This window comes from Streptomyces hyaluromycini, assembly GCF_002217755.1.
GTDB lineage: Bacteria > Actinomycetota > Actinomycetes > Streptomycetales > Streptomycetaceae > Streptomyces > Streptomyces hyaluromycini.
Genome location: NZ_BCFL01000045.1, coordinates 1 through 50273 on the forward strand (window position 1 = coordinate 1; position 50273 = coordinate 50273).

At 72.6% G+C, this 50273-nt stretch carries 34 protein-coding genes and 3 pseudogenes; 17 read left to right on the plus strand and 20 right to left on the minus strand.

Annotation, left to right across the window (positions count from 1 at the left end; translation table 11 throughout):
- The 10 genes from SSP29_RS50520 to SSP29_RS50565 form a co-directional block, all read left to right on the plus strand.
- A partial coding sequence (locus SSP29_RS50520; RefSeq protein WP_107436475.1) for a nucleoside/nucleotide kinase family protein occupies window positions 1–653 on the plus strand: 653 nt, incomplete at its 5' end.
- A 16-nt stretch (window positions 654–669) separates the two neighbouring features.
- Window positions 670–1140 carry a tyrosine-type recombinase/integrase gene (locus SSP29_RS50525; protein ID WP_089107782.1) on the plus strand — a complete coding sequence of 157 codons (471 nt, stop codon included), beginning with the start codon at window positions 670–672 and terminating at the stop codon, window positions 1138–1140.
- Between the two features lie 194 nt (window positions 1141–1334).
- Window positions 1335–2180, plus strand: a complete 846-nt coding sequence (locus SSP29_RS50530) for a helix-turn-helix domain-containing protein (protein WP_089107783.1) — start codon at window positions 1335–1337, stop codon at window positions 2178–2180.
- Window positions 2181–2361: 181 nt separating this feature from the next.
- Complete coding sequence (locus SSP29_RS50535) at window positions 2362–3015, plus strand: response regulator (RefSeq protein ID WP_089107784.1); 654 nt, start codon at window positions 2362–2364, stop codon at window positions 3013–3015.
- Between the two features lie 377 nt (window positions 3016–3392).
- Window positions 3393–7532 (plus strand): non-ribosomal peptide synthetase, encoded by a 4140-nt coding sequence (locus tag SSP29_RS59045; protein WP_245883605.1) that lies wholly within the window; start codon window positions 3393–3395, stop codon window positions 7530–7532.
- 128 nt (window positions 7533–7660) lie between these two features.
- On the plus strand, window positions 7661–17107 hold the full coding sequence (locus SSP29_RS50545) for a non-ribosomal peptide synthetase (protein ID WP_245883603.1): 9447 nt from the start codon (window positions 7661–7663) through the stop codon (window positions 17105–17107).
- 11 nt (window positions 17108–17118) lie between these two features.
- Window positions 17119–18201 carry a GSCFA domain-containing protein gene (locus tag SSP29_RS50550; protein WP_089107785.1) on the plus strand — a complete coding sequence of 361 codons (1083 nt, stop codon included), beginning with the start codon at window positions 17119–17121 and terminating at the stop codon, window positions 18199–18201.
- Window positions 18140–18865: a hypothetical protein gene (locus SSP29_RS50555; RefSeq protein ID WP_150136534.1), complete on the plus strand. Its 726-nt coding sequence runs from the start codon at window positions 18140–18142 to the stop codon at window positions 18863–18865. The genes SSP29_RS50550 and SSP29_RS50555 overlap by 62 nt, the downstream gene beginning before the upstream one ends.
- A 51-nt stretch (window positions 18866–18916) precedes the next feature.
- Window positions 18917–19795, plus strand: coding sequence for a TauD/TfdA dioxygenase family protein (locus SSP29_RS50560; protein WP_089107786.1), 879 nt, complete (start codon window positions 18917–18919; stop codon window positions 19793–19795).
- Between the two features lie 22 nt (window positions 19796–19817).
- Window positions 19818–20528, plus strand: a complete 711-nt coding sequence (locus SSP29_RS50565; RefSeq protein ID WP_150136535.1) for a hypothetical protein — start codon at window positions 19818–19820, stop codon at window positions 20526–20528.
- Between the two features lie 9 nt (window positions 20529–20537).
- Here SSP29_RS50565 and SSP29_RS50570 read toward each other — a convergent pair whose 3' ends face one another.
- The 10 genes from SSP29_RS50570 to SSP29_RS50615 form a co-directional block, all read right to left on the minus strand.
- Window positions 20538–22661: a golvesin C-terminal-like domain-containing protein gene (locus SSP29_RS50570; RefSeq protein ID WP_089107787.1), complete on the minus strand. Its 2124-nt coding sequence runs from the start codon at window positions 22659–22661 to the stop codon at window positions 20538–20540.
- 120 nt (window positions 22662–22781) lie between these two features.
- Window positions 22782–23846: a dihydrodipicolinate synthase family protein gene (locus SSP29_RS50575; RefSeq protein ID WP_089107788.1), complete on the minus strand. Its 1065-nt coding sequence runs from the start codon at window positions 23844–23846 to the stop codon at window positions 22782–22784.
- The gene (locus SSP29_RS50580) at window positions 23846–25459 is read right to left on the minus strand and encodes an FAD-dependent oxidoreductase (RefSeq protein ID WP_089107789.1); all 1614 of its coding nucleotides are present in this window, start codon (window positions 25457–25459) and stop codon (window positions 23846–23848) included. The genes SSP29_RS50575 and SSP29_RS50580 overlap by 1 nt, the downstream gene beginning before the upstream one ends.
- Entirely contained in the window at window positions 25456–27651 is a 2196-nt protein-coding gene (locus SSP29_RS50585) for an MGH1-like glycoside hydrolase domain-containing protein (RefSeq protein ID WP_089107790.1), read from the minus strand. The genes SSP29_RS50580 and SSP29_RS50585 overlap by 4 nt, the downstream gene beginning before the upstream one ends.
- Window positions 27648–28472: an ATP-binding cassette domain-containing protein gene (locus SSP29_RS50590; protein ID WP_245883604.1), complete on the minus strand. Its 825-nt coding sequence runs from the start codon at window positions 28470–28472 to the stop codon at window positions 27648–27650. Before SSP29_RS50590 ends, SSP29_RS50585 begins: the two co-directional genes overlap by 4 nt.
- Window positions 28469–29506 carry an ABC transporter ATP-binding protein gene (locus tag SSP29_RS50595; RefSeq protein ID WP_089107791.1) on the minus strand — a complete coding sequence of 346 codons (1038 nt, stop codon included), beginning with the start codon at window positions 29504–29506 and terminating at the stop codon, window positions 28469–28471. Before SSP29_RS50595 ends, SSP29_RS50590 begins: the two co-directional genes overlap by 4 nt.
- Window positions 29503–31041 (minus strand): ABC transporter substrate-binding protein, encoded by a 1539-nt coding sequence (locus tag SSP29_RS50600; protein WP_107436471.1) that lies wholly within the window; start codon window positions 31039–31041, stop codon window positions 29503–29505. Before SSP29_RS50600 ends, SSP29_RS50595 begins: the two co-directional genes overlap by 4 nt.
- A 68-nt stretch (window positions 31042–31109) precedes the next feature.
- On the minus strand, window positions 31110–31988 hold the full coding sequence (locus SSP29_RS50605) for an ABC transporter permease (RefSeq protein WP_089107793.1): 879 nt from the start codon (window positions 31986–31988) through the stop codon (window positions 31110–31112).
- Window positions 31988–32914: an ABC transporter permease gene (locus SSP29_RS50610; protein ID WP_089107794.1), complete on the minus strand. Its 927-nt coding sequence runs from the start codon at window positions 32912–32914 to the stop codon at window positions 31988–31990. Before SSP29_RS50610 ends, SSP29_RS50605 begins: the two co-directional genes overlap by 1 nt.
- Window positions 32911–34011, minus strand: coding sequence for a LacI family DNA-binding transcriptional regulator (locus tag SSP29_RS50615; RefSeq protein ID WP_089107795.1), 1101 nt, complete (start codon window positions 34009–34011; stop codon window positions 32911–32913). Before SSP29_RS50615 ends, SSP29_RS50610 begins: the two co-directional genes overlap by 4 nt.
- A gap of 265 nt (window positions 34012–34276) precedes the next feature.
- Between SSP29_RS50615 and SSP29_RS50620 the strand changes: the two genes are divergently transcribed.
- Together SSP29_RS50620 and SSP29_RS50625 are read left to right on the plus strand one after the other, a co-directional pair.
- Window positions 34277–35134 carry a phytanoyl-CoA dioxygenase family protein gene (locus SSP29_RS50620; protein ID WP_089107796.1) on the plus strand — a complete coding sequence of 286 codons (858 nt, stop codon included), beginning with the start codon at window positions 34277–34279 and terminating at the stop codon, window positions 35132–35134.
- A 4-nt stretch (window positions 35135–35138) separates the two neighbouring features.
- Window positions 35139–36062 (plus strand): helix-turn-helix transcriptional regulator, encoded by a 924-nt coding sequence (locus SSP29_RS50625; RefSeq protein ID WP_089107797.1) that lies wholly within the window; start codon window positions 35139–35141, stop codon window positions 36060–36062.
- Window positions 36063–36221: 159 nt separating this feature from the next.
- On the opposite strand, the gene SSP29_RS50630 is transcribed toward SSP29_RS50625, so the two are convergent.
- Both SSP29_RS50630 and SSP29_RS50635 read right to left on the minus strand, forming a co-directional pair.
- Window positions 36222–37184 carry a phosphotransferase family protein gene (locus SSP29_RS50630; protein WP_089107798.1) on the minus strand — a complete coding sequence of 321 codons (963 nt, stop codon included), beginning with the start codon at window positions 37182–37184 and terminating at the stop codon, window positions 36222–36224.
- Between the two features lie 175 nt (window positions 37185–37359).
- Window positions 37360–38301, minus strand: coding sequence for an alpha/beta fold hydrolase (locus tag SSP29_RS50635; RefSeq protein WP_089107799.1), 942 nt, complete (start codon window positions 38299–38301; stop codon window positions 37360–37362).
- Between the two features lie 126 nt (window positions 38302–38427).
- Here SSP29_RS50635 and SSP29_RS50640 point away from each other — a divergent pair, with 126 nt between their 5' ends.
- The gene (locus tag SSP29_RS50640; protein WP_089107800.1) at window positions 38428–39075 is read left to right on the plus strand and encodes a TetR/AcrR family transcriptional regulator; all 648 of its coding nucleotides are present in this window, start codon (window positions 38428–38430) and stop codon (window positions 39073–39075) included.
- Between the two features lie 212 nt (window positions 39076–39287).
- Window positions 39288–39851, plus strand: a complete 564-nt coding sequence (locus SSP29_RS50645) for a CGNR zinc finger domain-containing protein (RefSeq protein WP_089107801.1) — start codon at window positions 39288–39290, stop codon at window positions 39849–39851.
- A 99-nt stretch (window positions 39852–39950) separates the two neighbouring features.
- Here SSP29_RS50645 and SSP29_RS50650 read toward each other — a convergent pair whose 3' ends face one another.
- From SSP29_RS50650 to SSP29_RS50660, 3 genes and pseudogenes are all read right to left on the minus strand, one after another.
- Window positions 39951–41159, minus strand: coding sequence for a MalY/PatB family protein (locus SSP29_RS50650; protein WP_150136540.1), 1209 nt, complete (start codon window positions 41157–41159; stop codon window positions 39951–39953).
- Window positions 41156–41623 (minus strand): DinB family protein, encoded by a 468-nt coding sequence (locus SSP29_RS50655; RefSeq protein WP_089107802.1) that lies wholly within the window; start codon window positions 41621–41623, stop codon window positions 41156–41158. The genes SSP29_RS50650 and SSP29_RS50655 overlap by 4 nt, the downstream gene beginning before the upstream one ends.
- Window positions 41624–42025: 402 nt before the next feature.
- A pseudogene (locus SSP29_RS50660) lies at window positions 42026–42947 on the minus strand (LysR family transcriptional regulator).
- 126 nt (window positions 42948–43073) lie between these two features.
- Between SSP29_RS50660 and SSP29_RS50665 the strand changes: the two are divergent.
- A complete protein-coding gene (locus tag SSP29_RS50665) occupies window positions 43074–44195 on the plus strand; it encodes a diaminopropionate ammonia-lyase (RefSeq protein WP_089107803.1) in 1122 nt (373 codons plus the stop codon).
- A gap of 24 nt (window positions 44196–44219) precedes the next feature.
- Here SSP29_RS50665 and SSP29_RS61665 read toward each other — a convergent pair.
- Together SSP29_RS61665 and SSP29_RS50675 are read right to left on the minus strand one after the other, a co-directional pair.
- Window positions 44220–44782 (minus strand): annotated as a pseudogene (locus SSP29_RS61665) (glycosyl hydrolase family 65 protein); the annotation flags it as partial.
- Window positions 44783–44976: 194 nt separating this feature from the next.
- Window positions 44977–45849 (minus strand): universal stress protein, encoded by an 873-nt coding sequence (locus SSP29_RS50675; protein ID WP_089107804.1) that lies wholly within the window; start codon window positions 45847–45849, stop codon window positions 44977–44979.
- A 230-nt stretch (window positions 45850–46079) separates the two neighbouring features.
- Here SSP29_RS50675 and SSP29_RS50680 point away from each other — a divergent pair, with 230 nt between their 5' ends.
- Entirely contained in the window at window positions 46080–46793 is a 714-nt protein-coding gene (locus SSP29_RS50680; protein ID WP_089107805.1) for a CBS domain-containing protein, read from the plus strand.
- Window positions 46794–47005: 212 nt separating this feature from the next.
- Here the strand turns inward: SSP29_RS50680 and SSP29_RS50685 are convergent, their stop codons facing one another.
- Window positions 47006–47290, minus strand: a complete 285-nt coding sequence (locus SSP29_RS50685; protein ID WP_150136544.1) for an MBL fold metallo-hydrolase RNA specificity domain-containing protein — start codon at window positions 47288–47290, stop codon at window positions 47006–47008.
- A gap of 172 nt (window positions 47291–47462) precedes the next feature.
- Between SSP29_RS50685 and SSP29_RS50690 the strand changes: the two genes are divergently transcribed.
- Entirely contained in the window at window positions 47463–48125 is a 663-nt protein-coding gene (locus SSP29_RS50690) for a CBS domain-containing protein (protein WP_089107807.1), read from the plus strand.
- Window positions 48126–48253: 128 nt separating this feature from the next.
- Here the strand turns inward: SSP29_RS50690 and SSP29_RS50695 are convergent, their stop codons facing one another.
- A complete protein-coding gene (locus tag SSP29_RS50695) occupies window positions 48254–48679 on the minus strand; it encodes an Hsp20/alpha crystallin family protein (RefSeq protein WP_089107808.1) in 426 nt (141 codons plus the stop codon).
- A 293-nt stretch (window positions 48680–48972) separates the two neighbouring features.
- A pseudogene (locus SSP29_RS58200) lies at window positions 48973–50273 on the minus strand (GAF domain-containing sensor histidine kinase); the annotation flags it as partial.

The window sequence follows — 50273 nt, forward strand, 5'->3', positions numbered from 1 at the left end:
GAGCATCTCCCGGAGTGGGCAAGTCGACGCTGTGCGCCGGGCTGTCTCAATGGCTGGCTGATATGGGACTGCGGGTGGACCACTTCCGCGAGGAGGAGATCTTGACCCGACCGCAGTTCGCTGCGGTGGCCGCGGAGTTCAAGGCGACAGGCACGGTCGAGCCGGGGACACTGATCGCGGCGGCGGCGAGGTTCGTCGATGCGGTTGTGGCGAGCGGCGATGACGTGGTGATCGCGGACGCGCTGATGCCGTTCGTGCCGACGCTGCTGGCCATGGGGCACGGCGAAGAGACGATCGACGCCTTCATGACCGACCTCACCGAGGTTCTCGCAAGGGTTCGGCCGGTCATGGTCTTTCTCGATGGGAATACCGAGTCCGCATTGTCACGAGCTGCGACGCGGGAAGGCGAGCAGTGGCTGGACTGGTACGTCGGGAAACTCGCCAGCTACGAGGTAAGTCCTCCAGTGGCCGACGTCGCTTCGGCGGTGACGTACCTGCGGCATGAGCGTGCAGTGACACTTGGCGCAGTCCGTCGGAAGGACTGGGGTCTCGTTGTGATCGAACGAGCTGACGAGCGGCCCCCGGATGAGGTACTGCGAGTCGCGCAACGGGGCCTGAGGCCATGGCTCGGAAGGACCGCCACAGACGGATAGGACGGGGCTCGACAATGTGACTCGGCCGACCGACGCCACGACCGTAACGATCTACGGCTGGAGTATTAAGCGCCGAGCACGAGGCTACGTTCCGCCGCCGGACGAGGGTCTCATCGTGACCAACCGGTACGGCCGGCCGCTGCAGCAGCGGACCTTCAACGAGCAGTGGCGCACAGCAGTGGAGTTGGCGGGACTACCTGAGGGTACGAGGTTCCACGCACTCAAGCACTTCTACACGTCTCGGCTGGGGGCGTCTGGAGAGTTCGACCCGAAGACTGTCCAGGCCCTGTGCCGGCATGCCAAGTTCACCGAGACGTGGGACACATACGCGCACCCGCCGGTCGCCGTGCATGGTCTCACGGTGACCACCTTCGGGGGACTCTTCGCCTCGGCAAAAGCCGTGCATCCCGGCAACACCCGGTTCAGCAGTACCGATCCGGACTTGACCCCAACGACCCCTCCTGTGCAAGACTCAGAAACAGCTTGAGGCTAACCACCGCGGCGTGAGGGTGAGAAGGTCCGTGGAACGACCTGCCCACCCCAATTCGACCCCGATTCGACCCAGTGGGTGCGCATAGAGCAGTTCAACGCGCTGACCAGGGTAAAGGTGGTGTGGCGGACCCGACAGCCTATGACTGCGGGTACCAGGCACCTCCGCGGCCGGCCGTGTTGACTGGGGGTATGACGGCGACGGAACTCGGACAGGCACTGCGGCGCTGGCGCGACCGGGTCGCCCCGGACGCGGCCGGGCTGCCGGCCGGCGGCCAGCGGCGCGCGGCGGGGCTACGGCGCGAGGAACTGGCGCTGCTGGCCGGGATCTCGGTCGACTACGTCACCCGCCTCGAACAGGGCCGGGCGACCAACCCGTCCGTGCAGGTCGTGGAGGCGCTGGCACGGGCGCTGCGGCTGTCCGCGGACGAGCGGACGTATCTGTTCGGGCTGGCGGGGCTGGTGCCGCCCGGTCCCGACATGGTGCCCGCCTACATCACGCCCAGTGTCCAGCGGCTCCTCGACCGGCTGGCCGGCACCCCCGTCGCGGTGTCCGACGCGGCCATGACCCTCCTGGTGACCAACCCGATGTACGCGGCGCTGATGGGCGACCCGTCCGGGCTGCGCGGCTTCGAACGCAACGGCGTGTGGCGCAACTTCCTCGCCCGGCCGACCCGGGTGCGGCACACCCCCGAGGAGCGGCGTGCCTTCGAGGCCGGCATGGTCGCCGAGCTGCGCTCGACGGCCGCACGCTATCCGGCCGATCGCCAACTGCGGCGGATGATCGCCGAGTTGCGTGCGCAGAGCAGGCGGTTCGCCGAGCTGTGGGACGCGGGGGTCGTCGGCCGGCTGGAGGCGTCGCGCAAGACGGTCGAGCATCCGCAGGCGGGCTCCCTCACGCTGGACTGCGACCACCTCCGGGTCGAGGAGTACGACCTGCGCATCCTCGTGTACTCGGCCGAACCCGGTACCGAGGCCGCCGAGAAGCTGGAACTGATCTCGGTGCTCGGCACCCAGAGTCTCGCCGGGAAGCACTGACCCGGCCGGCGCGGCCTCGTCTGCACGGCCCCGTCACCAGATAAAACTTGCGTGACTCAAGCAAAACATCTAGCTTCCTTTCATCTGGAAAGGCATGCGGCGGCGGGTCGCCGCGCTCGACGGAACCGTGGAAGTGTCCGGCCCGGTCGGGGGGGCAGGCCGTGATCGAGGTGGAGTTGCCGTGCGTGTGGTGATCGCCGAGGACAACGCTCTCCTGCGGGAGGGGCTGGTCCTGTTGCTGACCTCGGCCGGGCACGACGTCGTGGCCGTCGCCGGGAGCGGGCCGGAGGTCGTGCCCGCGCTTCTGCAGCACCGGCCGGACGTGGCCGTGCTCGACGTGCGGATGCCCCCGGGCTTCCGCGACGAGGGGCTGCGGGCGGCGCTGGAGGCCCGCGAGCGGCTGCCCGGGCTGCCGGTGCTGGTGCTCTCGCAGTACGTCGAGGAGACGTACGCCGGTGAGTTGCTGGGCGACGGGACCAGCGGCATCGGGTATCTGCTCAAGGACCGGGTGGGCCGGATCGACGAGTTCCTGGACGCGCTGGAGCGGGTGGCCGCCGGCGGCACCGCGCTGGACCCCGAGGTGGTCGCCGAACTCCTCACCCGGCGCAAGGACTCGCCGCTGGACTCGCTCACGCCCCGGGAGCGCGAGGTGCTGTCGCTGATGGCCGAGGGCCACGACAACGCGACCATCGCCAGGACCCTCGTGGTCACCGAGCGCGCGGTGCACAAGCACATCGGCAACGTCTTCCTCAAGCTCGGTCTGCCGCCGAGCGACAGCGGCCACCGCCGGGTACTGGCGGTCCTCGCCTACCTGGCCCACGCACCACAGGCATGAGCCCCGCTCCTGGACGCGGCCGCCGCCCGACCTCCGGAACAGCCCGCTCAAATAGGTCAACTCCCGCAGCAAAGTCAAGTGTTGACATGTCCTGCGCGCGTGACTGATGATCACAACTACATCACGGAGCCCCCTGAGGAACTCTGCACAACTGACGCCTCAGAGTGCGCATCCGCACCACGCGTATCCCCCGTCGGTCCTCCCCCACTCGCCGATATCTACGCCCCCCACCTCGCGTCCCCCCACCTCGCGTCCCCCCACCTCGCATCCCCTCACTTCGCGTCCCCCACTTCCGGCACTTCGCGCGATGCCGTCGTTCGCCGCGCCTCCGTTCCGTCCCCGGTCCCGTCCCCCGACAGGAAGGCCAGGCCTTGCCGGTGCTGAACACTCCCCGTCTCGCCCCCGCGGACCCGGCCCCCCGTGTCCGGCCCGCGTCCTTCGCCCAGCAGCGGCTGTGGTTCCTGGCCCAGCTTCCGGGCGGGAACACCGCCTACAACGAGACCCTCGCCTTCCTCCTCACCGGCCCGCTCGACCCCGGCGTCCTGGCCGCCGCCTTCGACGCCCTGACCGACCGGCACGAGACCCTGCGGACCCGGCTGGTGGCCGAGGCGGGCGGAGTGAGTCAGCACATCGACCCGGCGGGCTCGGGTCCCGCCCTGGAATTCGAGGACCTCAGCACCTCGGCCGACCCCGACGGGCGTGTGACCGCATGTCAGCAGGAGGAGGCGGAGCGGGAGTTCGACCTGGCGGCCGGTCCGCTCTGGCACGGCCGGCTGCTCGCCCTCGACACCGCGCGTCACGTGCTGCTGCTGACGTTCCATCACAGTATCTACGACGGTGCGTCGATGAACGTGATGATGAGGGAAGCCGGGATTCTCTACGAGGCGTTGGCGGCCGGGGTGCCCGACGGGCTGCCCGAGTTGCGGCTCCAGTACGCGGACCACGCCGATGCACAGCGGGACTCCGTGCTCGGTGGTGCCCTCGCCGCTCAAGAGGCCTACTGGAAAGACGTGTTGGCCGACGCCCCGCCCCTGCTCGAACTGCCGCTGCCGGGGCCGCGGCCGGCGGAACAGGGCTACGAAGGCGGTCGCGTCGGGTTCGAGCTGGACGCGGACGTCACGGCCGCGCTGCGCGGGCTGGCCCGGGAACACGGGGCCACCTTGTTCGTCGCGGTGCTGACAGGCTGGGCCGTGCTGCTGTCGCGGCTCTCCGGGCAGCAGGACATCGTTGTCGGAAGCCCGGTCGCGGGCCGCCGTGGCCCAGGGGCCGCCGGGCTCATCGGTTTCCTCGTCAACTCGCTCCCGCTGCGCGTCGACCTGTCCGGTTCGCCGACCGCGGCGGAGGCCCTGGCCCGCACCCGGGCGGTGGTCCGCGGCGCCCTGGCCCACCAGGACCTGCCGTTCGAGCGGATCGTCGAGGTGGTGAACCCGCCCCGCAGCGCGGCCCACACCCCGTTGTTCCAGACGATGCTGGCCTGGGTCCCGGACCGGCACGACCTGCTGAAGCTGCCCGGCGTCGAGACCGCGCCGCTGCCGATCGCCCACGCCCCGGCCAAGTTCGACCTCGCCCTGTCGGCGACCGAGTCGGAGGGCCGGGTCACCGGCCACCTCGACCACGCGACGGCGCTGCTGGACACCGCCACCGCCGAACGCTGGGCCGGACACCTCCGGCATGTGCTCACCGACATGGCCCGGCACCCGCACCGCACCGTCGACACCCTGGAGTTGATGGACCCGCGCGAGCGCCTGGAGCTGATCGGCGCCGGCGACGCCACGCGGCAGCGGGACGAGGGCGGCAACTCCTCCGGCGTCAGCGGTTCCTTCGAAGCCGGCGGCTCCTCCGACGGCAACGGCTTCCCTCACCCCAGCGGCTCCTACGACGCCAGTGGCTCGCCCGACGGCAGCGGCTCGCCCGGCGGCAGCGGTTGGCCCGACGGCAGCGGCTCCGCCGACGCCATGGCGAACGCGCTGCGCACGGCGTCCGGCGTCGCGGAGCTCTTCGAAGCCCGGGCCCGCGCCCACCCCGCCGCCACCGCCGTCATCGACCGCGACCACACGCTGGACTACGCGACGCTCGACCGGCGTGCCAACCGGCTCGCCCACGCCCTCGTCACCCGTGCCGTCCGCCCGGGTGACGTCGTCGGACTGCACACACGCCGCACCGGTGACCTGGCCGTCGGTATCCTCGGCATCCTCAAGGCGGGTGCCGCTTATCTCCCGCTCGACCCCGGGCAGCCCTGGGAACGCCTCGCCGCCATGGTCGAGGACGCCGTGTGCCCCGTGGTCCTCAGCGACCACCGCGGTGCGGACCGGCCAGGGGACTGGCTCGACATCGGCACGGTCGAAGCCGAGGCCGAGGGCACGGCCGGGGACCGGCCGCCGGCCGGGATCGTCCGGACCCCGGACCAACTGGCCTACGTGATCTTCACCTCCGGGTCCACGGGCCGGCCCAAGGGCGTCGCCGTCGAGCACCGCAGCGTCCTCAACCTCTTCTCGGCCTGGCACGACCGGATGGGCACCGCCCCCGGTGAGGCGGGCTCGGCCTGGTCCAGCATCGGCTTCGACGCCTCCGTCCACGAACTCCTGCTGCCCCTCACCACCGGCGGTGTGCTGCACATCGTCCCCGAGGAGGTCCGCGGCGACCCGGAGGCGCTGTTCGCCTGGCTGCGCGAGCACGAGATCGTGCAGGCGTTCCTGCCGCCCGCCTACGTCAAGTGGGTCGACGAGGACCCGGACGGACGGTTGCGCGGCCTGCATCTGCGCAAGCTGCTGACCGGGGTCGAGTCGCTCACCGAGGCGGCGCTGCACCGCATGACCGAGCTGCTGCCCGGCCTGCGGGTCTGCTTCGGCTACGGCCCCACCGAGGCGACCCTGTACAGCACCGCCCACTACGACCCCCGCCCGCTGGACCGCCCCTGCCCCATCGGCCGCCCGCTCCCGGGCACCCGCTGCTACGTCCTGGACGCCCGGATGCAGCCGGTCCCGCCCGGCGTAGTCGGGGAGATCCACCTCGGCGGGGCGGCCCTCGCCCGCGGTTATCTCAACCGCCCCGACCTCACCGAGGAACGCTTCCTGCCGGACCCGTTCGTGCCGGGCGCCCGCGTCTACCGCACCGGCGACCTCGCCCGCTGGGGCGACGACGGCCTGCTCCACTACGCGGGGCGCGCCGACGACCAGGTGAAGCTGCGCGGTTTCCGTATCGAACCCGGGGAGATAGCGGCGGCGTTGACGCGGCTGCCCGGTGTCCGCGAGGCCGTCGTCCTCGCCGACCAGGACCCGGCGGGCCGCCCCCGGCTGGTGGCCGCCGTCGGCCGGGGCGCCGCCGCGGCGCGGTCCAGCGCCGACTGGCGCACGGCACTCACCCGCAGCCTGCCGGACTACATGGTCCCCGCCGTCGTCCTCGACCTGGAGACCCTGCCGCTGGGCCGCAGCGGCAAACTCGACCGCACGGCCCTGCTGGGCCTGGTCCACGAGCAGACGTCGGACCAGGTCAACACCGCCAGCCCACGTGACCACGTCGAGCACGCCCTGTACCGCATCTGGCAGCGCATCCTGCTCCACCCCGCGATAGGCGTCGGCGACAACTTCTTCGACCTCGGGGGCACGTCCCTGTCGGCCATCAAGATGGCCCACGAGGTCACCGTGGCCTTCGGCCGCCGGCTACCGGTCGCCGAGGTCATGGTGCGGCCGACGATCGAGGCCCTGGGCGCGCTGCTGCGCGAGGACGGGACGCACCGCGCCCCGGGCAGCCTGATCGAGTTCCGCCGGGGCACCGGCCCCCGGGTGGTCTGCGTCCACCCGGCCGGCGGCACCGCCTTCTGCTACCTGCCCCTCGCCGCCCACCTGCCCGGACACACCGGCCTCTACGGCATCCAGTCCCCCGGCGTGAACCCGGGAGAGGACGTGCTGCCCAGCGTGGAGACCATGGCGGAGGCGTATCTGCGCCTCCTCGAACCCCTCGGCCGAGGTCCGCTCGTCCTGACCGGGCTCTCCTACGGCGGACTCGTCGCCCACGAGATGGGACGCCTGCTCGGCGCCGCCGGACGCACCGACGTGAGCGTGGTCCTCCTCGACACGCAGGCGACCGACGACGCCGAGGCGCGTGCGGGGATCACCGCCGTCGACGCGGCCGAGTTCCGCGACAAACTCGTCCGGTTCAACGGGATGTACCCCGGCATCGACGACGCCCAGGTGGACCGCTACTTCCGGATCTACAACCACAACCGGCTCACCGCCCGCGCGCACGTCCCGGCCGCCTCCCCGGCCCGGCTGGTCCTCGCCGAGGCCGTGCCGGACGGCACCGACACCCCGTTCCACGCCGAGGTCCGCGCCTTCTGGCGGCGGCGCGCGCAGGGCGAGTTCCGCGTCGAGACGATGGCATGCGACCACTGGGAGATCCTGGAGGGCGCCGAGACCGCCCGGGTCGCCGCGCTGCTCGCCGCCGAACTCGCCCATCACGAAGGGCAGTCGACGCACGCGACGCACTCCGTCGCCGTACCGGCGGGAGAAGTCCGATGACCGACCGCACCGCACCCTCCGGACCGACCGAACCAGGACCGGCCGAGGCCGGATCGACCGAACCAGGACCGACCGCAACAAGACCTGCCGAAGCTGCCGTGGCTGACGGCGTCGTGGTTGACAGCGGCGTGGCTGACAGCGGCGTGGCTTACGGCGTCCCGGCCGACGGTGCCCCGGCCGGTGCCGGACTCGTCGAGGCCGTACTCGCCCAGGCTCGCCGCGTGTCCTCCGCCGTCGCCGTCGAGGACGGTGGCCGCGTGCTCGACTACGCGGAACTCGACCTGCTCAGCGGCCGGGTCGCCGCGAGGCTGCGTGAACGGGGCGTGGGCGCCGGGCAGTCCGTCGCGGTCTGCCTGCCCCGCTCCTGGCAACTGGTGTGCGTCATGCTCGGCATCCGCCGTGCGGGGGCCGCCGTCGTCCCCCTCGACCGGCTCAGCCCGCCCGACCGGCAGCGCCACATCCTCGACGACTCCGGCGCCGTCGCGGTCGTCCACGACGGTACGACCGAGCACGTACACGGGATCGACGCCGACCTGCTCCTCGGTCTCCTCGGGCTCCCCGAACCGACCGCACTCCCCGCCACCACCGCGCCGCCGGCACCCGCCGGGGACGACACCACGGCCTTCGTCTTCTACACCTCCGGCAGCACCGGCCGCCCCAAGGGCGTCGAGGTCACCGACGCGGGTGTGCTGCGGCTGGCCCGGTCCGGCTGGCTCGACCCGCGGCCCGGCGCCCGCTTCGCCTGCCTGTCCAACCCGGCCTTCGACGCGCTCAGTTTCGAGGTCTGGGCCCCGCTGCTCACCGGCGGCGTCTGCGTCGTGCTGGACGACTCCGACGTGCACAGCCCGCACCGGCTCGCGGCCGCGCTGCGCGAACGCCGCGTCGACACCGCGTTCATCACGGTGGCGCTCTTCAACACGGTCGTCGACAAGGTTCCCGGCTGCTTCGCCGACGCCGGCCAGGTCCTCGTCGGCGGCGAGCGGCTCGACCCGCGCGCGATACGCACCTGGTACGCCGCCAACCCGGGCTCCGCCACCGTCCTTCACAACGTGTACGGGCCGACGGAGGCCACGACGTTCGCCCTCTGCCACCCGATCCCCCGGGACTTCGACGGCGACTCGGTCCCGATCGGCACCCCGCTGCCGGGGACCGGGCTGCTGCTGCGCACCGCGGACGGGCGCACCGCGGAGGACGGCGAGGTGGCCGAACTCCTGCTGTCGGGACCCGCGTTGGCGCGCGGCTACCGCAATCTGCCGGACCTGACCGAGCGTTGTTTCGTCCGGTTGGAGGACGAGGACGGCACCCCGCGCCGCTGGTACCGGACCGGTGACCTGGTACGCCGGGACGCCGACGGGCGCGTGCATCACGTCGGACGCGCCGACCGGCAGGTCAAGGTGCGCGGCTTCCGCATCGAACCCGGCGAGGTGGAGCAGCGGATCATGACCCTGCCCGCCGTCCGGCACGCGCACGTCTGCACCCGGCGTGACACGGCGGACCGCCATGAACTGCTGGCCTTCCTCGTCCTCGGCGACGACCTGTCCTTCGCCGACTACGAACGTCACCTCGGCATCTCCCTGCCGCCGTACATGCGCCCCCACCACACCCACCTCGTCGCGGAACTCCCGCTGACCGCCAACGGCAAGGTCGACCAGGCCGCGCTGCTGCGCGAGGCGGGCACGCCGTGGCGCGGGAGACGTGCGGACGCCGTGCCGGTCAGTGCCGAGCAGCGTCCCGTCCTGGAGATCGCCGAGGAGATCCTCGCCGTCGGCGGCCTGCGTCCCGACGACCGCTGGATCCCGAGCGGCGGCGACTCCCTGAAGGCGTTGCGCTTCCGCTTCGAGATCCTGGAGCGGTACGGCGTCGACATCCCCCAGGGTCTGGTGCTGCGGGCCGACTTCGCCGCTCTCGCGGACGCCGTCCGCACCGCCGAGGCGGACTCCCGTCCGCCGGTGCCGCCCGCCCCGGACGCCACGGCCGCGCCTGCCACCAGCGAACAGGAACGCCTCTGGCTCCTGCACCGGCGCGACCCGGACGACCGCTCCTACGACGTGCCGCTCGCCTTCCGTGTCCAGGGCACCGTCGACCCGCAGGCACTGCGCCGCGCGCTGCGCACACTGGTGGCGCGGCACCCGGCCCTGCGCACCCGGCTGGTCCCCGCCCCGGACGGCCTGCTCCAGCGGGCCGAGGCGCCGTACGACCCCTGGCAGCCGCTCGACGCCCCTGCCGGGGAGCCCTGGCAGGAGACCGCCGGCCGCTTCTTCGCGCACCGCTTCGACCTCACCGAGCCCCGCATGCTGCGGGCCGCCTGGGCGGAGCGGGCCGACGGCGGTCTGCTGCTTCTGCATCTGCACCACGCGGCCGTGGACGGCTGGTCGCTCAACCTCCTCTTCCGCGACCTCACCGACGCCTACGCGGGCGACGCCGGGCGTCCGGCTCCGGCCGTCAGTCCGCTCGACCTCGCCCGCTGGCAGCGCGACTGGCGCGCTACGCCCGCCTACGAACGCCACCACGCCCGGCTGCGCGACCACTACGCCGACGCGACGGAGCCGTCACCCGCCCTGCCCGCTCCCGAGCCCGCGTCGTCGGCCCGGCCGCGGGCCGGGCTGCTGCGCACCTCGCTCGACCTGGTCCGGCGCGCCGCACTGGACCGGCGTGCCGCGGAACTCGGCCTGACCAGGTTCCAGTTGCTGGTGTCGGCGTTCGCCGCGTGCCTGTACGGCGTGACCGGGCAGGCCCGGCCCCTGGTCGCCGCTCCGGTGGCGAACCGGCCGCGCCCCGAGTTCGCCGAGAGCGTCGGCATGTTCGCGAACACCGTGCTCCTCGACCTCGCCGTACGGCCCGACGACTCCCTGCACGCCCACCTCACCGCGCACGCCGCCGGTGTGCGCCGGGTGCTGGAGGGGCAGGAGGTCCTCCTCGCCGATCTGCTCACCGAACCGGCGTTCCGCCACCGCACACCCCTGTTCGACTACCTGTTCGTCCTGGAGAACACGGAGTTCTCCGCGCTGCGTCTGGCCGGCTGTGCGGTCGAGCCCCTGTGGCCCGAGCCCGCGGGCGCCAAGTGCGCGCTGACGCTGTCGGTGGTGGAGGACGAGTCGGGCTTCGGCTGCCTCTGGGAATACCGTGACGACTTCGGCGCCGAACGCTCGGAAGCGGCGGCCCGGTTGTTCCGGCGGGCCCTGGACCGGCTGACCGGCGACGGCGACGGCGACCTGGCGCTGCGCGAACTCGTCGCCCCCGGCCGCACGTCGGCGACCGCCCACGGCACTCCGGTGGCAGCGGACTTCACGACGGTCGCCGAGGGTTTCGCCCGCCAGGTGGCCCGCACCCCGGACGCGCCCGCCGTCACCCTCGGCGGGACCACCCTCACCTACGCCGAACTCGACGCCCAGGCCGACGAGTTGGCGTCACTCCTGAGCGTGCCCGAGGATCCTGCCGCCCCGGCGTCCGTGGCCCTGTACCTTCAGCCGTCCGTCGAGCACGTCGTCGCCCTGCTCGCGGCGGCCCGCCGCAACCTGACCGTCGTCCCCCTCGACCCCGCCTACCCGCCGGCCCTGCTCCGTCATGTACTGGACCGTGCCGCCCCGCTGTGTGTGCTGACCGGCGCCCAGGACCTCGACGTCCTGGCCACGATCGCCCCGCCGGACCTGCCGCGGCACGTCGTCACCCTCACCCGCACGCCCACCGCGCCGCCCGTGCCGTACCGGCATCGCGGACTCCGGCCGCTGTACACCCTGTTCACCTCGGGCTCCACCGGCACCCCCAAGGGCGTCCAGGTCTCCGACCGGACCCTGTGCAACCTGCTCACCTGGCAGCGGGCGGCGGGCGGACTCGAACGGCCCGCCGTCACCCAGCAGTTCTCCATGCTCTCCTTCGACGTCTCCTTCCAGGAGATCCTCACCACGCTGTGTTCCGGCGGCGAGCTGCGCCTGGTCCGACCGGCCTGGCGGCAGGACGTGCCCACGCTGCTCCGGCAGTTGGAGACGGGGGGTGCGGAGCGGATCTTCCTGCCGTACGTGGCGTTGCAGTTGCTCGCCGAACACGGCGTGCGTTCCGGGGTGTTCCCGTCCCGGCTGCGTGACGTGGTCACCGCCGGGGAGCAGTTGGTGTGCACGGACGCGATCCGGCGCTGGTTCGCCGGGCTGCCGGGCGAGGCGCGTCTCTTCAACCACTACGGCCCGACCGAGACCCATGTCGTCAGCGCCCTGTGCCTGGAAGGCGACCCGGCCGGCTGGCCGGCCCGTCCCGCCATCGGGCGCCCGGTGGCGGGGGCGGTGCTGCGGGTGGTCGACGAAGGGGGTCTGCCCGTCCCACCGGGTGTGACGGGCGACCTGCTCATCGGCGGTCCCATGGCGGGCCGTTGCTATCTCGGCGACCCCGCCGCACACCGCGACCGGTTCCTCGACGACCCCGAGCTGGGCACCCTCTACCGCAGCGGGGACCGCGCCCGCTTCGACGAGCGCGGTCTGCTGCACTACGCGGGGCGCGACGACGGCCAGGTCAAACTGGGCGGACACCGTCTCGAACTGGGCCAGGTCGAGGCCGCGTTGCTGGAGCTGCCCGGGGTGGTCAACGCGGTCGCGGGAGTACTGGACGGGCGGCTGGTCGCCGCCCTCCAGTGCCGGGGCGAGGATCCCGACCCCGCGGACCTGGCCCGGCGGCTGGCGCTGCTGCTGCCCGCCTACGTCCGGGTCGCCGCCTTCCGCCGTGTCACGGACCTGCCGCGCACGCCCAGCGGCAAGCTGGACCGCCGGGCGGCGCTCACCGCACCGGGGCGGGAACTGCGGCCGGCGTACCAACCACGGCCGGAGCACGAACCACGGCCGGAGCACGAACCACGGCCGGAGCACGAACCGCGGCCGGGGCTCGAATCGCCGGCGGGGCTCGAACCGCGGGCGGACAGCCTGGCGGACGCCGGGCTGTCGCCGCTGGAAGAGCGGCTGGCCGAGTTGTTCCGGGCGGCGACCGGGCGGACCGTGGCCATGGACGAGCGGTTCCTCGACGCCGGAGCCACCAGCCTGGACCTGATGCGCTTCCAGCTCAGATGCGCGGGAGAGGGCGATCTCCCCTTCTCCGTACCGGACTTGTTCGAGCACGTCACCCTGCGCGCCCTGGCCCGGCTGCTGACGGACGACGGCGCCGCCCGCGACACCCCGGCCCGCAGGCCGGAGGCGTCGGGTGCCGCCCGGCGGACGGCGGACGAGCCGGTCGCCGTCGTCGGCATGGCGGTACGGCTGCCGGGCGCGCCCGACCTGGCCGCGTTCTGGGACCTGGTCGTCTCCGGCCGGCGCGGCATCGAGCACTTCGCCGCGGCCGACGGCCGGGTCGGCGCCCGCAGCCAGCCGGCGGGACTGCTCGACTTCGACCCGGGCCGGTTCACGATCAGCCCGCACGAGGCCCGGCTGATGGACCCCCAGCAGCGCCAGCTGCTCATGAACTGCGCCGAAGCCCTGGCCCACGCCGGAATCGGCGACCCGGCCCGGCTGCGGGTCGGCCTGGTCGCCTCCTGCGGCGAGAACACCTACTTCCAGCGCATGCTCCGCGACGGCGACCCGGACCTGCTGCCCGACTCCTTCCGGCTCGCCCTGCACCACGAGAAGGACTTCCTCGCCACCAAGGCCGCCTACCATCTCGGGCTCACCGGACCGGCGTTCACGCTCCAGTCCGCCTGCTCCAGCTCACTCGCCGGGGTGCACGTCGCGGCCGGGATGCTGCGGCAGGGCGACGCCGACGTGATGCTGGTCGGCGGGGTCCTCGTCGACACGGAGCTGACGGACGGGTACACCTACCGGCCGCAGCACATCTTCTCCCCCGACGGGCACTGCAGGCCCTTCAGCGCGGACGCCGAGGGCACCGTGGGGGCGAGCGGCACCGCAGTGGTCGTCCTCAAGCCGCTGGCCGCGGCCCGCCGGGACGGCGACACCGTGTACGCGGTCGTCACCGGCTCGGGGCTGAACAACGACGGCTCCGGCAAGCTCGGTTACAGCGCCCCGTCGCTGCCCGGGCAGCGGGCAGCGATCCGCGCGGCGCTGCAGCGGAGCGGTCGCGGAGACGGCGACGGAGGCGGTGGTGGCGGTGACGTCGGGTACGTCGAGGCGCACGGCACCGGGACCCGGCTCGGGGACCCGGTCGAGGCGGCCGCGTTGCGGCAGGCGTACGGGCTGGCACAGGACGCGCGGGTGGCGCTGTCGTCCGTGAAGAGCCAGATCGGGCACCTGGGCGCGGCGGCGGGCGTCGTCGGCCTGGTGCGGGCGGTGCTCGCCGTGCACCACGGGGTCGTCCCGCCCACGGCCGACTTCGACCGGCTCAACCCGGAGATCGCCGACGGCCCGTTCCGGATCCCGGTCGCCGCCGAGCCCTGGCCCGCCGGTCCGCGGCGGGTGGCCGGGGTGAGCAGCTTCGGCATCGGCGGCACCAACGCCCATGTGCTGCTGGAGCAGCCGGACCCGGTGCCGGTGCCGGACCCGGCGGAGCCGCTGCCGTGCCTGGTGCTGTCCGGCGCCTCGCAAGCCGCGGTCCGCGCGGACGGGCGCCGCATCGCCGACTACCTCACGGCCCGTCCCGACGCCTACCCCCAGGTGCTGCGGCACCTCCAGGCCGGGCGCCCCGCCCTCGCCCACCGTGCGGCGGCCGTATGCCCCGACGCCGCCTCGGCCGTCGCCTGGCTGCGGGCGCTGCCGGCGGTCGCCGCGCTCCCCTCCCAGGACGCACCGGCGGTCGAGGACCGCGACCCGCACGCCCTCGCCGAGGCATGGGCGGCCGGCCGCACCGTCGTATGGCCGACGGGCCCGGCACCCGCGCCCTGGGACTTCCCGCCGCCCGCCTTCGACACCGCCGAGTACGACTTCCCGCGCGCCGCCGTGGCGGGGTCCGGGATCTCCCGGCTGCCCGCCGCGCAGTGGCTGCACCAGCCGCTGTGGACGCGCTCGCGGCGCGCCCGCACCGGCGCCCCGGTGTCCCGCCGTACCGCCGTGGTGGTGATCGGCCCCGGGCAGGACGGCGAGAACTGGCGGTTCCTGGAGCGCCATTACGCCCGCGTGGTGACCGTACGCGCCGGACAGGGCCTGACCCGGCTCGCCGACGACCGCTACGAGGCCGATGTCGCCGACGCCGGGCAGCTCGCCAGCCTGCTCGACCGCCTGACCGGCGAGAACGTCCCGGACGGACCCAACGGACCCAACGGACTGAACGGACTGAACGGACCGGATGGCCCGGACGGACCGGACGGACCGGATGGCCCGGACGGACCGGACGGACCGGACGGACCGGATGGCCCGGACGGCCCGGACGGCCCGGACGGACCGGACGGACCGGACGGACCGGCCGTCGACTGGCTGCACGCGCTTCCGCTCGCCCTCGACGGCAGCGCGACCACGGCCGCGCTGGACACGGCCGAGTGGGCCTGCCTGGACACGGTCGCCGCCCTCGCCCTGGCCCTCGCCGGCCGCCCGGAAGCGGACCGGCCCCGGGCCTGGCTGCTGTCCCAGCGGGCGCAGCCGGTCGCCGGGAGCGTGCACACCCCTGAGGCCGCTCTGCTCGCCGCGGCCCTCGAAGTCCCCCGGCAGGAACTGGGCGTCACCCTGCGCTGGACCGACCTGCCCGGCCCGCACCCGGCCGGCTGGGCCGCCCACCTGCCCGACCTGCTCCTCGACGGCACCGTCGCCGCGACCGACCGGGCGACGGCCCTGCGGGACGGCTTCTGGTGGCATCGCACCACCGTGCCGGTGCCCGTGGGCGAGACGCCCCGGCCCGCCGCCGCGCCGGGCACCCATCTGGTCCTCGGCGGCACGGGCGGTCTCGGCACCAGTCTGGCCGCGAGCCTCCTGCGGCACCCCGGGAACCGGGTCGTCCTGGTGGCGCGCGGCACCGAAGTACCCGCCGTGCTGCGGGCGTTCGGCGAGCGCGTCACCCTTGTCACCGCCGACCTGGCGGCCGAGGAACCCGCGGCCGTCGCGGACCGGCTGGCCCCGCTGCTCGACGGGCTGGCCGGCATCGTGCACGCCGCCGGCACCGCCGCGGGCGGGCTCCTGGCCCGGCGCGAGCCGGCCGCCGCGCGCGGGGTCACGGCGGCCAAGCTGCGCGGCGCCCTGCTCGTCGAGCTGCTCGTCGACGAGCACGCCCCCGACTACGTCCTTTACTGCTCCTCGATGGCGGCCCGGTTCGGCGGAGTCGGCCAGTTCGACTACGCGGCCGCCAACGCCTGCCTCGACGCCTACGCCCATCACACCGCGCCCGGCGGCGACGCCACCGTGCGCACGAGTGTCGGCTGGGACGCGTGGCGGGACGTCGGCATGGCCCAGCAGCACGCCGCCCGGGCGGACGCCCGGCACCGCGAGCACCTGACCGTGGCGCTCACCCCCGAGGAGGGTACGGGCGTCTTCGAGCGGGCCCTCCACCTCCAACTGCCGTATCTCATGGTCAGCACCACGGACCTGAAGGCTGCGCGGGCCTTCTACGAACCGGCCCCCGCCGCCGAGCCCGCGGCTCCCCCGCCCGCACCCGCCGCTCCCGTGCAGGGCGACCTAGGCGCGGAGATCACCGGAATCCTCCTCGACCTGCTCGGCGTGGACGCCGTCGACCCGCAGGCGCCCCTGTACGACCTGGGCGCCGACTCGCTGACCCTGCTGGAGCTCCTCGACGAGATCAAACACCGGCACGGCACCGACATCGAGCTGTCCCGGCTCAGCCACCGGGTGAGCCTCGCGGAGCTCCTCGGCCACCTCGCCGGCAGCGGTGTCCGCCCGCACGGCGCGGTGGACGTCGAGGTGTGGCAGCGCGGCCCGGGGCCGGACGTGCTGTGCCTGGTGCATCCGGTGGGCGGGGACATCCAGGCCTACCGGCCCCTGGTGTCCGCCCTGCCCGACGACCTCACCGTCTGCCTGATCGCCGACCCCGGGCTGCGCGATCCCGGGCTGCCGGACCGCTCCATCGACGAGCGCGCCGCGCACTATCTGGCCGCCGTACGACGGGAGTTCCCGGAACCCGGGCGCCGACTTGCGCTCGCCGGCTGGTCGTTCGGGGCGTGGACCGCGCTGTCGATGGCCACGCTCGCCGAGGCCGGCGACCGGCCGGTGACCGCCCTCCATCTCCTCGACCCGCCGCCGCCCGGGGCCGGGCACCGCCTCGCCGGCTACGACGAGGAACGGATACAGGCCGTCTTCGCGCGCGAGTTGAGCGGAAACGGCGCGGGTCGGCCGACCGAGCCGGTACTCGGCACCGCCGAACCCCTCACAGGCACCGTCGGTCCCCTCACGGAGTCCGGCCGTGCCTACGCCGAGCGGCTCGCGCGCTGCTGCCGTGCCAACCTGGCGGCCATGGCCGGGCACCGGCTGCCGCGGCTGCGCCGGACGCCCGCCGCCGTATGGCTGGCGACGCGCCCCGTGGACGAGGCGGCACTCGCGCCCGAGCCCACGGCCCCCGGTGCGTGGGACGCCCATCTCCCGTCGCCGTACCGGCTGCACCACGTCGACGCCGACCACTACCAGATCGTCGCCGAGCCGCATGTCCGGGAGATCGCCGCCGCCCTCGCCGGGACCCCGTCCGCCGCCCGGCCGCAGCCCGCCGGACGGATCTGAGGAGACCAGCCGTGCAGCATCCGTACACCCACCTGCCCGCGAGGTCGTTCTGGCGCACCGCGGTCGCCGAGCCCGACCCCGCGGACATCGACGGCCTGTGGACGCCGAAGTTCACGATCGGCCAGGACGATCCCGTGGTCACCGCCGGATCCTGCTTCGCCGCGCACATCGGCCGGGCCCTGCTGGCGGAGGGCATGCACTGGTACGACGCCGAGCTCCCGCCCCCGGGCCTGACCGCCGCCCAGCAGGCGGCGCGCGGATACCGCCGTTTCTCCTTCCGGACCGGCAACATCTACACGGCCGCCGCGCTGCGCCAGTGGGTCGCCTGGGCGCTGGAGGAGGAGAAGCCGCCGGAGGAGGTGTGGGAGGAGGGCGGCGTCTTCCACGACCCCTACCGGCCCACCGTGGAACCGGACGGCCACGCCTCCCCGGACGACGTGCTGCGCGCCCGTGCGGTCACCCTGGACGCCGTCCGCACCGCCCTCGGCAGGGCCGACGTCCTGGTGTTCACCCTCGGCCTGACCGAGGCCTGGCACGACGTCCGTACCGGTACCGTCCTGCCGGTGTGCCCCGGTACCGTTCGCGGCACCTACGACCCGGGCCGGCACGTCCTGCACAACCACACGGTGGACCGGGTGCTCCGCGACCTCACGGACGTGCTCGCGATGGCGCGCGGCGTCAACTCCCGGCTGCGCACGGTCCTCACGGTCTCCCCGGTCCCGCTGACGGCGACCGCCACCGGCCGCCACGCGCTGGTCGCCACCAGCCACTCCAAGTCGGTGCTGCGCGCCGCGGCCGGCCAGCTCGCCGACGCGTCCGACGACGTGGACTACTTCCCGTCGTACGAGATCGTCACGGGCTTCCCGTACCGGGCGGCGTTCTACGAGCCGAACCTGCGCACGGTCACCCCGGACGGGGTGGCCTTCGTGATGCGGCACTTCTTCCGGGCCGTCCGGCCCGGGACCGACACGGCGCCGCCCGCGCCCGCCCCCGCGCATTCCACCCCCGTCACCGGCGGAGAGGACCACTGGTGTGACGACGCCGTACTCGACTACTACGCCCCCCGTTCCCGCCCGGTTCCTCCTGCTCGGTGACTCCCACGCCGGCTGTGTCGGGCGGGCCGCGCAGCAGGCGGGGCTGCCCTTCGTGGGCGGCCCGGTCGGCTCGGGGCGGGACTTCCTCGGGCCGTTCCTCGACGTCGACGGCGGCGGTGACGGCGGTGACGGCGGCGGTGACCTGGTCTTCCGGGATGCCGAGACGGGGCGGCTCGTCCGGGAGTTCCTCGACGAGCTCGGCGCGACCGGGTTCGCGGGGCTCGGCGTGCCGCTGGTGTGCACGTTCGGGCTGAGCGCGCACACGGTGGCCACCCGGCAGAACTGGGACATCCACCGCGACCGGCACGGCACCGTGCCCGAAGGGTTCCTGAGCAGCGGCCTGTTCGGCGACCTGGTCCGGGCGAGTGTCCGCGGCGCGCTCGCCTTCTACGACCGTACGGCCGCCCTCGGGCTGCGGGTGCTGGCCCTCATGCCGCCGCAGCGCGTCCCCGGCATGTCCGACCCGGAGGTCTTCTTCGCCGCCCAGGACGTGGTCGGCGCCGAACTCACCGCGCGCGGTGTGGAGCTGGTCGACCTGCGGGCCCGCGTCACCGACGGGGCGGGGCAGCAGCGGCCGGCCTTCTGCCAGGCCGACGACACGATCCACGGCAACCTCGCCTTCGGCCGCCTGGTGCTCGCCGAACTCCTCGACCGCGGGCTCTGACCCCGCACACCCGTCAACGCTTGCGTCCGCCCCGTCCCAAGGAGGTCCCTCATGGAGGACTACGCGCTGCGCGCCGTAGAGCAGCTCACCACCCGCCCCGCCGAGCCCTACGACACCCTCACCGTCGCCCCGATCACCCCGGTGCTGGGCGCCGAGGTCACCGGCCTCGACCTCTCCCGTGAGCTGACCCCGCAGCAGGAGAAGGAGCTCAAGCACGCCTTCCACACCCACCACGTCCTGGTCTTCCGCGACCAGGACCTGACCCCCGAGGAACACAAGCGGTTCGCGGGCGTCTTCGGCGAGCTGCACCCCGTCGCCCTCGCCGCCGAGGGATCCGACCCGCACATCCTGGAGATCAAGGCGGACAAGGACTCCAAGGCCGTCGCCGGCAACGGCTGGCACTCCGACGGCACCGCCGACGCGGAGCCCTCCCTCGGCTCCATGCTGTACATCACCACGATCCCCGAGGGCGGCAGCGGCGGCGACACCCTGTTCGCCAACATGCACCTCGCCTACGAGCTGCTCTCCCCCGCCCTGCGCGGCTTCCTCGACGGCCTGACCGCCCTCCACGACGGCGCCAAGCCCTGGACGGACGCCGGGCTGACCCCGCCGCCCGAGTACGACGTGCCGCGCACCGAGCAGCCGGTCGTCGTCCGCCATCCGGAGAACGGCCGCAAACTGCTGTTCGTCAACGCCCCCTACACCTCGCACATCACCCAGCTGTCGCGCACCGAGAGCGACGCCCTGCTGGGGATGCTGTACGCGCACATCGCCCGTACCCCGCTGCTGCACTGCCGGGTCCGCTGGCAGGAGCGCACGCTGGTGTTCTGGGACAACCGCAGCGTGCAGCACCACGCGGTGTGGGACTACTTCCCGCACACCAGGGAGGGCCGCCGGGTGGCGATCGACGGCACCGGCCTGAACGCCTGACCCGGCCGGGAGGACAGCGCACATGGCCACGACCACGGCCGCCCCGGCGGCGTTCCGCGCCGCGCTGCGGACCCGGTCCGCCGAGCCGCCCGCAGTCGGCGTACCCGCCTGGCTGTGGCGGCTCGCCACCGCCGTCCACGGGGAACTGCCGCCGCCCGCCGCGGACACCTGGGCCAACCGGCTGCACGGCCTGCTCGGCACGGCGGGGGTGCCCGCCGGGCTGCAGGCCGTGCACGTCTGGCAGGCGGACACCGTGCTGCCGCTGCTCGCGTGGCCGGCGGACACGGCCGTGGCGGCGGACCTGCACCGTGCGGCGGCCCGGGGCGCACCGGCCGACCGGGACACCTGGCGGTCGGCGTTGGGCCCGTTGCTGCTGCGGCTGCACGACGCCGCCTACGACCGTGCCTCCGCCTACGCGGAGGGGCACGCGGGCGCCCGCGACTACGCCCTGGCCAACGGGTACGCCGGGGCCGAGGCGGACGCGTACGGCCACGAGTACGCGCGGCTGAGCACCGAGGCGAACGCCCGCGCCTTCGCCGAGGCACACGCGGAGGCCCTCGGCCCGGCACTCGCGGCGGCCTACGCGGCCGACGACGCCCAGGCCTACGCCGCCACGTTCCCCGAAGCACAGCTAAAAGCAGTCGTACGCGCCACGGCAGCGGTGCACGAAACCCCCCAGGCCCAGCTCCTGGCCGACGGCCTGCTCACAGCGCTCGGAGCCGCCCGTCCGTGAGGCCGGGGCTCAGGGCTTCGGACCCAGCAGGCGGATCGCGTCGGCGGCCACCACACCGTCGGCGTCGTTGGTCAGTTCGACCGACGTGCTGAGACCGGCCTGGAGCCGGAACTCGCCGAGCGAGAACCAGGTACCGCCGCGCGGGTCGCTGGTGCCCGCGGCCCGCTGGTCGACGCGTACGGCGGTGGTGCCGTCCGCGTGGACGACGGCGTACGGGGCATTGCTCGCCCGGTTGGCGGCCGGGGGGCAGGAGACCTGGATCTCGTACCCGCCGTCCTGAGGCACGGCCGGCCGCCAGCGCACCTTCCGCTCGCCCGAACCGGCAGGCGCCGTACGGTAGTTGCCTGACCAGTAGCCGGGGTCCGCGGTCGCCGTCGGCCAGCTGCCGCTGACGATCGCGAAGCCCAGCCGGTCGTTGTCCACGACCACCTCCGCGCGTACGTCGGCGGAGCCCGGCGCCTCGACCAGGCTGAGCGAGTCGAGACCGAGCCGCATCCCGCCGCCCCTGCCGGGTCCTGTCACCGCGCAGCGCAGGGTGTGCCGCCCGGCGCGCAGCCGGGTGGCACCGAGGTGGGCCAGGTCGAAGCCGTCCGCCGTCTGTGCCGTGGTGTCGATCGCGAAGGCGGGCAGCGGGCTGCGGTCCATGGTGACGGTGGCCAGTGCGCCGTCCGCCGTGCGGTAGTAGCGCAGGAGCAGCTCGTAGTCGCCGGTGCGCGGCACCCGGAAGGTGAACTCCACGGTGTCACCGGCCTGTTCGGGGGTGAGGACCAGGCGCTCGCCGCGGCGCGCGAGCGGATCGGCGACGGTCTGCACGGCGCCGCCGGTGACCTCGCGGTCCGCTTCGGCCAACGCGACGGTCTCCTCCCGGTAATGGGGGCCGTGGCGCAGGCTGTCGCGGCCGCCGGTCAGCCAGTCGAGCGAGAAACAGCAGACGTTGACCCGGCGCGGGACACTCGCCATGTCACCGTCGCAGCCGTAGAGCAGCACGATGGTGCCGTCGGACAGCCGGGCGAGATCCGAGTAGAAGGAGCGGTTCTCGTTGACGACCCGTTGGTACCGGTACGAGAAGCCCTCGTCGTAGCTGACCGCCACGGTCATGTTGTACCTGACGGGTGAGTCGGGGCGGCTGAACAGCACCCGACCGGGTGCGCGGCTGCCGGGGCCGCCGGTGTAGCGCAGCAGGCCGGCGTCCACCGCGTTGAACGAGCCGGTGCTGCCGTCGAGCGCGGGCTGCGACCAGGTCATGCCGTCGTCCGTGCTGACGGACACGATGCGCTGGTTCTCACCGCCCGACGCGAAGCGGCCGTTGACGAGCAGGCTGCCGTCGGAGCGCTGCACCATCCGCGCCTCGTTGACGGGGTACGCGACCTGTACGGGCACCTCTCCCGTCGCCTGCCAGGTGGCGCCGTGGTCGTCGCTGTAGACCGGCGCGACGCCGTACATCCGCTGGGCCACGGTGTTGCCCACGATCACCCTGCGGTGCAGGCAGTTGAGCAGCAGACGGCCGGAGCGCAGCTGGAGTCCGTGGCCCGGGCCGGGGCCGTGCAGTGCCCAGTTGTAGGGGAAGCCGTCGAACAGGCCTGCCAGGCCGCGTACTTCGCTCCACGTCTGCCCGCTGTCCCGGCTGGAGATCGCATACAGCTCGCCGGAGTCGCCCGAGCAGGAGGTGTTCTGCGGCAGCCGGAGCGAGAGCATGTAGAAGAGGAAGACCTCCCGTGTCTCCCGGTCCACGACCAGCGCGGGGTTGCCCCAGGACTCGCCGTCGACGGAGGCCACCAGGGTCCTGGTCTCCTCCCAGGTCCGGCCGCCGTCGGTGCTGCGGCGCAGCAGCAGATCACGCGGCCCGGCGTCGCACACCTCGTGGCGGCCCTCGGTCACGGCCAGGACGGTGTCGTCGGGCAGCGCGGCGAGCGCGTGGACGTGATAGCTGACGAGGGGGCCCTCGACGGAGTCCCAGAGGGTCTGCTCCTCGAAGAAGGCGCCGTGCCGGCCGGACGCGGAGGTCCGGTCGGCGGCCTGTGCCGTGGCCCCGAGGGCCACCGGCCCCAACGCGGCGGTCGCCGTGGCGCCGACGACACCCAGGGCGAAGGATCTGCGGTTCATGGCGGTGCCGTGCGGTCTGCTGTCGGACATGGTGGGCCACCCCTTTCGGGCGGTACGGAGGAGAGCGATCCGGCGCGGGGCGTAGCGCGCACCGGATCGGACACGGGTGCGGGTGCCTGTGTGGGTGCGGATGTGGACGTCCGTGTGGGATCAGGCGCGTACGAGATGTGCGTCGAGGGGGCCGAGCAGGTCGAGCAGGGCCTGCAGCTCCTTGTCGGAGCACGGGGTGAAGGGCGCCGCGGCATGCGGCGGGCACAGCCCCCGTGCGGCGAGGACGGCCTTCACCGCCGGAACACCGGGGCGTACGGTGTGCAGCGCCAGGACCTCGTCGAGCAGCCGCTGCGCGCGCCGCGCGTCCTCGTCCCGGCCGTCATGGTGGGCCCGGAACAGTTCGGCGGTCACCGCGGGCGCCAGATTGGCCACCCCGAGCACCATTCCGTCGGCCCCGAGCCGCAGCGCGTCCAGTGCCTGCCGCTCCGCTCCCTGGCTGACCCCGAAGTCGTCGCGCCGGCGGGCGGCCGCGAGGGCGTGTCCGAACAGCGCGAGGTCGCCCGAGCTGTCCTTGATGCCCACCAGGTGGGCGAGGCCCGTCAGTTCGTCGAGCAGGGCGGGGGTCAGCGGGTTGCTGTAGCGGGGAGCGTTGTAGGCGACGACGGGAACGCCGAGGTCGGCGAGGGCCGCGTAGTGGGCGACGATCTCGTCGTGCCGGTGGTGGAAGTAGATCGGCGGACCGAGCACCAGCGCGTCCGGCGCGGCGGGCAGGACGGCCTCCGCCCGGGCCAGCGCCTCGGCGGTGCCGGGAGCCGTGACGTTCACCAACACCGGTCCGTTGTCGGTCAGTTCACGCCAGCGCCGGGTCACCCCGACGGCGAACTCGGCCAGTTCCGACGTGGGCAGCAGCGGGCCCTCGCCGTTGCTGCCGAAGAGCATGAGACCGCGTGCGCCTGCTGCTGCCAGCGCCGTGAGCAGGGGGTCGGCGGCCGGGGCCGAGGGGCGTCCCGGCCGGTCCATCGGGGTGACCAGCGGGACGATGACGCCGGAGAGCAGCGTGCGTCCGCCGATGTGCCGTCGTTCGGCATCAGCGCCATCGTGGCTGGTCGCGCCCCGCGGCGGAGCCGCATATTGATTCAGCCCCGCGCCCCTTTGGGGCGCTTCGCTTGCCCCTCCTGACTTGGATCGCTCGGCCTGTCTTGCCCCGTGGGCCCCTCCGCCCATCAGTACCCCCTGACCTCGGGCCAGGCCAGTTCCACCCCGGCGCGCGTGAGTTCGTCCTGGAAGCGGTGCAGCCAGGCGGCGTCCTCGTACACCTGCTCGGCCTCCAGCCGGTGGTCGAGGCAGTACGCCGCCAGCGACCCGGCCGCCTCCCCGATGTTCCACTCGACGGGGTGCAGCCGGTAGCAGCCGTTGGTGATGTGGGTGGTGCCGATGTTCTTGCACACCGGCAGCAGGTTCCGCACCCGCACCGGGAGCAGGGCGCCCAGCGGGATCTGGAAGGGGCTGCTGGCCACGTCGATGTAGGTGTCGCCGCCGGTGGACGGGTGCAGGTCGATCCGGTACATCCCGATGCCGACGGAGTCCGCGTAGCGCACCGCGCCGTGCTCGCCCCGCACGGCGAGGGACAGGTCCTGTTCGACGATCCGGCGCCGGGCGACGATCCGGCGTGACTCCCGGATGTACGGCGCCTTGGCCAGCCCGTCGGCCGTGCCCAGCACATCGCCGCGCAGCCGCAGCCCGGGCCAGCCGGTGCCGCCGTCGGGGCGGGGGGCCTCGGTCTGGAGCCAGTAGAGCATGCTCATGCTCAGCTCGCGGGCTGCTGCCAGATGCCGGCCGCGCTCCTTGTCGTCCACCCCGATCAGCGGTCCGGGCAGGTAGTCGATCATGGGCCAGTTGACGATGGTGACATCGCTCGCGGCGAACCCCGGCCGGTACAGCTTCCGGGAGAACACCCGGCGGAACTCCCACAGTTCCTTGTCGCCCGCGTCCTTGCTCTGGTCGGCGACGACGGGCCCCGAGTCGGTGTTGGGAGTGAACCCGCGCGGTACGGTCTCCAGCGTCCTCGGGTCGGGTGCGCTCAGGCTGAGCAGCCGGTTCGGCCACTGCGGGGGATGGTAGGCGGCCCAGCGGTCGTACCCGGCCGGGCGGTCGACGGTGTGGTTCTCGCCGGCCAGGTGGTCGACGGCGAACACCCAGGAGAACGCCTGCATGTTGGCCGGCTGGGCCTCATCGGGTGCGCTCGGCTCCCCGGTGTCCCGCCGTGACTCGAAGCCCGTCACGTGCTCGGTGCCGGTCAGGGGGAGCAGGTCGCCTAGTTCCGTCGCGTCCAGGACGTACAGTGCCGACACCTCGACCCGCGTGCCGTCCGGGCCCTCGACGACCACGGACCGTACCCGGTCACCGTCCACGGAGGCGGCCACCGGACGGTGCCGGTACAGGATCCGCAGCCGGCCTGCCGCCATGTACGGCGCGACCATGGCCGCCAGCACGGCGGCGCCCACCCGCGGTTCGTGGCACAGCGCGCTCACCCGCCCCTCGCCCGGGTTGAGACAGCGGCGCCGCCTGGCCTCCTCGGTGAGCGGGTACCAGGTCCGGTAGTGGTCGCGGATCGCCTCGCGCAGCGCGCGGTAGGTACGGGTGGCGCCGAACTGCTCGATCCAGGCGTGCTCGTCGGGCGGTACGCCCTGGCTGGTGAGCTGGCCGCCGATCCAGTCGGTCTCCTCGGTGAGCAGGACCGACCGGCCCCGGTCGAGGGCGGCCAGTGCCGCGGCCACCCCGCCGAGGCCCCCGCCCACGACGAGGATGTCCGCGGCCGCCGACGTCGGCGCGCTCATGTGCCGCTCCCTTCCCGTACATCACCCGTGCCGTCCGGACCGAAGGCGAATCTCCGGGGTCCGCCCCGGACGTCCACCGGCACGGACGGGCCGCCGCCCGGCGGGGTGACCAGCAGGTCACCGGTGCCCTCGGCGATACCGGTGACGCGGTCGCCGGTCCGCCGGTATCCCCGTACGACGACGCCGGGCGCCATGTCCAGCAGGACGCGTCCTTCGAGGCGGACCGTGAGCCGGTCTCCCGCCCGCACGTCGAGGCGGCCCTCGCCGAGCGGCAGGTTGCACAGTTCGGCCGGCTCGCCCGGGTGGGCGAACCGCCAGCCGTCGGGGCGCGCGTCGGCCAGTTCGCCGAAGGCGAGGTACGCCAGCAGGCCGCCCCAGGCCATCAGCCCGTCCGAGCGCTTCTCGAAGCCCGTCAGGTTCTCGCCGGCGACGGCCGGATAGTTCTCCCTGACGTGGCCGTGCACGCGCCACTCGTCGAGGAACAGCCGCAGCAGATCCCCCACCACCGGACGGCTCAGCTCGGTCAGCCCGTACCGGCGCAGTCCGCGGACGGCGAGGTAGGCCATCGGCGCCCAGATCCGGCCGCGCCAGTACGTCGCCGCGAAACCGGGGTCGTCGCGGGCGACGCTGGGCAGGGGCCGTGCACCGCCCAGCACTTCGGGCCGCAGCAGGTCGGCGGCCGTCGCCGCCGCACGACCGGCGTCGGGCAACCCGCCGAGCAGCGCGTACAGCATCGTCGGCGAGACGTGCGGATCATGCGCGCCCGCCGCCGTGAGGTTGCGGTAGCCGCCCCGCTCGCCGTCCCACAGCAGCCGGTCGGCGACCGCCCTCGCCGTGGCGGCCTCGGCGCGCAGCCGGTCGGCGATCGCATGCTCCCCCAGGATGCCGGCGATCTCCGCCAGCGCCTCGGCGTCGGCGATGTGCAGCGCGTTCAGGCCGACGTCGGCGAGGTCCATGGTGTGGGTCGCCGGGTCGTACCGGGTCTCGTCGTACATCGGCGAATCGTCCAGGCCCGACTCGCGTCTGGCCCGGTCCAGGGTCGCCGACGCGGGGTCGCCCGCGATCGGGTCGGAACCCCAGGCGAGCAGCCCGTGCGGGCCGCGGCGGGCCCGCGGCCACCAGTCGTGCCAGGCCAGCAGCGCCGGGAAGGTGCTGCGCAGCAGCGTCGTGTCGCGGGTCCCGGGCGACAGGCCGCCCGCCAGATGGGCCTGGTACACCGTCAGCGCGCCGACCGGCGGCTGCGAACGGTCGTCGGTGCGGCCCCTGTCGTCCGAGATCCGGTTCGGGATCATGCCGGCCTCGTCCGCGTACGGAAGGATCTGTTCGAAGATGCCGCGCGCGTAGTCCCGGTCGACGGCCGAGGCGACGAGGCCGGTGAAGAACGTGTCCCAGGCGTGCAGGGCCCAGGTGCCGTAGAAGCCCTTCCGCTCGGCGCAGACGAAGTCCCTGGAGGTCGGGGTGAGGACGCGGCCGATGCCGGGGGCGTGGACGGTGTTCCAGGTGACGGCCGTGGCCAGGGCGTCGGCGGCGTCGCCCAGCCAGCCGCCGGACCGCAGCCGGGTCAGGTCGGCGGCGGCGCGGTGCGACGCGAGTACACCGGCCGTCCGCGCCGCCGTGCCCGGTGCGTCGGCCGGCGCGATCCGCAGCTCCACCGTGCCCGGACCGCGGAACGCCAGGACCAGCGCGTCCGCCGGGCCCTCGACCCTGTCGGCGGCCGACGAGGCGGTGACCGTCCAGCGGATCCCGCCCGCGAGGACGGTGCCCAGCGGGAAGTCGCCCGCCCCCGGACGCTCCGCCGCACCGGGACGGCCCGCCGCATCGGGACGGCCCGTCGGCTCGACGATGCCGGTGAGACCGTCCACGGACAGCGCGACCCGGCCGGTGCTCCCGGCGCGGACGTACAGGATGTCGCCGGGGCCGCCCGCGAACTCCAGCCGCAGCCGGTGACCCGCCGCCCGTACCGTCACCTCGGCGTGGCTGCCGTCCACGGTGTGCGGTCCGAGCCGTTCGAGGCCGTCGCGCCAGGTGAACCCGTCGAGCACCGGGCCTTCGGGGCCGAGTACGCCGAACCGCACCCGCGGTCCCGACGGCAGCCGGTTCATACCGGTGTGCGTGCGGACGTCCCAGGTGTTCCAGCCGGCCGGCGCGGGAGTCCCGGTGGCACGCCCCGCTCCGGCCCCGCTCCCGCTCATACGACCGCCCTGCCGTCGGCGGTGCCGTCCTCCGGCACCGGGTCGTCCAGGTCCAGGGCCGCGTCCAGCAGCGCCCGGGTGTACGCGTGCCGCGGTGCGGTCAGCACCTCGCCGGTCCGGCCCTCCTCCACGATCAAGCCCCGGTGCATCACCGCCACCCGGTCGGCGATCTGGTGCACCACCCCCAGGTCGTGCGAGATGAACAGCATCGCGAGCCGGTGCCGGCCGCGCAGGTCGACCAGCAGCCGCAGGATCTGGGCCTGGACCGACACGTCGAGCGCCGACACCGCCTCGTCGCAGACCAGCAGCCGGGGCCGTACCGCCAGCGCTCTGGCGATGCTGACCCGCTGGCACTGACCGCCGGAAAGGTCCCCCGCGCGGCGCGCCGCCACCTCGGGGTCGAGGCCCATGTCGGCGAGGAGCCGGTGCAGGGCCTCGGTGCGGTCGCCCTCGGGTGCGGTGACCGGGTGGGTGCGCCAGACCTCGGCGATGATCGAGGCGACCGTCATCCGCGGGTTCAGCGACGAACGCGGGTCCTGGAACACCATCTGCACCGCCCGCTGCAGCTCGGGCGGGCGGCGCCCGGCGCGGCCGAGCGGCCGTCCCTCGAAGGTGACGGTCCCGGCGCCGGGCCGCAGCAGTCCGGCCACGCACCGGGCCACGGTCGTCTTGCCGGAGCCCGACTCGCCGACCAGCCCGAGTGTCTCCTCGGGTGCCACCGACAGGCTCACCCCGTCCACGGCGGCCCGAGCGCCCCGCCGTCCGCCGTAACTGACGCGCAGATCACGCACGTCAAGGAGGGTCCGCTCACTCGCGCTCACGATCCCGGTACCTCCTCGGCGAAGTGGCAGGCGCTCCAGCGGCCCGGCGCGACCTCCCGTACCTCCGGCACCTCGGCGCGGCACCGGGCGCGGGCCATCGGGCAGCGCGGGTGGAACGCGCAGCCTGCCGGCCGGTTCGCCGGTGTCGCCGGGGCCCCGGGCAGCGGGTCGGCCAGTGCGGTACGGGTTCTGACGGCGGGCACGCTGCGCACCAGGGCGGCCGTGTACGGATGGGCGGGCCTGCGCAGTACGTCACGGGCGGGCCCGCGTTCGCAGACCCGTCCGGCGTACATCACCACGACCCGTTCGCCGACGTGCGACACGACCCGCAGGTCATGGCTGACCAGGAGCATCGCGAGGCCGTCCGCCGCCTGGATGTCGGCCAGCAGCCGCAGGATCCGGGACTGCACGGTGACGTCGAGTGCCGTGGTGGGCTCGTCGGCGAGCAGCAGTGCGGGGCTGCCGGCCAGCGCCATGGCGATCATGGCGCGTTGCCGGAGGCCTCCGGAGAGTTCGTGCGGGTAGGCGCGCATCCGCCGTTCCGGCTCCGGCACCCCGACCCGGTCGAGGAGTTCGACGACCCGGCGGTTGACCTCGGCTCGGGGCAGCCGGTCGCGGCGTGGCACCTCGCCGATCTGACGGGCGATCCGCTGGGTCGGGTTCAGGGCCGCAAGGGGGTCCTGGAAGATCATCGCGATCTCCCGGCCGCGTACCGCACGGCGTCGTGCCGGGTCGGCGGCGAGCAGGTCCTCGCCGTGCCACAGCAGCCGGCCGGACAGGGTGGCGCCCTCGGGCGGCAGGCCCAGGACCGCGTGCGCGGTCATGGTCTTTCCGCTGCCCGACTCGCCGATCAGCCCCACGGTGGTGGCCCGTGGCACGTCGAAGGACACGCCGTCCACCACGCGGGTCCGGGTGCCGTGCGGGCCCGGCAGTTCCACCACCAGGTCGTCGATCCGCAAGATCGGCCCGTCGGTCGCGGGCGCCGTCTTCCCGGCCCCGTTCTCCCGTGCGGTTCCGGCTCCGGCGGGGGTCACGAGCCGCCCGTCCGTACGGTGGCGAAGTCCGGCAGCCCGCTGGCGTCGGGGACGAATCCCTTCAGGTCGCTGTTCCAGGCGTAGGCGATGCTCACCGACATCGGGTACATCCCGACCGCGTCCTGCCAGATGATGCGGCTGGCCCGGGCGTAGAGGTCGGTGCGCCTCTGCTTGTCGGCCGTGGCTCCGGCCGCCGCCAGCAGGCCGTCCAGCTGCTTGTTGCAGTAGCCCATCCGCCTGGCCGCGCAGGTGTAGAGGCGGCCGAGGTTGCTGGCCGCGTCATAGCTGGGGGTGGCCAGCTGCTGGAAGTTGATGTCCCACTTGAGTGCGAGCAGGTCCTCCGTGAAGACGGCCTGTTCCTTCTCCAGCGGCTCGACCTGCACGCCGACCTTCTGCAGGTCCGAGACGACGGCCTGGACGAAGGGCTTGAACTCGTCGTTGGCGAACTGGAGGCGGAGCTTCTTCGAGAAGTCGAAGCCCGCGGCGGTGAGGGCCGCCTTGGCGGCCGCGGGGTCGTAGGTCACGGCCGGCTGTGCCGCGTGGCCGAGGACGACACTGGTCACGGGCGCGTCGGCCGCCTTGCCGGTGTCGGGATAGAGCTTGCCGACGATGGTCCCGAAGTCGACCGCCTGCCAGATCGCCCTGCGCACCTTCGCGTCCTTGAGGGCGGGGATCGAGGAGTTGAACCACATGGTGAACTCGGCGCTGCTCGGCACGGTCTTCACCGTCAGGTCCTGCTGGCTCTTCAGAGAGGCCAGTTGGTCGTCCGGGATGCCCCAGGCGACGTCGACCTCGCCGGTGCGCAGCGCGGTCATGCGGGACGCGAGCTCGGGGATGTTCCGTACGGTGACCTTGCTGAGCGTGGGCTTGGTGCCCTGGTACTTCGTGTTGGGCACCAGGACCAGCGACTGACTCGGGGTGAAGGCGTCGACGGTGAACGGGCCCGAGCCGACGGGGTGGTTGAAGAAGGCGGTGTCGTCCTTGCCGACGCCCGACGGGAGGACGTAGAAGGTGCCGAGCTTGCCGGGGACGGACGCGTCGGGCGCCGGGCTGTGCAGGACCACTTCGGTGGCGGAGACCTTGGTCATCGTGTCGCCCGGGAAGTTGCCCGCGTTGGGGCCGTTGAGGGCGATCATGCGCTGGAAGGAGGCGATCACGTCGTCGGCGTCGAGGGCGGAGCCGTCGGAGAACGTGACACCGGAGCGCAGTGTGAACGTCCAGGACGTGACGTCCTTGCCGGCCTTCCAGGAGGTGGCGAGGTCGCCTTCGGGGGTGCCGTCCGCGGCGGGTTTCACGAGTCTGCTGAAGATCTCCTGTGCGGCCAGCTGGGTTCCGGTGGAGGCGCCCTGGGCCCCGTGCGGGTCCAGGCTCTCGATCGGGTAGGTGCCGGCGACCGTCACGTCGCCCGAGGCGGAAGAACCTCCTCCGTCCTCGCCGCCGGTCGTGGTGCAGGCGGCGAGGAGCGCCGCGCCCGCCGCGGCGGTGGTGGCGAGCCGGATCAGCCGGCTCCGCCCGTGCTCACGCGTGCTGGTCATGATGGTGCTCCTCTCGATCGAGGGTCGGTCGGAGTCAGCCGGTGGGTGAGGCGCTGTACCTGGCCGGTTCAGTCGGTGCGGCCGCGCCCGTAGCGGGCGGTGAGCTGGTCGCCGAGGATGCCCACGTTCACGATCAGGAGGGACAGGGCGATGCCCGGCAGGGTGGAGATCCACCATTGCGTTTCGAGGTACTCCTTGCCGTTCGCGATGGTCTGCCCCCAGGACACGGTCGACGGGGGCAGCCCGATGCCGAGGAAGCTGAGTCCCGCCTCCGCCAGTACAACGAGCGCGAATTCGAGCGTGGCGAGGGCGACGACCGGGCCGGCGGTGAACGGGAGCACGTGCCGGGCGAGGATGGTCCGGCCGGGCACTCCCAGCACCCGGGCGGCGTCGACCCAGGGGCGTTCCCTGACGGAGAGCGCGATGCCGCGGGTGACGCGGGCGAAGGTGATCCAGCCGGTGGCCGAGAGTGCGACGACGACCAGCAGGACGCTGCGCTCGAAGGCGCCCGCGATCACGATGGCCAGCAGGATCGCGGGAAACGCCAGCAGGACGTCGAAGATCCGGGCGAGGACGGCGTCGGCGGCGCCCCGGAAGTAGCCGGCGACGGCGCCGAGAAGGACCCCGACGAGACAGGACAGTGCGACCGTGGACACGCCGATGAGCACCGCTGTGCGGGCTCCGTAGACGATCTGGGCGAGCAGGTCGCGGCCGAGTCCGTCCGTGCCGAGCCAGGCCGTGCCGCCGCCGGACACCTGGGAGCCGGGTGCGAGCAGCCGGTCCTCCAGGGAGGTGTGCACCGGGTCGTAGTGGATCACCATGGGCCCGACGACGGCCACCAGCAGATAGCAGCCCACGACCAGGGCGGGCACCCGGGACAGGAGCGGGCGCCGCGCCCGCCGCGGAGTCGTCGCCGGCTTCTCGACGGCCACGGTGATGCCGGCCATCAGACGGCTCCCGTCCGGATCCGCGGATCCAGCTGGGCGACGAGCAGATCGGCCATCAGGTTGAGTACGACGACGATGCCGGCGATGAGCAGGGTGGCACCCTGTACGACCGTGTAGTCGCGGTTGGCCACCGCCTCCACCACGAGCGATCCGAGGCCGGGCCAGGCGAACACGTTCTCGACGATCACGGCGCCGCCGACCAGCGCCCCGACCTGGACGCCGACCACGGTCACCACCGGGATCAGCGAGTTGCGCAGGGCGTGCCCGAACAGCACCTGACGTTCGGTCAGGCCCTTGGAGCGGGCGGTCTGGATGTAGCTCTCGCGCATGGTCTCGGCGAGGCTGGTCCGGGTCAGCCGGGCGATGATCGCGACGAACGGGAACGAGAGGGTGACGGCCGGCAGCACCAGGTGCTGTGGCGAGCCGACCCCGGAACTGGGCAGCAGGCGCAGGGTCAGGGCGAAGACCAGGACCAGCATGATGCCGATCCAGAACGTGGGGAACGACTGGAGGGCGATCGTGCAGGCCGAGACCACCCGGTCCAGCAGCCCGCCCGGCCGTGCGCCGGCCAGCATGCCGAGCGTCAGCCCCACGATCACCGCGATCACCGTGGCCGTCACGGTGAGGTCGATCGTGGCGGGCAGCCGGTCGAGGACCGCGCCCATGGCGGGCCTGCCGAGCCAGTGCGACTCGCCGAAGTCGAGCCGGCAGACGTCGCCGAGGTAGCTGAGGTACTGCGCGCCGAGCGGCCGGTCGAGGCCGAGCGAGGCGTGCAACTGGTCGAGCTGGCTGCGGGTGGCGTCCGGGCCGAGCAGTACCGTCGCGGGGTCGCCGGGTGCGGCCCGGACGACGAGGAAGATCAGCGAGGCGGCGCCCCACATCACGAAGACCCCGATGAGCAGCCGGTGCACGATCATCCGGATCATGCCCCCGGCCTCCCGCCGCCGGCAGGGACCGGGCCGACCGAGTCGCCCGGTACGAAGACGCAGGGCACCGTCAGGTGGCGCGGCGCGGGGGCCTCCTCGTCGAGCAGTTCGATGAGCACCCGTACGGCCTCCCCGGCCATCTGGGCGCGGGGCAGCGAGAACCGTGTCCAGTTCCGGGACTCCGGTGTCCAGGACGGCGGATCGCCCAGCAGGGCCAGCGAGCAGTCCTCGGGGAACCGGACCCGTTCCGTGCCGGTCATCGTCGCCAGCGCCCCGGTGAGCCGGTCGTCCTCGGTCGGCTCGACCAGCAGCGCGGTGATCCCGAGTCCGTCGATCCAGCCCTTGAGCCGCTCGACCGTCAGGTCGGCCGGATCGGCCAGGCTCCGGATCAGCGCCTCGTCCGCGCCGAGGCCGGCCTCGGCCAGCCCGCGCCGGTATCCCTCCTCACGGTCCCTGGTGGGCTCGCTGTCCTCCGGGGCCCGCAGGTACAGGATCCGCCGGTGGCCGAGTCGCGCCAGCTCCGCGACGAGTCCCGCGGTCGCCGAGACGTAGTCGGCCGCCACGTAGGAGAGTTCGCCGTCGTCCACCTCACGGCGTCCGACGAAGACGAACGGGAAGTCCTCCCGGACCAGCGCCGACAGCTCCTCGCGGCGGACGTTCCTGCCGAGCAGGACGCAACCGTCCGCGATCTTCAGCCGGTTGGTCCCGCCGGCGTAGATGGACCGCTCGGCCCTCGCCGTGCCGGACGCGCTCCCGTCGGAACAGAACAGCAGCAGGTCGTAGCCCTGCCGTGCCGTCTCCTCCTCCACGCCGAGCAGGAACGGGTAGTAGAAGTCGCGTTGGTCGGTCGGGAACACCGACTCGAAGGTGTAGAGCCCGAGCAGCCGGTTCCGGCCGCCTTTCAGACTGCGTGCGGCGACATTGGCCGCGTACCCCAGTTCCTCGGCCGCCGCCAGCACGGCCCGCCGGGTCGGTTCCGCGATCTGCGCACTCGCCGCGCCTCCGCTGATCACCAGCGACACCGTCGCCTGGGAGACGCCGGCGCGTTGGGCGATGTCCCGTTGGGTGGAGCGTCTACGTCGTTCGGGAGGGGCCATGAGCACTCCCAGTTAATACGTATTAGCAAGTGCCGAATGACGCTACTCGGATGCGGCGAAAAGCGTCAAGAGACGTGAACAGCCCTTGTCCGCCTTGTTTCTGACACATGATCCGATCTCGCGGAGTGACCGGATTCGCCATCCGGGTGCACCGGCCGGCCATGGCACGGGGACGCGATGTTCAGGACCATCGGGAACACCACCGCATTCCGGTGTTCCGGCATCCCGGCGCGAAGGGGAACCCGATGACCGAAAGGGGAACCCGATGACCGACCCCACCGACGACCTCACGACCCGCTTCCACCGGGACGGATACGCCGTGCTGCCGGACTCCCTGACGCCGGCCGAGGTGGCGGAGTTGCGTGCGGAGACCGTGCGGATCTGCCGCGGCGAGCGAGGCGCCGTCGAGGGGGCGCCGCCGCCGGTCGCGGGCGAGAGCGACGACGACACGGTCCGGCGGTTCCTGTGCGTGCACTATCCGCACAAGCTGTCGGCGCTCATGCTCGGCACCATGCGCCATCCCGCCGTCGTCGGCCCGCTGACCGAGGTGATCGGTCCCGACGTCAAGGCGATGCAGTCGATGCTGTTCGTCAAGTCCGAGGGCAGGCCGGGCCAGGCATGGCACCAGGACGAGATGTTCATCCCCACCCGGGACCGTTCGCTGACCGCGGCCTGGCTCGCCCTCGACGACGCCACCGTCGACAACGGCTGCCTGTGGGTCCTGCCGGGCTCGCACCGCCCCGGCGTGATCTACCCCAACCGGCGGCACGACGACGCCCGTTACGACTGCACGGTCGAGTCCTACGACTTCCCGTACGACGAGGCGGACGCCGTTCCGGTCGAGATCGCCGCCGGATCGGTGCTGCTCTTCAACGGCCATCTGCTGCACAGGTCGCTGCCCAACACCGGCCGTCAGGGCTTCCGTCGGGCTCTGGTCAACCACTACATGAGCGCCTCCTCCCTCCTCCCCTGGTCGCCGCCCGACGCCGAAGTGCCCATGGCCCAGGCCGACTTCCGGGACATCGTGCTGGTCGCGGGCCGTGACCCGTACGCCTACAAGGGCACCGCCGACATCCGCAGGCCCCGGGTGCGGCGCGACCGGTCCGGGGGCTGCGACAGGTGAGGCCGTGACGGAACGCCTCCCGCCCCTGACCCCGACGCTCCTGGCCCGGCTCGGTCCCGCGGTCGCCGACTACCCGCCCGGGTCGGTCTTCGGCCCCAGGGACGCGGGGTCGTACGAGTTCGTCTGGCTGCTGCACGGCAGCGCCCGCTGGGTCTGCGGCGACCTGACCGTGCCCCTGACGCCCAGCGGGCTGCTGCTCGTTCGCCCGGGTATGCGGGACACGTTCCACTGGGACCCCCGCCGGCCCACCCGGCACGCCTACACGCACTTCCGGCTGCCCGCCGGACCAGGGGGCGCGGAGCCCCTCGACGACACCGGCTGGCCGGTCGTCCGGGACCTGACGGGGCGCGGCGACCCGATGGCCGCGCTCTGCCGGTACCTCCTGGCACTCGGCGCGACCCGCCCGCCCGGCTGGGAACGGCACGCCGAGGAGACCCTGCGGCTGCTGCTCTTCACCTTCGTGCACGACACCGGCCCGACGACCGGCACGGTGTCGCTCCCGGAGCCCCTGGTCGCCATGGCGGCCGCGGTCCGCTCCCACTGGTCGGACGGCGTCGCCCGGCCGCTCCCCCTTAAGCGGCTGGCGCGGGCGGCCGGGGTCTCGGAGAGCACGCTGTCCCGGATCTGCCGACGGCACCTCGGTGTCAGTCCCGTCGCGGGGCTCGAACGGCTCCGCCTGGCGAGGGCCGAGCCGCTGCTGTGGCTGAGCAGCCTCTCGCTCCGCGCCATAGCGGTGCGGAGCGGCTTCCCCGACGCCTACCACTTCTCGCGCCGGTTCCGCGCCGTCTACGGGATGTCCCCGAGCGCCTTCCGCAGGGTGCCGCCCGAGTCGGCACCACCGTCCCCGGTCACCGACGGCGCCCTGTCCGCGCTCCTGGCCCTGTTGCCGCCCTCGCAACCGCCGTCTGCCGACGGCCGCCGCTTCTGAACAGGCTCTGCCGTGAACAGAACGCGGCTGACTCGGACGGCCCTCGTCAGCGCCGCGAACTCCGCGTCGGAAAGCCGCACCGACGCCGCCTCGACGTTCTCGTCGAGACGGGCCACCGACGACGTTCGTCGTCAGGCCGGCGCCACGGGCTGTCCCGGCTCAGCCAAGCGCGTCCATCAGGGCGGCGACATAGGCGTCCAGCCGCTTCTCCACGGCCCGCGTCGTCAGCTCCGCCCTCCCCGCCTCCTGCCACGGCCGTGCCACCCACCGCACCCCCGACGCGAACGCCAGCGCGTCCAGCAGCCGCCAGTACAACCGCTCCCTCGCAGTCGCGGCCAGCGCCCCGCCGGCCTCCTCGTACGCCTCGGCGAACCGCAGACCCCACGCCGGGCCGTGCAGCATCGCGAGATTGGTGGAGCAGTGAGCCACATCGAGGTCCGCCGGACCCCAGGAGGTCTGTACCCAGTCGACGACCCCGGTGATGCGAAGACCTGCCAGGCCCGGGGGCTCCACGTCGAACAGCACGTTGCCCGGTTGGAAGTCCCGGTGCAGGAACCGCCCCGCATAGGGTGGCGGCGGCCTGCGGATCACGTCGGTCGCCGCGGCCCATGCCGCCGCGTCCGCGCCGTCCGGAGGGACGACGGCGTCGGCGGTGGTCCATGCCTCGTACTCCCGGGGACGCTCGGCGGGGCGCAACGCGTGGATCGCCACGAGCTGACGGGCCAGCAGGGGTATGCGCGCCTCCAGTCCCTGGTCGTCGAGGACCGTCCGGCCCGCCAGATGTGTCATCAGGAGTGACGGATACTCGCATTGCGCGGCGGTCGGATCGACCGCGACCGGTCCGGGAGTCGGCACCCCGGTCCCCGTGAGCAAGGCGAGGACGCCGGCCTCGCGGTTCAGCATGTCCTCGGCGTGCTCGACGAAGACCGGGTCGACGAAGGTCCTCAGTACCAGGTCGCGGGTGCCTCCGTGGGGCGTGCCGATGGTCAGCCGCCGCATCTCGGCGGTGATGCCGCCGTGCAACGCCTCGGTCCTGACGATCCGTTCGCCGTCCTGCAGATGCCGGCTCACCCAGGCCAGGGTCAACGGCCGGACGGCGCCCGCCTCATCGTGGTCGGTCACCGTGCCACCCCATCATCCGGACGGCGGCTCACGTAAAAGGTTTCGCCGGAGGCGACGGCGTCGGCGTCGTGTGCGGCGCTGTCCGGCCCGCCGGTCACCGGTCATCGGTATCGGTCACCGGTATCGGTCACCGGCCCGGAAGCAGGCCCCGGAGTCGATCGGAGTACGACCCCGCTCAGGTGCCTGCGGCCGGGTCGAGGGAGTCGACGCCGTCCATGAAGCTCAGCATCTTGGCGTCGAGCAGGTCCGGGTGGTCGATGGCGGGCCCGTGGCCGGTGTCGGCGACGATCTCGGCGCGGGCACCGGCGATCAGGCGCGGCACGCGCTCCAGTTGGCGCTTGGGGTGCACAAGCAGGCTGCGCTTGCCGAGAACGAGGTAGAGCGGGGTGTGGATGGTCCGCAGTTCGCTCTCGGTCAGCGGCAACGGCGCGGGGCGGCGTATCCGGAAGGCGCGGACGCTCGCCCTGACCATCGCACGCAGCTCCGGAACGACGAGTACCGGCTGTTCCAGCCAGGCGGCGAGGCGTGGGCGCAGTGCCCGGGGAGCGAAGGTCGCGAAGAGGCTGATGAAGATCCACGTGAAGAAGCGCAGGCCCACCTTCTCCAGGCCGCCGGGGTCGAGCAGGGTGACCGAGGCGAGCCTGCCCGGCCTGCGGTGTGCCTGGTTGAGCACCAGCCAGCCGCCGTAGGAGGAACCGACGAGGTGGACGCGGTCGAGGCCGAGCGCGTCGAGTGCCTCGTCGAGCCACTGGGCCGCGCGCTCGGGCTGCCACATCGGTTCGCGCTGGACGCTGCGTCCGGGGTCGCCGGGGGTGTCGAGCGCGTACACGGGGCGTTCGGCACTGAGCCCGGGGGTGTTGGGGTACCACTGGGCGGAGCAGGCCCCGGCACCGTGGATCAGGACGACCGGGGTGCGGGACTCGGCAGCGGGGTCGGCGGGACCGTACCGGTAGACGTGCGTGGTGCCGAAGCCCGTCTCCACGTCCGTCTCGGAGCGGGCGGGTGCGCCCATGGCGTAGAGGGCGTCGCAGGCTGCGAAGTACCGGTCGCGCAGAGCGTCGTTCACGTAGCGGCCGACGTCGTGGCGCGGGCGGGTTCGGGCGGTGTTCTCAGACACCGAGGGCACCTCCGGGAGATCGGCTCTTCGTGATACGACCGTACCACGATGTTGATACGGCGGTACCATAAAGGGGTTCCGGGGGCCTGCCCTCAAGCTCACCATCGACGGGCGGAGACACGAGCCATGCCAAAGCGGGTGGATCACGACGAGCGACGCACCCAGATCGCCGAGGCGCTCGTCCGGGTGGCGGGACGGCGCGGACTGCACACCGTCGGCATGCGGGACGTGGCAGCGGAGGCCGGGGTGTCACTCCGGCTGGTGCAGTACTACTTCCAGACCAAGGAGAAACTGCTCTTCTACGGCCTCCAGCACCTGACCGACCGCTTCACCGCACGCGTCGGCGCCCGCCTCCGCGGCACCGGGCCGGCCCCGACCCCACGCGCCACCGTCGAGGCGCTGCTGCTGGCCTCGCTCCCGACCGATGAGGAGACCCGCACCTTCCACCTCCTCTACACCTCGTACGCGATCCTGTCCGTGACCGACAAGGCACTCGCCGCCCAGCCCTTCATCGACCGGCCCGACGCCGCCGAGAACGCCCTGGCCGACCTGCTCCGGCAGGCGCAGGAAGCCGGACTGACAGGCCGCGACATCGACACGCGCACGGAGGCGATCAGCCTCCTCGCCATGTCCGCGGCTATGGGGACCAGCATCCTCGTGGGCCAGCGGACTCCGGAGTCGGCCGTCGCGGTACTGCACCACCACCTGGACCGGATCTTCACGACCGACGAACGCCGAAGCACGGCGCCCCGGACTCCGGGGCCGCCACAGTGATCACGATGTTCACGAAGGCGCCTGGCAACCTCTTCATAGGGTTACATCCCTTGCGCACTTGACCCTCACTTCCAGAACTAGTCGACACGACGACGGAGGAGATTTGCGCAGGTAAAAGGCGAGTCGGGGTCGGGGCTCACATGCTCCCACCGTTCCCGCACCCCCTGCCGAGGTCCCTGGACGCTGAAGTCGTCACCTGTCAGTATGGGTATGTGGATGCGTTCGTCTTCGTGAGTGGCAGGCTGTGCCTGGATCTGGCAGGCACCATGCTGTGGCGGCGCAGCCTGCGCACGGAACTGCTGGATTCCCCGGATGACCTGCGGCGCTGGATCAGCGCGGCGGACATCCTCGACGACCCTGGTCCCGTCGACTCCCGGGCGCTGGAGCGAGTCCGCCGACTGCGTGAGGCGGTGTACCTGGTCGCCGGGAACTGGCCCCTGGGCGACCACCCGGATGCCGCCGTCAAGGACGCTCTCGCCGAGGTCAACGAGGCGGCCCGGCTTCCACTGCCGAGGCGTCAGATCGAGGAGTCGGGCCGGGCGACGCGCACCGGCGGCGTCGACGAGGTCCTCGGCGCGGTCGGCTACGACGCCGTGGACTTGCTGGGCTCTCCCCAGTTCGCCCGGATGAAGGAGTGCGCCAACGAGGACTGCACGCGCCTCTTCGTGGACTTGTCCCGCTCCGGCGCGCGGCGATGGTGCGGTATGGCCGAGTGCGGAAACCGGAACAAGGCCGCCGCTTTCCGCAAGCGGCACAAGGAGCAGTCTGCGGGGTGACCGGCGTCCGGTCACTGTCCCGATGCCGCGCCCGCCGTGACAACCGGAGGCGTGGTTCATGGAGTGTGTTCGCTCCGAAGGGAGATGGTGTCCGGGGGATCACTTCCCGGCCGCGAGCGCCCGGGTGAGGCCGGCCAGGATGTCCTCCAGGACGGCGTGGGACGTCGCGAAGTTCAACCGCAGGAAGTCGGCGGCGCCGGGGCCGAAGGGGGTGCCGCCGTCCAGCAGCACGCCTCCGGCCTTGCGCACCCGGGCCACCGGCGGTTCTTCCAGTCCCGGCAGCCGGGCGTCGATCCAGGCCAGATACGTGGCCTCCGGCGTGTGATGACGCAGCTGCGGCAGTCGTGTGCGCAGCACCTGTTCGACCCTGTGACGGTTGCGGTCAAGGACGGTCAGCAGGTCGCGCTGCCATGCGTCTCCGCCCCGCCACGCGGCCTCGGTGGCGACCACGCCGAGCGGGGACACGGTGCCGTACAGATCCGGCGGCTGCGCGTCCCGCAGCGCGAGAAGCCGGTCCGGGCCGTAATGGGTGACGGCGCAACGGATCGCCGCGAGATTGAACGCCTTGCCGGCGGACGTCAGGGTCACGGTCCGGCGGGCCGCGTCGGCAGACAGGCTCGCGAAGGGGATGTGCCGGTGCGGGGAGTAGACCAGTTCGGCGTGGATCTCGTCACTGATGACGAGCAGGTCGTGGCGCCGGGCGATGGCGGCGAGCTCTTCCAGCTCCGCCCGGGTCAGCACGCGGCCGGTCGGGTTGTGCGGGTTGACCAGTACCAGGACCTTGCAGCCCGCCCGTGCCACCGCGGCGTCGAGGGCGGCGAAGTCCATCCGCCACCCCTGGTCCGTGTCCAGCATCGGGACGGGGACGGCGGGCCGTCCCATGGTCGACAGCGTGGCGAGGAACGGAGGGTAGTTGGGCGTCTGGACGGCGACCGCGTCACCGGGGCTCGTCGCCAGGTGCAGGACGAGCTGGAGGCACTGGATCAGGTCGGTCTGCTCGCGCACCCGGTCCGCCTCCGCCGCCCATCCGTAACGGTCGGCCATCCGGCGGGCGAAGGCGGTGCGCAGCGGGCTGCCGTCCGGCCAGTCCGGGTAGCCGAGGTCGCGTCGCTCGACGGCGTCACGCAGCGCGTCGGTGACGGCCGGCGGGACGGGGAAGTCCATGTCCGCCACCCAGGCGGGCAGCACATCCGGTCCCGGGCGATGCCACTTCACGCTGGAGCGGGCACGCAGCCACTCGCGGTCCAGGTCGTCGAAGCCGGGCAGCCGCAGCGACTCGGACGGTACGGCGTTCACAAGGAAGTTCACGAGGAGGCTCCCCGCTTCAGCAGATCGCGGGTGAGCTGGATCTGGCCGTGGTGCTGGGCGAGTTCCTCCAGCACATGGAGTTGGACGCCCTGCACGCTCAACGGGCGGTTGGGGCCTTCGAAGTCGGCGGGCGGTGTGTTGCGCGGTGCCGACGCCGCGGTGACCGCTGCGAGGTCGGCCTCAAGCTGCTCGAACAGGTCGTCGACCTGTCGGCGAAGATCCTTTCCGTGCCCGGTGGCCGTGAACTCCGCCGCGCGGTCACGGTCGACCTCGCGTCCCGCTATGACATGACCGGTCCAGTAGTCGGCGACCGCCGCGCAGTGGTACGCGATCGCGTAGACGGAGTTCGCGCCGGGAAGCGGCGGGCGGGTGTTCCCCAGGCCGTCGCCCAGATCGTCCAGCACGCCGAGCATTCCGTCGAAGGCGCGGCGCAGGAAGTACAGGTACTCGTTCTGATCTTGCACGGGAGGGGTTCCTCATCAGTGGGGAGACGATGTTGACCGATAACCATTCAATGCGGTTACTCGATCAGACTGAGGTGAGGTCGCATCGCTTGTCAATGAGGCAAGCGATCCAGAGATCACGCCGTCAGGAGCTCCATGGCTCGTTCAAGGCCGCCCGACAGACGCGTTTGAGCTCAAGGTGCACGAACCCTATTGACAGGTTATTTCCCGAGTGTCACGGTGAGCCATCGCCTGGAGCCGCAGGGCTCACCGCTCCCTCGCCGGCACCGCGCGTGCACCGAGGTCCACGGCTCCTCGAAGCGGCGGACCGGCGCTCCTGGGACACCGCCGTGCGACGCCGCGTGCCCCCTGACACCCCCAGCCCACTGCGGACCCTCAGGACGACACCATGAACGAAAGCCGTCAGTCTGTGCCTCGGAGCCTGCGGGCGACCGCGAGGCGAAGGGCGTCCCGGCAGGCCAGGACGGCCGGGTGCCGGCTGCGGCCGGAGCGTACGGCTGTGAAAACGCGCCGTGCGCGCTGCCCGCGCGGGAGTTGCCGCAGGGCGACGCTCGGGTGCCGTCCGCTCCAGACCAGGCCGGGCAGGAAGGCGGCGGCATGCCGCTGCTCGACGAGGCGGAGATGGAGCAGGATGTCGGTGGTCTCGAACCGTACGTCGGGTTCGAAACCGGCGTTGCGGCACAGGGCCGTGCTCCAGTGCCGGGCGGTCGTGCCTTCCGGTTCCATCGCCCAGGGGTGGTCCGCGAGTGACCGCAGCGCAGCCATCGGGCTCTCGGTGCCACCGTCGTCCGGCGGCTTCGGCAGCGCGAGGTGGAGCGGGTCGTCGAGCAGGTCCTCCTCCTCGATCGCGGCGGGCCGCGGGCTCGGGTTGCCGGGGTACTCCTCGGCGATGACCAGGTCGAAGTCGCGGGCGTGCAGGGCCGGCAGGGCCTGTTCGGGCTCCATGTGCGTGACGTGGACCCTCAGGTGCGGGTGCAGCTCACGCAGGACGTCGAGCGCGGCGGGGACCAGAGCCAGGGCGGCCGTCTGGAAGGAGGCGATGCGCACGGTCCCGGTCAGGTCCGCCAGGGAGGTGGCGATCTCCGCTTCCGCACACCAGGCGTTCGAGGACCGCTTCGGTGTGCGCGACAAGGATCTCGGCCTGTTCGGTCAACCGCACCCGTCGTCCGACGGGTTCCAGCAGCGGGACGCCCACTTCGGCTTCCAGTTGCGAGAGTTGCTGGGAGACGGAGGACGGGGCGTACGACAGCGCCGCGGCGACGGCCGCGAGCGTGCCCCGGTGTTTGAGTTCGCGGAGCAGGCGCAGTCGGTGCAGGTCGAACATCGGCAGACCGCCCTCCTCGCAGACACACAGCGACACCCGAATGATGCGAATGATGTTCTTTTCCGATGAATATAAGTCGAAAACATTCACTCGACCGAACGTAAGCGGTCGCTGCACCCTGGGTGTGTGACTGAGATCGTCTCCTCTCCCCGCCCCCTGCCGTGGTCCGTACGGCCCGGCGCCCGCACCTGGCGGTGTGCACCCGCACCCGCCGAGGTACGCGCCTTCCATGCCGCCCTCCCCGGCTACTCACCCACCCCGCTGACCGAACTCCCGTCCCTGGCAGCCGAGTTCGGAGTCGGCCGGGTGTTCGTCAAGGACGAGTCGTACCGTCTGGGGCTGCCCGCGTTCAAGGTGCTGGGCGCGTCCTGGGCAGTCCACCGCACCCTTGCCGAGCGCGCCACCGGGGGTACGGAACCCGGTCCGGTCACCCTGGTGACCGCCACCGACGGCAATCACGGCCGGGCGGTGGCCCGTACAGCGCGCCATCTCGGGCATCACGCCCACGTCTTCGTCCCGCAGGGCGTGCACCCGCAGGCCGTGGCGGCCATCGCCGCCGAGCAGGCGAAGGTCACCGAGGTCACGGGATCGTACGACGAGGCCGTACGCCTGGCCGAGCAGGCGGCCGCCGCGCCCGACGCGGTCCTGGTCCAGGACACCGCCTGGCCGGGCTACGAGCGGATACCGGGGTGGATCGTCGAGGGCTACTCCACCCTCACCGCCGAGATCGACGAGCAGCTGACGGCCGAGGGGATCGACGCGGGGCCCGACCTGGTCTGTGTCCCGGTGGGTGTGGGGTCACTGGCCCAGTCCGTGATCGCCCACTACCGCAGCCGCCCGTCCGGACCGGCTCCGGCGCTGCTGTCGGTGGAACCCGACACAGCGGCCTGCGTCCTGGCAAGCCTCGCCGCCGGCGAACCCGTCAGCGTCGCCACCGGCCACACCGTCATGGCCGGGCTGAACTGCGGCACCCTCTCCAGCATCGCCTGGCCCTACCTGCACGGAGGGCTGGACGCCGCCGTGGCCGTCTCCGACACCGACAGCACCCGCGCGGCCGCCGCCCTCGCCGCCCTCGGCGTCCCCTCGGGACCGTGCGGAGCCGCCACGCTCGCCGGACTCCGCGCGGCGCTCACCGGCGCCGGCGCAGAGAAACGCCGTGCGGCACTGGATATCGACACGACCTCGGTGATCGTGCTGCTGAGCACCGAGGGCCCGGCAGCCAACCCGCACTCCACCACCGATCACTGAACGCACCACGCCCGCAAGAAGCCCGCGCCGGGCGCGGGACAGGACCCAGCCGTGGACCAGACCGCTGAGGGTGGAGCCGTGGCTGGTACGGCGCAGGCAGTGGTCGACCGTGCGTGCCCGGACCTCGTCGTCCAGTGTGTAGTCCCATCACTCGAAGTGTGACCGGAGTTCGGTCGGCGAGACGAGGTATCCGAGCATCAGGACGCCGGCCTGTTTCGACGCCTTGCAGCGGTTCACGGTGTCGCCACGGTCGACAGCGGCCCGCAGGGGGTCACCGATCGCGGAGTCACACGACGTGCAGACGGCCGCGATCTTGTCGACGACGGTACGTCCGGGCGGGAGCTGGAGCTGCTGAGGTGCTGCACGGCTCGAAGCGGCGCGGAGGTCGCCTCGGTGATCCGCGCGTCGACCAGCATCCGGGCCGCCAGGCCGGTCCGGATGTCCGAGGTGCGGGTACGGCAGCCCAACCACACCGTGTCCGGGGCGGCCACGCCGCCGTGCACGTCGGTCAGATGACACCCGTCGAGGTCGCGGTGACGCGGCACCCCGGCGTTGGTGACGCTCCCGTCGAGCGCGGCCTCGGCCTCCGGTTCCCCTGGCGTAGTCCTCGGCGGTGAACTCGGTGCTGACATGGCGGGCAGGCGGGCCGCTCGCCCAGGGCCGTACCCCGCAGAACTGGAGCAATCGCGTGACGAGGCCGAACGGCCATGCGGCGCCCCCTCCGCTGCGGGAATCGACTGAGCGGCGCGCCCGCGACACCGTCCGTGGACGAGAGCAACGGTCACTCCGTCTGCGGCACGACCGCCACCGGGCATTCCGCATGGTGAAGCAACGTGTGGGCCACCCGGCCGAGTTGAAGACCGAAGTGTCCATGCCGACGCCTCGCTCCTACGACAACCAGGTCGGCGGCGGCCGAACGGTCCACGAGGATCCGGTGGGCCGGTCCCTCGACCGTCACACTGCGGACCCTGACCTTCGGATGGGCGGACCGGGCTTCGCCGAGCAGCGTGTCGAGCAGCGCCGACGCCTTCTCCTCGTGCTGGCGGGCGATCTCCGCGAGCGCCACCTGGTTGCCGACCTCGTGGGCGGGGCAGCGCCAGGCCCGGACCACGTCCAGAGCGCAGTTGCGGGCCTCGGCCTCACGGAAGGCGAACCGTGCGGCCTCAGCGCCGGAGACGGGCTCCCCCGCACCCAGCAGAATCCGTTCGTGACCGTCGGCCAGGCCCGCCCTCTCGCCCCGCACCACGATCACGGGGCAGTGCGCCCGGGCCGCCACCGCCAGGCCGACCGACCCGAGGAGCAGCCCGGCCAGCTCGCCCCGGCCTCGCGACCCGGTCACCAGGGCATGTGCGCCGTCGCCCGCGCTCAGGAGGGCGCGCACCGAGTCGTCGAGAAGGACATCGGCGGTGACCTTCACATCCGGGCTGCGCACTGCGGCGCGCTCTGCCGCGGAGGCGACGATGTGTTCGGCCAGCGCGCGTTCCGAGGGGCGTTTCCCGCTGTCCGACGGCACTCCGGCCTCGTAGCGCTCCCAGAGGGAGGCGTACACCAGGCGTAGTGGAAGGTCGTGGCGGGCGGCCTCGTCCACCGCCCAGTCGACCGCGAGCAGGCTTCCGTCCGATCCGTCGACACCTACGACCAGGGGAAGGGCCATCGTCCCACCGCCTTTCGCCGGACTGCCACCTCGTGCAGCAGGGGGCTCCGATTTCACCGTGCCACGTTCCGCCGACGGGCAGGAGGGGCCACTCGGCCCGTTCGCGTACCCGGTCAGCCCCTGTCGGCGTGGAACCTCGCGGCGGAGGCTGTGGGCCGGGCCGGCCGGAAGGCCGGGCTCGCGATACGACCCGTCTTCGCACGGGTCATGGCCCTGAAGGAGGCTCGGACATGAAGCCCACGAAGGTCGGCGCCGTCATGGTCAGCGACGTCGTCACGGCCGGGAACGGCACGCCGTTCAAGGAGTTGGTGCGACTCCTGGAGGAGCACCGCATCAGCGGCCTTCCCGTGGTCGACGAGGCCGGCAAGGTGATCGGTGTGGTCTCCGAGACCGACCTCATGCTGCACCAGACACGCGATCCCGAGCACGACCGCAGGCACCTGATGGGCCACGGCACCCGACGCGAGGCGGTCAAGAGCGGTGCGAGCACCGCAAACGGTGTCATGTCGACGCCCGCCGTCACCATCCGCTCCGATGCCACGGTCACCGAGGCGGCCCGGCTGATGGCCGGGCACCGTGTCGAACGCCTGCCCGTGGTGGACGAGCAGGACCAACTGGTCGGCATCGTCACCCGCGGCGACCTGCTCCGGGTCTTCCTGCGTTCCGACGACGAGATCGTCCGGGAGGTCCGGCAGGAGGTCCTCGGCAACACGCTCTGGCTGGCCCCGTACGCCGTCGAGGTCACAGCGCACAACGGTGTGGTCACCCTCACCGGTCAGCTGGAACGGCGCAGCGAGATACCCGTCGCGGTCGGCATGACACGTCGGCTGGACGGTGTGGTGGATGTCGTCGACCACCTCTCCTACCGGATCGACGACAAGCACCTGCGGCCGACCGAGCAGAAGCTCCACGGCGTGGCCGACGGCTGGCTCCACCGGCTCTGACAGCGGGAACGAACATGGGCTCGACTCCCGTCGGGAGGCATGGGCCGGACGGCCCTGGGGCCCCCGGCCCGCGCGCGGGACTTGACCGGTGACTGGTCCCGGAGCGGAGCCGATTGCCTCATGGGCGGGCGGGCGAGCGTGCGGGGACGAGGCATACGCCTACGCGGCGCCGTCACAGACGGCATACCACGTCCCCGCCCAGGAGGCGACGATCATGCAGCGGAACAGGCGGCCGAGCGCCCCAGGGCTCCGCGTGAGCCGGAGACCAGGTATGTCGCCTCCGGCGCGGGGCCGCGCAGCCAGTCGATGATCTGCGTGGCGTCGGCGTGGGCCGAGAAGTGCGGGACGTCGACGATGGCGGCCGGGACCGGGACGTACTCACCGAACATCTTGAGGGCCTTCGCGCCCTCCACGAGGTCGCGGACCCGCGTGTCCTGTGCCGCGAGCCCGACCGCCACGACCGCGTTGTGCGGATCGGGCAGCCCAGGCCCTGCCACGGGTCGAAGGGTCTTCTCCGGAGAGGCTGAGCGGCCTCTCACGAGGAAGACCCGTACATGAGGCCGAACGACCCCTTGCCGGGTCCGGGCGGCCCGTGGCGGCCGGCTCCGCCTGCACACACCCTGGGATCAGGGACCCCTCGGCCCCGCCCGTCCTTCCGAGGAGGAGACCATGCCCGGCAAACCGCACACCGTGAGCGATGTGATGACCCGCACCGTCGCCACGATCGGCCGCAACGCCCCGTTCAAGGACGTCGTCACCCTGATGGAGGAGTGGAAGGTCAGCGCCCTGCCCGTGCTGGAGGGCGAGGGCCGGGTGATCGGTGTCGTCTCCGAAGCCGATCTGCTCCCGAAGGAGGAGTTCCGGGACAGCGACCCGGACCGGTTCGTCCAGCGGCAGCGCCTCGACGACCTGGCGAAGGCCGGCGCGGTGACCGCCGAGGAGGTGATGAGCACGCCCGCCGTGACCGTGCATCCGAACGCCACGCTCGCCCAGGCGGCGCGCATCATGGCCCAGCGCAAGGTCAAGCGACTGCCCGTCGTCAACGACGAGGGGATGCTCGAAGGCGTCGTCAGCCGCTCCGACCTGCTCAAGATCTTCCTCCGCGGCGACGAGGAACTGGCCGCGGAGGTACGGCACGAGGTCGTGGACCGCCTCTTTCCGCTCTCCGCCGACCACATCCAGGTCGAGGTCACCGAAGGCGTCGTCACCCTCACCGGGTGGGTGGACGACGACGGTGCGGCCGGGGTGGCCCAACGGCTGGCCCGTGCCGTCGAGGGCGTGGTCGACGTCCGCTGCTGCCTGGTCCCGGCGTCCGCACGGAGCAACCCGTGATGACGGTTCCGGGCACGCGGCAGCAGCACTGAGCCGGGCCCGTCGACGGGCCGGAAACGGCGGTGTGCGCGGCCGGTGGTCACCGGCCGCGCACACCGGATGTGGGACCGGCGTCCTCCCCCCGAGGCTCAGCCGGTCCGCACCGGAATGGTCCTGGTTCCCGTCTTCTCCTCCGGGACCGGGACCGTGACGGTCAGCACGCCGTCCTTGTATTCCGCGGCCGCCTCGTCGCCCTTCGCTCCGACCGGCAACCGGACTGAGCGTGCGAAGGTGCCGTAGCGGAACTCGGTACGGTGCTTCCCCTTCGTTTCCTCGGTGCGCTCGGCCCGAAGGGTGAGCACCCCTTCCGTGACGGTGATCTCGACATCGTCGGCGGGGTCGACGCCCGGAAGCTCGGCCCGCAGCACGTAGGTGCCGTCCTTGATCTCCTCCTCCACACGGATGCCCTGCAGCCCCGAAGTCCCGTGCAGACCGGGGAAGCCGGACTCGGCCCAGCCGAACAGGTCCTCGGGCAGCACCGGCCAGCCGCGCAGCCGCTCGATCATGCCGCTCATGTGCTTCCTCCTTTCGGATTCTCATCTCCAGCCTCCCGCAAGGGCGTTGGAACAGCCGTGGGCCGACCGACCCTGTCCTGGATCCGGTCGGCCCTCTCTTGACGTCATCCCCGGCCGCCGGGGCGGGCCACGGTCCAGACGGCGAGCACGCTCCAGGCCTCGACCACATGACGGTGGCGCCGCAGCGGATTGCGCCGCCGGCGTCAGAACGGTCGGCCGGTCGCGCGTGCAGGACTCGTGCGGGTCATGGTCCAGCGCCTTCTTCTGAGATCCGGGACGTACGACCCCTGCCGCTACGGCTTCGTCACCGGTACCCGCCACACCAGCGTCGTACCGCCGCCCCCGGGACCCCCGGGCCCCTCGGGCGCCTCGGGCGCCTCGGGGCAGGTCCAGTCCAGGCTGCCGCCGAGTTCCGCCGCCCGCTCCGCCATGTTGCGCAGCCCGCTGCGACGGCCGCCGGACGGGATACCGACGCCGTTGTCCCGGACAGTCAGGACCAACTCCCGCCCATCCGTCACCAGAACGATCTCCGCCCGGCCCGCACAGGCATGCCGGGCCACATTGGTCAGCGCCTCCGACAGCACCGCGACCACATGATCGGCGACCTCCTTGGGCACATCGGTGTCGATCAGCCCCTCCATCCGCAGACTCGGCGCGAACCCCAGCGCCGGAGCCGCCTCACCCGCCACCCGCACCACACGCGCCCGCAACCCCCCACCGGCACCACCCTCCCGGGCCCGCAACCCGAAAATGGTCGACCTGATGATCTTGATCGTCTCGTCCAGATCATCCACCGCCCGCAACACCCGCTCGGACGCCTCCGAATGCTCGATGAAACGCCCCGCACTCTGCAACGTCATCCCGGTGGCGAACAACCGCTGGATCGCCAGATCATGCAGATCCCGGGGCGATCCGGTCACGGTCCTTCAGCACCGCGACCTCCTCCGCATCCCGCCGCCGCTCCGCCAGCTCCATCGCAATCGCCGCCTGAGCCGCGAAAACCTGCAACGGCTCAGTCTCCTTCACCGTGAACAACGGCTGCCCCACCTCACGCGCCAACAGCACCACACCACGCACCCCCGTCCCACCCGTGCCGATCGGAATCGCCACCGCCGGACCCAGCCCCTCAAAGCGCGGCGGCTCGGGCGAGACCCGCTCGTCCTGGCCCACGTCTGCACTGGTCACCGCCGCACCCTGCGAGAACGCCAGGCCCATCAGCGTCCTGTCCATGGCCAGCACCAGCCCCCGATGGGCGTCCGCGTCCATACCCACCGCGATCTCCACCGTGAGCGAACCAGTGTCCGCCATCGGCGTCGCGACCGCCGCCAGCGCCGAGCCCGTGATCTCCCTGGCCTGCTCCGCGATCAACCCGAGAGCCTCCCCACTCGCACTCCCGGACATCAGACTGTTCGTGATCTCCGCACTCGCCCGCAGCCAACGCTCACGCAGCCGCGACTCCTCATACAACCGGGCATTGTCGATCGCCACACCAGCCGCCACAGCCAGCGTCGACGTCACCGACACATCCTCCTCGTCGAACTGACCACCACCCCGCTTCTCCGTCAGATAAAGATTGCCGAAGACCTGGTCACGG

Bases quoted from the DNA above. Each gene is read 5' to 3' on its own strand.
- SSP29_RS50575 (WP_089107788.1), bottom strand. From the start codon at position 23,846: ATGGGCGGAGGGGCCCACGGGGCAAGACAGGCCGAGCGATCCAAGTCA.
- SSP29_RS50600 (WP_107436471.1), bottom strand. From the start codon at position 31,041: ATGACCAGCACGCGTGAGCACGGGCGGAGCCGGCTGATCCGGCTCGCC.
- SSP29_RS50560 (WP_089107786.1), top strand. From the start codon at position 18,917: ATGGAGGACTACGCGCTGCGCGCCGTAGAGCAGCTCACCACCCGCCCC.
- SSP29_RS50530 (WP_089107783.1), top strand. From the start codon at position 1,335: ATGACGGCGACGGAACTCGGACAGGCACTGCGGCGCTGGCGCGACCGG.
- SSP29_RS50675 (WP_089107804.1), bottom strand. From the start codon at position 45,849: ATGGCCCTTCCCCTGGTCGTAGGTGTCGACGGATCGGACGGAAGCCTG.
- SSP29_RS50690 (WP_089107807.1), top strand. From the start codon at position 47,463: ATGCCCGGCAAACCGCACACCGTGAGCGATGTGATGACCCGCACCGTC.
- SSP29_RS50615 (WP_089107795.1), bottom strand. From the start codon at position 34,011: ATGGCCCCTCCCGAACGACGTAGACGCTCCACCCAACGGGACATCGCC.
- SSP29_RS50610 (WP_089107794.1), bottom strand. From the start codon at position 32,914: ATGATCCGGATGATCGTGCACCGGCTGCTCATCGGGGTCTTCGTGATG.
- SSP29_RS50580 (WP_089107789.1), bottom strand. From the start codon at position 25,459: ATGAGCGCGCCGACGTCGGCGGCCGCGGACATCCTCGTCGTGGGCGGG.
- SSP29_RS50640 (WP_089107800.1), top strand. From the start codon at position 38,428: ATGCCAAAGCGGGTGGATCACGACGAGCGACGCACCCAGATCGCCGAG.
- SSP29_RS50565 (WP_150136535.1), top strand. From the start codon at position 19,818: ATGGCCACGACCACGGCCGCCCCGGCGGCGTTCCGCGCCGCGCTGCGG.
- SSP29_RS50680 (WP_089107805.1), top strand. From the start codon at position 46,080: ATGAAGCCCACGAAGGTCGGCGCCGTCATGGTCAGCGACGTCGTCACG.
- SSP29_RS50620 (WP_089107796.1), top strand. From the start codon at position 34,277: ATGACCGACCCCACCGACGACCTCACGACCCGCTTCCACCGGGACGGA.
- SSP29_RS50695 (WP_089107808.1), bottom strand. From the start codon at position 48,679: ATGAGCGGCATGATCGAGCGGCTGCGCGGCTGGCCGGTGCTGCCCGAG.
- SSP29_RS50570 (WP_089107787.1), bottom strand. From the start codon at position 22,661: ATGTCCGACAGCAGACCGCACGGCACCGCCATGAACCGCAGATCCTTC.
- SSP29_RS50585 (WP_089107790.1), bottom strand. From the start codon at position 27,651: ATGAGCGGGAGCGGGGCCGGAGCGGGGCGTGCCACCGGGACTCCCGCG.
- SSP29_RS50605 (WP_089107793.1), bottom strand. From the start codon at position 31,988: ATGGCCGGCATCACCGTGGCCGTCGAGAAGCCGGCGACGACTCCGCGG.